We start from the raw sequence: 57,671 nt of genomic DNA, 5'->3' as shown, positions 1-57,671 counted from the left end.
ATTTTGCAAAATTGATGGAAGCTTATGGTCACGTAGGTATTCAAATCAATCATGCAGATGAATTGGAATCTAAACTGGCTGAAGCAATGGCAATTAATGATAAATGTGTATTCATTAATGTCATGGTTGATCGTACAGAACATGTTTATCCAATGTTGATTGCAGGTCAGTCGATGAAAGATATGTGGTTAGGTAAAGGGGAGCGCACGGCATGAGACACATTATCTCTGTACTTGTAGAAAATGAAGCAGGCGCGCTTTCTCGTTTGGTCGGTTTATTCTCTCAACGTGGTTACAACATTGAGACTTTAAACGTTGCGCCAACTGAAGATGAAACTTTATCTCGTTTGACGCTGACAACCTATGGCGATGATCACAAAATCGAGCAAATCACAAAACAACTGAATAAATTGGTTGAAGTGGTTAAGGTGGTTGATTTGTCAGAAGGTGCACATATTGAGCGCGAGCTTATGTTGATTAAAGTGAAAGCTTTAGGTGCCGCTCGTGCGGAAATTAAGCGTACAGCTGATATTTTCCGTGCTCAAATCGTTGATGTAACACCGACGACTTATACGATTCAGATCGCAGGTACGACCGATAAGATTGATGGTTTTATTGATGCACTTGCAGAGAATACCATCCTTGAGGTTGTGCGTTCAGGTGTATCGGGCATCGCACGTGGTGAAAAGGTTTTAACAGTTTAAATATAGTTCTCCCCCTGAGTGGTATTGCCACGTTAGAGGGGGTTATGTCGACCCCACCCTAACCCTCCCCTTGAAAATGGGAGGGAAGTTAAAGATTCTAATGGAGAAAACAGATGCAAATTTTTTACGATAAAGACTGTGACTTATCAATCATCCAAGGCAAAAAAGTTGCAATCATTGGTTATGGTTCACAAGGTCATGCTCATGCACTTAACTTGAAAGATTCTGGCGTTGACGTAACTGTTGGTTTACGTGCTGGTTCAGCATCTTGGAAAAAAGCTGAAAATTCAGGTCTTAAAGTATCTGAAGTTCCAGCAGCTGTTGCTCAAGCTGACTTAGTGATGATTTTGACTCCAGATGAGTTCCAATCTCAACTTTATCGTGATGTGATTGAGCCAAATATCAAAGAAGGCGCAACCTTAGCATTTGCTCATGGTTTTTCTATTCTTTATAACCAAGTTGTTCCACGTAAAGATTTAGACGTAATCATGGTTGCTCCAAAAGCACCAGGTCACACTGTACGTTCTGAATATCAACGTGGTTCAGGTGTTCCTGACTTAATCGCAATTCACCAAGATGCTTCTGGTAATGCACGTAATGTAGCGCTTTCTTACGCTTCAGGTGTAGGTGGTGGTCGTACAGGTATTATCGAAACTTCTTTCCGTGAAGAAACTGAAACTGATTTATTCGGTGAGCAAGCAGTTCTTTGTGGTGGTGCTGTTGAATTGGTTAAAATGGGCTTCGAAACTTTGGTTGAAGCGGGTTATGCACCAGAAATGGCTTACTTCGAATGCTTACATGAACTTAAGTTAATCGTTGACTTAATGTTCGAAGGCGGTATTGCTGACATGAACTACTCAGTTTCTAACAATGCTGAGTACGGTGAATATGTGACTGGTACTGAAGTAATCAACGAACAGTCTCGTGAAGCAATGCGTAACGCGTTGAAACGTATCCAGTCTGGTGAATATGCGAAAATGTTCATTCAGGAAGGTGCGTTGAACTACCCATCTATGACTGCTCGCCGTCGTCAAAATGCTGCACACGGTATCGAAGTAACAGGTAATAAACTTCGTGCAATGATGCCTTGGATTCAAGCAAACAAAATCGTTGATAAAGAGAAGAACTAAATTTTAGTTTAATCTTTAAAAGCCCTTGTTTGTACAGGGGCTTTTTTATTGGATCATCCTAATGTTGCGCATTGGTGAGGTATAGCTCCAATCTTACGTATTGGTCTTACGAAGTGATGCTTCACATGCTTTTCTATTTCGTTGCTCCTTGCGCAGGATACCCTAATAAGTGTTGAAGCAAACAAAATCGTAGAAAAAGAGAAAGCTCAGTTTTATCTCTGAGTTAAAAGAACCCTCTTGTTGGTAAACGAGGTTTTTAATGCTGCTGATAACAGAGTTATAATAGTATAAAAATTAAAAAAGTTTATATGTGTCTCTGATAAGCATTTTATATCGTGCTTAGTGCACGAGAAAAACAAAAAAACTGCAATCAGACTTAAGTTCATAGGGCAGTTTAAAACAAATAAGAAGTAGCTACTTAAATAAGAAAAACACTTAGCAAAAATAAATTGGTCTTTCGGTGAAAAGTGCAATAAAAAAAAGCAAGTCTTTTTATAGGTTTGGAGTAATTATATGTTTTTATTCTATTGATTTATAAAATGAAAAAGACTTGACCTTATGTTATATGATGTTATTGTTAAGGAAAGATTATGACTGCTATTCGTATCTTTTTTTGAGTGTGAAAGATCGTTCTGAGCCTAGGCAATTTGCTCGGCAAATAAAAAAGTCATGGATAATCATGGAATTCCTTTATGGTACACGTTGATTACGATAGTACATTGGTCATCGTTTCCATTCTGGTTGCGGTGGCAACATGCTATGCCGCATTTTCAATGGAAGAGCTGGTTTTCAAGACCGCTTATAAAAAGTTTGAAAAAAGCATTCTGGTTGCGAGTGGCTTAATCCTGGGGTTGGCGATATGGGCAATGCATTTTGTGGGAATGCTAGCGATTCATTTGCCAGAAAGCTATCATTTTGATCTGGGGTTAACGACGCTTTCCTATATGGGGGGTACAATTGCCTCTATTTTTGCGGTGTGGCTGACTTCACGTCCAACCTTGCCTTTGCCTCGCCTGATTCTTGGTGCTGTGTTTATGGGCTTGGGTATAGCGGGTATGCATTATACAGGCATGATGGCTCTGACAGTTGAACATTATCAGATGCATTATGATCCCTTATTGGTTATTTGCTCAGTTTTAATTGCAATCAGTGGGGCTGGTCTAAGTTTCTTCTTTATCTTTAAATATAAGTCAGCAGTCAGGTATCGGATTGGGCTAAAAGCCATTGTTGCGGTGTTAATGGCGCTGAGTATTGTCGGTATGCATTACACAGGTATGGCGGCAACCTATTTTGATGCAAGTATTATTAAGGCCTTGAATGCAGCACAGACAGAGCAAAGTGTATTGTTGTTCACAATCATCTTTATTACCAGTCTGGTGTTTGTCGCAGGTTTTGCTGTTGCGGTTTTAGAATCTAGACTGGAAGAGCGTAATCAACAACTCACTTTTATAAATAAAGAGCTTGAGATTCAGTCTCTGCATGATGCCCTAACCAAGCTGCCTAACCGTATGTATTTAACCGAGTATGCAGAGGTTGTGTTTAGCCATCATCGCTTGCATGAGCAAAAGGCTGCCTTTTTATATATTGACCTGGATGGTTTTAAGTCGGTGAATGATGCTTTTGGGCATCATATTGGGGATCAGTTGTTGGTCCAGATGGCCAATCGTCTACACAATAAGCTAAATCAAAGCCATAAGTTATTCCGTATAGGTGGCGATGAATTTGTCCTGATATCTGAAAATACCGATATCAACGAGGCAATACAGCTTGCCGAAGAAATTCTGCATTTTATTCAGGGAACTTATTTAATTGCCAGCAAAGACATAAACATATCCGCGAGCCTTGGGATTGCGATGTATCCTGAACATGGCACCAATATTCAGGATTTGTTGATTAATGCCGATGTTGCCATGCTGGTGTCAAAAGATCAGGGGCGTAATACCTATACCGTGTTCCAGTCCATGAGCGATCAGCAAGATGTACGCAGCCAGTCCAAACTGATCAATGATTTATATAAGGCCGTTGATGAGCAGCAGTTTGTCTTGTTTTACCAGCCAAAATTTACCGCGAACTATGAAGTCTGTGGTGTTGAGGCCCTGATTCGCTGGAAGCATCCAGCTTTGGGGCTGCTTACGCCACAAATGTTTATTGAAAGTGCTGAAAAAACGGGTTTAATTATTCCTATGGGATATTGGGCGCTGGAACAAGCCTGTCAACAAATTCAGAAATGGGAGCAGAGCAAGAACCCGTTTTATCCAATTGCAGTGAATCTGTCAGCATTACAGTTTGAAAATAAGAAATTATTCAGTGTCCTTGAACAACTATTGGAAAAATATCAAATCCAACCTCACAACCTGATCCTGGAGATTACTGAATCAACTGCAATGCATCACATTGATTCAAGTATTCGTACCCTGAAACGCCTGCGTAAGCTCGGTATTCGAATCGCAATAGATGACTTTGGAACGGGTTACTCAAGCTTCCTGTATTTAAAAGATTTACCTGTCGATGAACTCAAAATTGACCGTGGTTTCCTCATGGATTTACAACCCAATTCCAAAGAAGAGGCGATTTTAGAAAGTATTATTCATCTTGCTGCAAAATTAGGTTTGATTGTCACGGCTGAGGGAGTGGAAACACAGCAACAAGCGGATATTCTTAAAAATTTAGGCTGTAATCAATTACAGGGATACTTGCTTGGCAGGCCTGTTAAGATTGATAGTTTGGTATTGCAAGGGCAGCCACATTTTGCCTAATTTTAAATAATCTGGTTTTATAATAGATGAATTTAATTCAATTTTGTCTATATAAATATTGTCTGCTCAATTGTACTGAAACAAGCTAAGGCATGTTTTACTGGTTTATTAGTATGTTAGAACTTCGTCATTTAAAGACATTAACCGCCTTGCGCGAACACGGTTCATTGGTTGCAGCGGCAACTGACCTGTATTTAACACCCTCTGCGATTTCTCATCAATTAAAAGAGCTGGATCAATGGTTTGGCGTGGAGGTTGTGAATCGCCGTAGCCGACCTGTCTCATTTTCCCATGTTGGTTTGCGCCTGTTAAAGCTGGCGGATGATGTGTTACCGCAGATCCAGATTGCACATACCGATATTGCCCGTATTGTGCACGGGCAAACAGGCAGAATTATCTTCTCTTCGGAATGTCATAGTTGCTTTGACTGGCTGATGCCGTTGTTGAATCAATACCGCCAGCAATATCCAGATGTTGATCTGGATTTTGTCTCTGGTTTTGAGTCCAATCCACACGAGTTATTACAGAATGCGGAATTTGACTTGTTGATTACCGCGGACCCAATTGCTTTAAAAGGCATTGAGTATTTTCCAATTTTTGAATATGAATCCAGACTGGTTTTGTCCAACACTCATCCTTTGGTTCGGATGGAAAAGATTACGGTACAGGAGTTGGCGGAGCAAACCTTGGTGACTTATCCCGTGGATAAACACCGTTTGGACATTATGGCGAAACTATTTATTCCAGCCAATTTACACCCTAAAGAAATCCGCACAACGGAACTAACACAAATGTTGATCCAATTGGTTGCCAGCGGGCGGGGGATTTCGGCACTCCCTGACTGGGTGGTAAATGAATATGAGCAAAAAGGCTGGGTCACTTCGCGCCGTCTGGATTGTGTCTCACCCAAAGGTCTCCGACGCACACTCTATGCAGGCTATCGCACTGAAGATAAAGACAAGAGTTATTTTGAGGGCTTTTTAAATCAACTGGATAAGTTTTCTAAAAAGCGCAATCATTATTATGACTAGGCTTGAATGGGCTGGTTGTATGTCGATTGGAAACACGGACAAACATTATCAATTCAGGCAAATCCCTCTATAATGCGGCATATATTATCTTGGCTTATCATGAGTGCTCATTGATCGTGATGAGCCTCATTTATATTCTGTTTAAGTCCATTTCAGATCGTTATTCTATTCATATTTACACGCTTATGTGCCGATGCTGGTACATAAGAGGTATTAGGTACCAGCATGGAAATCAAGGTTAATTATCTCGACAATCTTCGTCAGGAAGCCAAGTTCGATGATTTTACAGTAATTGCAGATCAACCGATCCGCTATAAAGGCGATGGTTCAGCGCCAGGACCATTCGACTATTTTCTGGCTTCATCGGCGTTATGTGCTGCCTACTTTGTAAAAGTGTATTGTGCGGCGCGGGATATTTCAACCGACAATATCCGCCTGTCACAAAACAATATTGTTGACCCTGAAAACCGCTACAAACAGATTTTTAAGATTCAGGTCGAGTTGCCTGCTGACATTTCTGAAAAAGACCGTCAGGGGATTCTACGCTCGATTGACCGTTGTACCGTGAAGAAAGTGATCCAGACAGGCCCTGAATTTATTATTGAAGAAGTTGAAAGTATTGATGCTGATGCACAGGCATTGCTGATGCCAAGCCTGACTTCGGAAAGCAGTACTTATATTCAGGGCAAGGATTTACCTTTAGAACAGACCATTGCCAATATGTCTAGCATTTTGGCTGGCTTGGGCATGAAGATTGAAATTGCATCATGGCGTAATATTGTTCCGAATGTCTGGTCACTGCATATTCGTGATGCACAATCGCCGATGTGTTTTACCAATGGCAAGGGTTCAACCAAGGAAAGTGCCTTGGCATCGGCACTGGGCGAATTTATTGAGCGTTTAAACTGTAACTTCTTCTATAACGACCAGTTTTGGGGAGAGGAAATCGCCAATGCTGAGTTTGTGCATTATCCTGATGAAAAATGGTTCCAGCCAGGCCCGAATGGTGAATTGCCAGTAGAAATTCTGGATGAATACTGCCTTGAGATTTATAACCCCGACGATGAATTGCTGGGCACGCATTTATATGACACCAACTCAGGTAATACCGAGCGAGGCATCTGTTCATTGCCATTCGTACGGCAGTCGGATGGTGAAGTGGTGTATTTCCCGTCCAATCTGATTGAAAATCTCTATCTCAGTAACGGCATGAGTGCAGGCAACACTTTGGCTGAGGCACAGGTACAGTGTCTTTCTGAAATCTTTGAACGTGCAGTGAAACGTGAGATTCTGGAGGGCGAAATGACGCTACCAGATGTACCGCAACAGGTTCTGGAAAAATATCCAGCAATTCTGGCTGGCATCAAGGGGCTGGAGGAACAGGGCTTCCCTGTGCTGGTGAAAGATGCCTCGCTTGGTGGTCAGTTCCCTGTGATGTGTGTGACGCTGATGAATCCACGTACAGGCGGAGTCTTTGCTTCATTCGGTGCGCATCCAAGTTTTGAAATTGCGTTGGAACGTAGCCTGACTGAGTTGTTGCAGGGGCGCAGTTTTGAGGGTCTCAATGATTTACCACAGCCAACGTTCCAAAGTAATGCGGTGACTGAACCAAACAACTTTGTGGAACACTTTATTGATTCCAGCGGTTTGGTGTCATGGCGCTTTTTTAGCTCCAAAGCTGATTTCGATTTTGTCGAGTGGGACTTTACCCACCAGGGTCAAAACAGCAATGTGGAAGAAGCGGAAGAACTGTTTGCCATTCTTGAGCAGATGGGCAAAGAAGTCTACATGGCGGTGTATGAACATTTAGGTGCAACCGCCTGCCGTATCTTGGTGCCTGACTATTCCGAGATTTATCTGGTAGAAGACCTGATCTGGGACAACACCAACAAGGCACTGTTATTCCGTGAAGATATCTTAAACCTGCATCGTCTGGATAATGACAGCCTTGAGGCCTTGGTTGAGCGTCTGGAGGAATGTGAGCTGGATGACTACACCGAAATCGCCACCTTGATTGGTATCGAATTTGATGACAATACCGTGTGGGGGCAACTGACCATTCTTGAGTTAAAACTGTTGATTTATCTTGCTTTAGAGCAATTTGAAGAAGCAAAAGAATTGGTCGGGCAGTTCCTGCAATACAACACCAACACGGCTGAGCGAGGCTTATTCTATCAGTGCATGAATGTGGTGCTGGAGGTGATTCTGGATGATGAGCTGGAATTGGATGATTATCTAATTAACTTCCGCCGTATGTTTGGTGATGAACGAATGGACGCGGTACTTGGATCGGTAGATGGCAGTGTCCGTTTCTATGGTCTCACCCCAACCAGTATGAAACTGGAGGGGCTAGATCGACACTTACGCCTGATTGACAGTTATAAAAAGTTGCATGCCGCGCGTGCCAGGGCGGTTGCTGCCTAGTGAGCTAAAAGTTATGGGTGCAATCCTTGTATTTGTAGATTGCACCTTACGGTTTCAGGTTTAAAACGCTTCCTGATACGAAAAGGAATTTATCCATTGGAGCGTAAAACCTCGGGGTTTAGCCCGACGATATAAGCGACTGGCGTAAGCCATACGACATGAAATGTCGTTTTAAATACTTTTGCTATAATCACTATTAAGAAAAATACGGTTAAAATAATTGTATGAAGACACTCAAATTACGCATAAAAGACAAACATTGCAAGGTGCTAGACCAACTAGCGTTGGAGGTAAACTTTGTTTGGAATTATGTCAATGATTTGTGTTTCAAGCATCTACAACGCAAACAACAATTCTTTTCAGCATACGATATTGCTAAATACACAAAAGGCACATCGAAAGAATGCAATTTGCATAGTCAAACCATTCAAGCCATAACAGAAGAACTCATTACACGCAGAAAGCAATTCAAAAAAGCAAAACTGAAATGGCGAGTCAGCAATAAAAAATCAGCTAGGCGTTCATTGGGCTGGATACCATTCAAAAAAGTTGCAATCAAATATGCTAATGGCTATGTTCAATATGGCAAACATCAATTCAAACTATGGGATAGTTACGGACTATCAAAATACAACGTCAAAACAGGCTCATTTGTAGAAGATAGTCGTGGGCGTTGGTATGTCTGTTTAGTGGTTGATCATGCAAAACCAGTTAAATCGAAAGGTCAAACCTCAATTGGTATAGATTTGGGATTAAAAGACTTAGCTACTTGTTCAGATGGTATAAAGCTCAAAGCTCCTAAAATCTATCGCCAATATGAACAAAAACTTGGCATAGCTCAACGTGCAAGAAATAAGAAACGCGTCAAAGCGATTCACGCCAAGATTAAAAATATACGTCAAAACATGTTGCATCAATTCAGTCATAAACTGGTGAATGAACATGCAGCAATCTTCGTTGGCAATGTGAATGCCAAAGCACTCGCACAAACTAAATTAGCTAAATCAGTGCTAGATGCAAGTTGGACAACACTAAGAACCATGCTCAAGTATAAATGCGAGAACGCAGGGGTATGGTATGAAGAAGTCAATGAATCGTATACCACCCAAACTTGCTCGTGCTGTGGCTCACGCTCCAGTAGTCCGAAAGGTAGAGCAGGCTTAGGAATAAGAGAATGGCAGTGTATGGAGTGCGGTACGCTCCATGATCGGGATGTAAATTCCGCACTGAATATTCTTGCGCTCGGACATGAGCGTCTAGCAGTAGGAATCCCCGTCCTTTAGGTCGGGGAGGATGTCAACTATTTCATCAAACATCCCGTAAGATGGTTTGCCCTGTACGTGGATTGGTGAGCGTTACATTTTCCAAGGCATGGATTTGCCATAAATGATTCTGTCTTAACTGTGCTAACGTAATAAACTATTGAACATTAAGTATAAAACCACAGCGGTTGATCATTGATTGAGGATAAAGAATGAACTCATTGGAACAAAAGTTTCTAAATGACTTAGATGATAAGCTTTGGAAAGCCGCTGATAAATTACGTAGCAGCTTAGACGCTGCCAACTACAAGCATATTGTGCTTGGGCTGATTTTCCTAAAATATGTATCAGATGCTTTTGATGAACGTCAGTCTGAACTTAAAGATTTATTTGCTCAGGCGGATGATCACAACATCTATTACATGCCTCGTGATCAATACGACACAGAAGAGGAATATCAACAAGCAATCGCTGATGAATTAGAAATTATTGATTATTATCAAGAAAAAAATGTGTTTTGGGTGCCCAAAGCAGCACGTTGGGCAACATTACAAAATACAGCCGCTTTAGCCATTGGCTCGATTATTTGGCAAGATGTCAAACTGCGTTCTATCTCTTGGTTAGTTGATAATGCTTTTGATGAAATTGAGAAAGCCAATCCTAAATTAAAAGGTATTCTGAATCGTATAGGACAGTACCAGCTTGATAATGACAAACTGTTGGATTTGATCAATACTTTTTCGGACACGAGTTTTACCAAACCTGAATATAATGGCGAAAAACTGAGTCTGCACAGTAAAGACATTCTCGGGCATGTCTACGAATACTTTTTAGGGCAGTTTGCGTTAGCTGAAGGAAAACAAGGCGGACAATATTACACACCTAAAAGTATCGTGACCTTGATTGTAGAAATGCTGCAACCTTATAAAGGTCGAGTCTATGACCCTGCAATGGGTTCAGGCGGTTTCTTTGTTTCCAGTGAAAAGTTCATCGAACAACATGCACAGGAAAAGCACTACAAAGCATCTGAACAGAAAAAGCATATTTCGATTTACGGACAAGAAAGTAATCCAACCACATGGAAACTTGCTGCCATGAATATGGCAATTCGTGGCATTGATTTTAACTTTGGTAAAAAGAATGCCGATACATTTTTAGATGATCAGCATCCAGACTTGCGTGCTGATTTCGTCATGGCAAATCCACCGTTCAATATTAAGGATTGGTGGCATGCTTCACTGGAAAGTGATGTACGTTGGAAATATGGCACACCGCCACAGGGCAATGCCAACTTTGCCTGGATGCAGCACATGCTGCACCATCTATCACCAACGGGTAGTATGGCACTTTTGCTTGCCAATGGTTCGATGAGTTCCAATACCAATAATGAGGGTGAAATCCGTAAAAATCTGATTGAAGCCGATCTGGTGGAATGTATTGTCGCATTACCAGGGCAACTGTTTACCAATACGCAAATCCCTGCCTGTATTTGGTTTTTGACCAAGGACAAAAAGAATGGTTTGTCCCTGGATAAAAAGAAAGCCAATCGTGAAGGCAAGACTTTGTTTATTGATGCTCGCAACTTGGGCTATATGAAAGATCGTGTACTACGTGACTTTACCGATGCGGATATTGCTAAAATCACCAATGCTTTACATGCTTGGCAACAAGGTGAAAACTTTGAAGGCGAAGCGTATCAAGATGAAAAAGGCTTTTGTTTCTCGGCTGAGTTAAAAGATATTCAAAAGCATGACTATGTACTGACCCCAGGGCGTTATGTGGGTGCAGTCGAACAGGAAGATGATGGAGAACCTTTTGCCGAGAAGATGGCACGCTTAACAGGACAATTGAAACAGCAATTTGCTGAAAGTGCTGTACTGGAAAGTGAAATCAAAAAGAATTTAAAAGGTTTGGGTTATGAGTTTTGATCAACCGTTGCTGCTTGAGATTCAAAAAGGCGAAAGCAAAACGCTAGAGTTTAAACAGCAGTTACCGAAAGGACAGCAGATCGCCAAGACATTAATTGCCTTTGCTAATAGTAGTGGCGGTAAGTTGATTGTTGGAGTCACTGATGATCGGCAGTTGGTTGGGATTCAAGATGATATTTTCGAGTTGCAAGATAAAATCACCTCCATGATTTATGAGTTGTGTGCCCCACAACTTGCCGCACAAATTTATATTGAGAACATAGATGGTGTTGAGCTATTGGTTGTGGAAGTCGCACGAGGTAGTTTATTTCCGTATTACCTTAAACCAGTAGGACGTGAGCAAGGCACATATATCCGTCTAGGTGCAAGTAACCGTGTGGCATCGCCTGAGCATATTCAACAACTGGAATTGCAAAGGCTAAATATCAGTTTTGATGCCTTAGCCAATTATCAATACCCTTTGGAAAAGCTCAATTTAACGGTCTTGGAAGAAGCGTTCAAAGCTGCTGATAAAACACTGACTTTAGAAAAGATGTTGAATCTGAAACTGGTGATTGAAGAGCAAGGACAGCGTTATGCCAGTCATGGTTTATTGATCTTGCTCGGTCAATATGAGCATGTGATGACCCAATGCGCCCGATTTAAAGGCACAAATATGAGTGTGTTTTTAGACCGTAAAGAATACACAGGTGACTTGTTTTCTCAAATTGAACAAGCCGAAATTTTTATTAAAAATCATTTGTCTTTACGTGCTGAAATTCGTGGCTTAAAGCGTTATGACTATTTAGAAATTCCAGAAAATGCTATCCGTGAAGCCTTAGTCAATGCCTATGTACATCGGGATTACAGTAACTTTGGGCGTAATATCAAGGTCGCTGTGTATGATGACTTGGTCAATATCGTCTCCCCTGGTGGCTTGCCCAATGGTTTAACCGAAGCGGATTTGTTGCAGGGACGTTCGGAAATTCGGAATCGGGTTTTGGCTCGTGTGTTTCGAGAGCTAGGTTATATTGAGCATTGGGGCAGTGGTCTGCAACGGATCAAGCAGATGTGTGAAGCAGAGAATTTGCCAACACCTGAATTTTTAGAAACTAATGATTTTTTTGATGTGAAGCTATATCGTCCTGTGATTGAGTCTGAAAGTGGTGCAATCGGTGGTGCAATTGATGATTCAAGTGGTGTAATCGAAGACTTAGGTGGTGCAATCGAAGCAAGCCAACTCACCGAACGCCAACAGGAAATTTTAGTTTTAATTCGGGCTAATCCGAAAGTTTCTTATCGTTCTTTGGCAGAACAACTTGGTATTAACCAATCTGCCTTACAAAAGCATCTGAATCATTTAAAAGATGCAGGCTGTATTGAACGTGTAGGTGGAACTCGTGGCTATTGGGTGGTTAAGAAAGAATTTGGGGGTGAAGTGTGAGTGTAATTTTCCAAAAATTCATGTTGGAAGAAATTGGTCAAATAGTGACAGGTAAAACACCTTCTTCTAATGTTATGGGAGCATTTAGTACATCTGGAACTCCATTTGTAACACCTAAAGACATGGATGGTAGACGGTGGATAGAAACCACTGAGCGTTATTTATCTCAAGCAGGAATAAAAGCAGTGAAAAGCTATCTTGTTCCTAAAGATAGTGTAGCTGTTTCATGTATTGGTTCTGATATGGGGAAAGTTATACTTTTAAAAAATGATTCTGTAACTAATCAACAAATAAATACTATTATTGTTGATACTAGTAAAAATAATCCGCAATACATTTATTATGTCTTAAGTTTAAAACAGGAAGAATTGAAGAGTATCGCAGGTGGTTCTGCAACACCTATTTTAAATAAGGGTCATTTTAGTAAGATTGTAATTGAATTACCTAGTCAAGCTTATCAAGATAATATTGTTAAAGTATTAGATTCACTAGATTGTAAAATTGAACAAAATAACCAAATCAACCAAACTTTAGAATCCATCGCCCAAGCCATTTTTAAAAGTTGGTTTATCGACTTTGAACCTGTACGTGCCAAAATTGCAGCAAAACAAGAAGGGAGCGATCCTGAGCTTGCTGCGATGTGTGCGATTAGTGGTAAAAGTGAAGCTGAGCTTGATCAATTGACAAAGGAAGATTTTGCGGAATTACAAGCGACTGCTGCGCTATTTCCTGATGAGTTGGTCGAAAGTGAATTGGGGGAAGTGCCGAGGGGATGGGAATTACAGCAACTTAAAGATATTGCCAAATATAGCTCTAATAAGATTTTATTAAATGACCTAAATCTTGAAAATTATATCTCTACAGAAAATATGTTACCTGAAAAAAAGGGGATCGAAAAAGCAAGTTCATTACCAAAGGCAAATAGTGTTCCAGCGTTTAGGCAAGGGAATATTTTGGTTTCCAATATCCGACCTTATTTTAAGAAAATTTGGTTTTCTTTTTTCGATGGTGGGCATTCTAATGATGTATTGAACTTTGATGTCTTAGAAAAAGGTACGGAAGAATATTTATATAATTTAATTTACCAAGACAGTTTTTTTGACAGAATGATGGCTTCATCTAAAGGTTCAAAAATGCCTAGAGGTGATAAAAAAGCAATTATGGATTTTCAGATTGTTACCTCTTCAGTAGCTTTAAGGAAGCTATATTCAGAAAAAGTAAGGAAATTTTATTCAAAACAAAATAGTATAAAAATCGAAAATCAGATTTTGATAAATCTTAGAGATGCTTTATTACCAAAGTTGTTATCGGGTGAGTTGGATGTGTCAGGTTTGCAGGGTGAGGGGATAGATGGCTAAACCATTAAAGCAATGGAAATCTTATACCCAACAATTACAGCTTTTAGAAAGTCGGGGTATGATTGTCACAGATAATGCTAAGGCTTTAAATTATCTAGAGCGTGTGGGCTATTATCGTTTAAGTGGTTACTGGTATCCTTTTCGTCAGATAGATGTACAGGCATCTAAAGCACAAAATAAACCCATTCGAAAAAATGAATTTGTTCAACAAAGTAATTTTGAAAATATTGTCGATTTATATATTTTTGATAAAAAGTTGCGTCTTCTTGCTTTAGATGCTCTTGAACGTATTGAGCTGGCAGTTCGGGTAGATGTTGCTCATTTATTGGGGAAAAGAGATAGTAATGCTCATCAGATTGCGGACTGCTTACATGGTAATTTTACTAAAAAATTAATAAAGAACGGTAAAAATGCAGGTAAAACAGAACATGCAGTTTGGTTAGAAAAATATAATGCCCTACTTTACCAAGCACGCCGAGAACCTTTTATTGAACATCACAAAAAGCATTATGAGGGATGTGTTCCTGTATGGGTTGCAATCGAAATTTGGGATTTTGGTTTATTATCTCGTATGTATTCAGGGCTTAAATACCAAGATCAACAATGTATTGCTGAAAAGTATAATATAAAAAGCGGTGAAATATTTGCAAAATGGCTGAGAAGTCTAAACTTTGTACGTAATGTTGCAGCCCATCATAGTCGATTATGGAATATTAACATTTTAGAATTATCACCACAGGTTGATAATTGGCAACCTATGAATAATGCTCGCCCATTTTTTTATTTTTGCATTATTCAACATCTTTTAAAGAGGATTTGTCCAAACTCGACTTGGTCAGAACGTTTTAAGCAGTTATTGGCAGAGTTTCCACAGATAGGCAATGGTATGATTACTTTAGGAGACTTTGGGATAGCTCAAGAAGATTGGCAAGAATGGGAATTATGGCAGATTAGAAAATGAAAACCGATGCGTACATAAGCAGGGGCATCGGTCATATTGGTTAGAATAGTAATGTATAGTGCACAACTATGTCAAGTGGAACATCTTGTGGAACGGAATTTTTATGAACGAAACACAACTTGAAAACCTCTGCCTAGATTGGTTTGCTGAAAATGGTTGGGAAGTCGTTCATGGTGTCGATATTGCCCCTGACAGCAGTAACCCTTTACGCAAAGACTATAAACAAGTTCTGATTGAAGCAGACTTACAGACCGCTTTTGAACGCTTAAATCCACATTTGCCAGTGAGCTGTTTTGAGCAGGTTTTACAGAAACTGAGTAAACCTGAAAGTCTGGACTTAATCACCAATAATCGTGCTTTTCACCACATGTTACTGGAAGGTGTGCCCGTCAGTTATAAAAAAGAAGATGACTGGGTCAATGACCATGCATTTTTGGTCGATTTTAATCATATTTACCAAAATCGCTTTGTTGCCATTAATCAATTTACCATCCAAGGAACAAAGCAGCCAAGACGGCCTGACATTATCTGCTTTATCAATGGTATTCCGTTTGCGGTATTAGAGTTAAAAAGCCCCACCGATGAAAATGCAGATATTTGGGATGCGTTTAATCAACTACAAACCTACAAAGAAGAAATCCCCGATCTATTTGTTTTTAACGAAGCATTGGTAGTCAGTGATGGTGTAACAGCCCGTGTCGGTTCACTGACGGCGAATCAGGAACGCTTTTTGCCGTGGCGTACCATTAAAAATGAAGATGATAAACCACAGTTAGAATGGGAACTCGAAACGGTTATTCGAGGCTTTTTTGATCGTGGGTTATTCCTCGATTACATCCGTTTCTTTGTGCTATTTGAAACTGATGGTGGATCTCAACAAGCCGCAGGCGCTACCATTAAAAAAATTGCGGGTTATCACCAGTTCCATGCAGTGCGTGAAGCTGTTCAGTCGACTATTGCCGCATCGAATCCTACAGGGGATAAAAAAGCAGGGGTGGTTTGGCATACCCAAGGTTCAGGCAAAAGTATCTCGATGTGTTGCTATGCTGGGAAGCTGCTTCAACAACCTGCAATGCAGAATCCTACCTTATTGATTGTGACTGATCGTAATGACCTAGATGGACAACTCTTTGAAACCTTTAGTCAGGCACAGGAATTATTAAAACAAACGCCAGTACAAGCCAATAATCGTGATGAGCTAAGACAACTCCTTGCTGAACGTGAATCAGGCGGAATTATTTTTACCACGGTACAAAAGTTTGCTTTGCTTGATGGAGAAACTGAACATCCATTGCTGAATGGTCGGCACAATATTGTGGTGATGTCTGATGAAGCCCACCGTAGCCAATATGGACTCAAAGCCAAACTGTCTAATGATGGGACTTATAAATTTGGCTATGCCAAGCACATGCGTGATGCTTTAAAGAATGCAGCTTTTATTGGTTTTACGGGTACGCCAATTTCCAGTGAAGACAAAGACACCCGAGCTGTCTTTGGCGATTATGTTTCGATTTACGATATTCAAGATGCGGTCGAGGACGGTGCAACTGTACCAATCTATTATGAATCCCGCTTGGCAAAATTGGATATTAATAAGGCTGAAATTGAGGAACTCTCTGATCAAGTTGATGAGGTGGTGGAAGATGAAGAAGATGTCGGTAGTCGTGAGAAGACCAAGGGTGAATGGAGTCGCTTAGAAAAATTAGTGGGTGCGACCCCACGCCTGAAACAGATTGCTGCGGATTTGGTAACACATTTTGAAGCCCGTACTGAAGCCACAGCAGGCAAAGGCATGATTGTGACCATGAGTCGTGAAATCTGCGTGCATTTGTATAATGAAATTATTGCTCTGCGCCCAGATTGGCATGATGATGACCCGAAAAAAGGCAAAATCAAAATTGTGATGACAGGTTCAGCATCGGATAAACCGTTATTGCAACCCCATATCTATAATAAGCAAACTAAAAAACGCTTTGAGAAACGCTTTAAAGATGTGAATGACCCGTTACAGTTGGTGATTGTACGGGATATGTGGCTGACAGGTTTTGATGCACCGTGTACCCATACCATGTATATCGACAAACCAATGAAAGGTCATAACCTCATGCAGGCCATTGCACGAGTCAACCGTGTCTTTAAAGACAAGCAAGGTGGTTTGGTCGTTGACTATATTGGGATTGCCAATGAGTTAAAGCAGGCATTAAAAACCTATACCGATGCCAAAGGGAAAGGTGAGCCAACATTACGTGCTGAAGAAGCCTATGCCGTGCTTGCTGAGAAAATGGATGCCATTCGTGGGATGTTTGCCAAGACCAATGACCAAGCTGGGTTGGATTTAAGCAGTTATGAAACACAAGCACATCGACTAATTATCCCAGCAGCCAACTATGTGTTGAGTTTGAAAGATGGCAAAAAACGCTTTTTAGATTTAGTACTTACAATTAATAAAGCCTTTTCATTGTGCGGTACCTTGGATGAAACCAAGACATTACATAAGGAAATTGCATTTTATTCAGCCATTAAGGCCGTGATCAGTAAACATACTTCTGTGGATCGTAAATTATCGCAAGCTGAAAAGGATAGTACGCTTAAACAAATTTTGGATAATGCTGTCCTTGCTGATGGTGTAGCAGATGTATTTGCACTTTGTGGTTTAGATAAACCAAATATTGGTTTACTGTCAGATGAATTTTTAGAAGATGTTCGACAAATGCCATATCGTAACTTGGCAGTCGAATTATTAGAAAAATTATTGAATGATGGTATCAAGGCAAAAACGCGGAATAATCTCGTACAAGAAAAACGTTTTTCAGATCGTTTGCAGGAAACTCTAAGGAAATATAATAACCGTGCGATTGAAACCTCTCAAGTCATTGAAGAACTGATACAAATGGCGAAAGACTTTCAAGCTGAAATGGAACGTGAAGCGTCGCTAGGTTTGAACCCTGATGAAATCGCTTTCTATGATGCTTTAGCAAATAATGAAAGTGCGGTGCGTGAATTGGGTGATGATACGCTCAAGCAAATTGCCCGAGAGATTACCGAGAAGTTGCGCAAATCAACGACTGTGGATTGGCAAGTTCGAGATAGTGTACGTGCCCAGCTTAAAATCTTGGTACGACGTACTTTACAGCGTTGGAAGTATCCACCTGACAAAGCGGCAGAGGCTATTGAGTTAGTTATGAAGCAGGCTGAAATGTTATCGAATGCTTGGACAAGTTGATATAAGGTTAAGGAGTAGGTTGTTCTGCTCCTTATTAAGGGCTTGGATTGAAAAATAATTTTTGATGTCATTTTAGAATTCATCAGCAACCGATCAAGTCACCGTACATGATACCGATCAAGCTACCGTACAAGCTGGTGATCATGTTCAATGCTTTGTTTCAGTTATGGGGCAAGAAGAGTATAGTTTGATAGAAGTAATGTCTTTACTGGGCTTATCCCACTATCCAACAGGATTACCTTAATCCAGCTATAGAGGCAGGGTTGATTGAACGTACAATTTCAGACAAACCAAAAAGTCCAAAGCAAAGATATAGATTGAGTGTATAAAACTAGATGGCTCAAACCCATATGAGCGACTGGATGACCCACTATGCCTATATAACTCTAAATCTGCTACAATTACGCCAATTTTGAATTCCCACTTTTTCAGTTTTAGTACATATTTAGAAATGTGTACATAACTGTGTACATATTGTAGATTTTTCTCATGAGTTTTAAAGATGAACTAGCGGCACAGGTTGCCCAGCGACGCACCTTTGCGATTATTTCCCACCCCGATGCGGGTAAGACCACCATGACCGAGAAACTGCTGTTATGGGGTAAGGCCATTCAGGTTGCGGGAATGGTGAAAAGCCGTAAGTCTGACCGTTCCGCAACATCCGACTGGATGGAAATGGAAAAGGAACGTGGTATTTCGATTACCACCTCGGTGATGCAGTTTCCCTATAAAAAGCACACCATCAACCTGCTGGATACCCCAGGACACGAAGACTTCTCGGAAGATACCTACCGTACCTTAACTGCCGTGGATTCTGCCTTAATGGTGATTGATGGTGCAAAAGGCGTTGAGGAACGTACCATTAAACTGATGGAAGTGTGTCGCATGCGTGACACACCCATCATTTCATTCGTCAACAAAATGGACCGTGAAATCCGTGAGCCTTTAGAGCTGTTGGATGAAATTGAAAACGTTCTCAAAATCAAATGTGTGCCGATCACTTGGCCGCTTGGTACAGGTCGTGACTTCGCTGGGGTGTTTAACCTGATCGAAGAAAAGTTTTATGTGTATAAAGCAGGTTTTGGTTCAACCATTACTGATATTGAAGTGCGTGATGGTTATGACCATGCGGATATTCGTGAAAAAGTCGGCGAATTGGCCTGGGCCTCTTTTGAGGAGTCACTTGAGCTGGTACAGATGGCAAATGAACCATTAGATCGCGAGCTGTTTCTGCAAGGCAAGCAAACCCCTGTGCTGTTCGGTACGGCATTGGGTAACTTTGCGGTTGACCATGTGCTGGATGCCTTTATCAACTGGGCACCAGAACCTAAGGCGCATCCAACTCAGGAACGTACTGTCGATGCCAATGAAGAGGGTTTTACAGGCTTCGTGTTTAAAATTCAGGCCAACATGGACCCGAAACACCGTGACCGTATTGCCTTTATGCGTATTTGCTCAGGTAAATATGAAAAAGGCTTGAAAATGAATCATGTGCGTATCGGTAAAGACGTCCGTATCAGTGATGCCCTGACATTCCTGGCGGGTGAGCGTGAGCATTTGGAAGAAGCCTGGCCTGGGGACATTATTGGTCTACATAACCACGGCACCATCCAGATTGGCGATACCTTTACCAGTGGTGAAAACCTGCATTTTACGGGGATTCCACACTTCGCCCCTGAAATGTTCCGCCGTGTGCGTTTACGTGATCCGTTAAAGTCCAAGCAATTGCAGAAAGGCCTGAAAGAGCTGTCGGAAGAGGGCGCGACACAGGTGTTTATGCCACAAATCAACAATGACCTGATTGTGGGTGCGGTGGGTGTGTTACAGTTTGATGTGGTTGCGTATCGTCTAAAAGAAGAATATAAGGTGGACTGTATTTATGAGCCTGTAAATGTACATACCGTGCGATGGATTCATTGTGATGATGAAAAGATTCTGAATGAATTTAAGAAAAAAGCCCATGATCAACTCTCGGTTGATGGTGGTGGGCACCTTACTTATTTGGCGCCAAGCCGTGTCAACTTGCAGTTGATGCAGGAACGCTGGCCAGATATTCAGTTCCGTAACACACGGGAACACTAAAATATATAAAAACAGCTTCTAATTAGAGGCTGTTTTTAATTGCACGAACTAAAAATAAGGCATGATGAGATGAATACTTTAAAACCACTTTTTGCTGTTAGTTTAATGATTGGAATGATGGCTTTAACGGCATGTGATCATCCAAAGAAAAATGAAACTGATTCAGCACAGGCAACTGAACAGCATACTGCAGCAGGTGAGAAAGCTGAGGTTTTACCCTATCTCAATATGCAGGAGGCCAAGGCGGATTATGCCTTGCCATTTTGTGAAAAGAAAAACTGTATTGATGTCGACATTCAAACCATTAAAACTCAGGATCAATGGCTGAATACATGGATTGCAAAAAATCAGGCCAACGTAATCCAGCAACAGATTGAACAGAATAAAAACCTGACCTTGCAACAGGCCATCAACGCCTATGTGAAAAAGTCAGATGAATGGCAGGATAAATATTCAAAAAACAAGGCCTACGAGCTGCATTTGAATACTCGTATTGCATCACAGCGAAATCAGTATGTGTTGCTGCAAGTGGGGGTAAATGCCCAGCAAGAAGATATTGCGGTCAAGGACCGTTTCTATTTCTTTGTTGCAGACCGTAAACTACAAAAAAGCCTCAGCGTGTTGGATGTGATTCAGAAGAATCAGCAAAATGCACTGAATGACATTATTCAGGCACACTATCAACAATGGATTGATAAACAATCCCCAGAAGTCAAAAAACAGGTGCCGAAAAAGCTGTATTGGGGACAGGCTGACTGGTTCTTCGATGGTGAGGGCATTGGCGTGCATTACCGTGCCAATGAAATTAGTAAGGATGCACCACAACTGGATATTTATTTAAGCACCGAACAGAGTAAACAGATGCTACAGCCTGATATTTATCAACAAATGTTCTAATCTTTGTAACAAGCGTATAGGAATTGCATGTATCACTAGCGGTTTGCGGTGAAGTCCGCTAGCATTTAAAAATCTTGTGTAATCACAATGCTTGCAGGTTCTTCGATGAAAACATTTTATAAATCTAGCGTTCTGGCGTGTGCAATTCTACTTGCCGCATGCCAGCCAAAATCAGAACCTAAGCAGCCAGAGGACAAGCCACAAGAGCAGCCTGTTGTACAGACACAGACTGAGCCGACCTTGCGTGGTGAAACGGTCAAGGTGCAGGTAAGTTTGCCTGAGTGTAAGGGCAATACCTGTCCAGATTTTAGCGTTGAACGCTTGCAGAGTAACTTTCCGTTTATTGACCAGTTACTTGATCAGGAAATACTGAGTCAACTCGGCAAGATGCTTGAAATTGTCGATCAGGATACCGCCGCCTCTAGCGTACAGACCGCTGAGCAAAAGCAAAATCTGGACGCGCAGGCACAGTTGTATGCCAATTTATTTATCAAGATTGATGAAGAACTGAAAGCATTGAGCAGCAGTCATCAAATCAGTTTGATGATTAAACCAAAGATTTTACAGTCTAAGGGCACACTGGCAACGGTTGTGTTGAATAGCAGCAGTTATTTGGGTGGCGCACATGGTTCAACCTCGCAACGCTACTATAACTTTGACCTGACCAATCAAAAACAGGTGCAATTGAACGACCTGCTCTTGCCAAAACAAAAGGCAACGTTGGACAAGCTGGCACATGATGCATTCAAGGTCTGGATTGTAGACACCAAACTTGCCAATAACCCTGAAGAATATGAACAGGCCTGGCCGTTTAAGGTCACTGACAACTTCCTGTTGGGAGAGCAGGGCTTAATTCTGCAATATGCTGAATATGAAATTGGTCCTTATGTGGTCGGTCTGCCACGTCTGGTGATTCCATTTAACAAATTACAGGGTGTGTTAAAACCTGAATATTTGCCAAAGGTGGAAGCACCAGCAGCATCTACGCCTGTGGCAAATAAATCTCCTTAAATCCCTCTTTTATAAAGTGGGATTTTTAATAAAATGATGCAACTATTTGATACCCATACCCATTTTGATGTTGCCGATTTTGACCATGATCGGCAACATTTGGCTGTACAGGCGAAACAGGTTGGGGTAGAGGCTTTGGTTCTCATCGGTTTTATTGAATCCCGCTTTGATGAACTCATTCAGACCCACCAACAGTTACAAGACTGGGAAAATGTCCCGCAATCCTATCTCGCACCTGGTTTACATCCTTTTTATATTGAGCAACATCAACAGGCACATCTACAACGACTGGAGCAGGTGTTAAAGCAGCATGATTGTGTCGCCGTGGGCGAGATTGGGTTGGATACCTTTTTAAAGCAACATAAACGGCCAGACGCATTTGCCAAACAACAGCATTATTTTAATGCCCAACTTGAATTGGCAACGCATTATCAAAAACCTGTACTACTGCATATCCGTAAAGCACATGCGGAAACCCTTGCCATTTTAAAGGCGCAGAAATTCAAGCTTGGTGGTATTGCGCACGCCTTTAGTGGTGGTGTGGAGGAAGCTAAAGCCTTAGTCAAACTGGGTTTTAAAATCGGTGTGACGGGGCAAATCACCAATCCAAATGCCAAAAAGTTGCATCAGGTGGTACAGGCGATTGGCGCTGAACGTCTGGTGATTGAAACCGATTGCCCTGATATGACACCTTTATGTTGCCAGACCTCAACTGAGCACCGTACGAGAAATACGCCTGTGAATCTGCCTTATGTTTTAGATAGTTTGGCGCAAACCCTTGGGCAACCACAAGACCAGCTTGCCGAGCAATTATGGCAAAACTCATTGGCAGCCTTGCATTTACAATAATAACAATAATCCCATTAAAAATAAGATAACTAAAAGGGAACACATCATTTCTTAAACTGGCTTAGAGTGAAAAAGCACTTCATAACAAACAAATGAAATCGCCAAACTGGGAGGCTAAAGCCCTGTACTTTACAGGCCTTTAATCTTTCATGATTCAGTGAGCCTTGATGCGATTTAATCCAGATCACGATTCAGGTAAAATAACCATGATTTTTTGAAGTTAGATGAGCACATGACCGATCTCCAAAATGATGAATATGACCGCCGTTTTGCTGGCGTGGCCAAAATTTATGGAGAAAATGCATTTGCACACTACGAGCAAAGCCATGTCATGGTGATTGGTATTGGTGGTGTGGGAAGCTGGGCGGTTGAGGCACTGGCACGTACAGGCATTGGTGAGCTGACGCTGGTGGATATGGATGTGGTTGCCGCATCCAACATCAACCGTCAACTGCCTGCAATGAGCTCGACACTTGGACAGGAAAAAATTGAGGTGATGGCGGAACGTTGCCGTCAAATCAATCCACGAATGAAAGTCAATGTGATTGATGACTATCTCACACCTGAGAATGTCAAAGAGATTCTGGATCCTGTCCCAACCATCGTTTTAGACTGTATTGATGATGTCAAAGCTAAGTTGGCTTTGATGCTGTACTGCCGTTTTAACAAAATCCCGTTGATTGTGTCAGGCGGTGCAGGTGGAAAACTTGACCCGCTCAAGATTCGAGTGGCGGACTTATCCAAAACAGAACAGGACCCAATGCTTGCCAAACTACGCACACAACTACGTTCCAAAGGCATTTGTAAAAAGCCGAAAGACAAGTTTGGAATTACCTGCATTTACTCCATCGACAATCCATTTTCAAGCGCTGATGTTTGTGCAACTGCAGGTTTGCGCTGTGGTGGCTATGGATCGGCGGTGGTGGTGACTTCAAGCTTTGCAATGGTTGCGGTGGCTGAAGTCATGAAGAAGCTGGATAAAATCAGGGCTTAAACAGCCCAATAAATTAAGCCTGCGGATATTGTGGTGCCAGGCGGTAATAGCTGTAGGTGACATTGGGATCTTTGTACACGTCATAGCTGGTTTGTTTAAAATCAGAAACCCATTGCGAACCTGTAAAACCTGCAATATGTCCATAACGATGTTTTTTGGTGCGATGAATAATATAAATGTCACCTGGTTGTGGATTATTAAACTCAGGTGTGATTTTTTGATAACCAATCTGCTGCAAGGTACGGCCCCAGTCTGATGCGGCGACAGGATGCTGAACAATATTGGCGCCCGCAGATTGCAGGGCGATCCTAACGAATTTGGCGCACTGGGATGAGCTACGATAGGACGCACGCGTGGTTAACTTTTCAGAAAACTTGCTTACATCAATGGTTGGCGTTGATGGCAGCCTTGGCATCTCCCGATAAGGAATAATCAGTTGATGTGCTGGTGGATATATTATGCTGTGGTCAACTGAAGGTACATCATAAATCATTGTAAATCTCTACCGCATTTTCAAAACAACTGAACGTGTGCCAGAATCCGTACGCGGCACATAGTAAGCGATAAATTTTAAAAAAACTAAAATGTAATGTAATAATATAACAATTTGGGGTTTTTATAATAAATTATTTAAGAAAACTTTTTGAAGATTTTCTTAATTTTAAATAGCTTATATTTCCATCAATTTGAATCTTAATATTTGTAAAATGATATTTCTTGATGTGATTTGTGTCACATTTTTTGGAACATCAATCAAGATTGATGTTCTTTTATGTAGTCTTCAGTACGTTGCATGGCTGCCTGAATATTCTGAATGGCATTTTCAATATCGGTAATGGTTTTTGCATTGCCACCACTCAGTGCCTGACGCCATTTACGTGCGCCTGGCAAGTTCTGGAATAATCCCAGAATATGACGTGTGATAATTGAAAGTGGTGCGCCCTCAGCTACTCGCTGGTGAATATACGGCATCATCTGCTGCATAATATCAAAACGATTTGGGGCCTCAAGATTCCATAACTGGCCTATTTCAGCCAGTAAATAAGGATTGTGGTAGGCTTCACGGCCAATCATCACCCCATCGACATGCTGTAAATGTTGCTGCGTTTCTGTAAAGGTTTTGATGCCACCATTGATTTCAATGGTCAGGTGAGGACGTTCCTGCTTGAGACGATAGACATCTTCATAACGTAAGGGTGGTACTTCACGGTTCTCTTTTGGAGACAGGCCCTGCAAAATGGCAATCCGCGCATGCACGATAAAGTGAGTACAGCCCGTTGCCGCAACAGTGTCAACAAAATGCAGCATTTCTTCATAAGACTGCATGTCATCAATTCCGATCCTATGTTTCACGGTGACAGGAATCGACACTGCTTTTTGCATACTATGAATACATTCAGCCACCAAGTCTGGTTCAGCCATTAAACATGCACCAATCTTATTGTTCTGGACACGGTCACTTGGGCATCCGACATTCAGATTAACTTCGTTATAACCCCAGTCTTCAGCCATTTTGGTACAGGTAGCTAGCTCTTGTGGATTTGAGCCACCGAGCTGCAACACAATGGGATGCTCTTCCTTGTTGAAGTCCAAATGGCGGTTGGCGCCACCATAAATGATCGCACCTGTAGTGACCATCTCGGTATATAAAACGACATTTGGATTAAATAGGCGGGCAAAAAAACGGTAGTCTTTGGTTGTCCAATCCATCATCGGGGCTACGCTGATTCTCGGAGATTGAGTGTTTTCAATGTTTTTGTTAATAGTCATTAAAAATCATACCTTTAATCTATATTCTGCAACCTGCGAGAATTTGTTTGAACCTGTGTTTAGGTGGGTGAATCCGTTTGCATTTACACCAAATTTTACACCATAATAGAAAAAATAGCTTTTGGTGTAAATTATGGGGTCAATTACAGCAAGGAAAGGTGCAGATGGTAAAGTTAACTATCGTGCTGCGATTCGAATCACTCGAAAGGGCTTTCCTGCTTTTTCTGAAAGTAAAACATTTCACTCAAAGAAATTAGCTGAAAACTGGATTAAGAAACGAGAAGTCGAAATTCAAGAAAATCCTGATATTTTGCTTGGCAAAGAAAAGTTGATTGATCTGACCTTATCAGATGCCATAGATAAATATTTGGATGAAGTCGGGAGCGAGTACGGAAGGACGAAACGCTATTCTCTGCTCTTAATTAAGAAGCTACCAATTGCGCGCAATATTATCACAAAAATAAAATCAGTACATTTGGCCGAGCATGTGGCTTTAAGGAAGGGTGGAATTCCGTACCTCGATCTTGAACCTATTGCGACTAGTACACTGCAACATGAGCTTTTACATATCAGAGGTGTTCTTTCTCATGCTGCTGTTATGTGGGAAATGGGTATTGATTTAAATAGCTTTGATAAGGCTACTGCTCAGTTAAGAAAAACACGTCAAATATCCTCCAGTCAAAAAAGAGACCGACTGCCTTCGAGAGATGAATTGATTGCATTGACGAAGTATTTTGCAGAACGATGGAAGCTAAATCGTTATGGCTCTAAATACCCAATGCATTTGATTATGTGGTTTGCAATTTTCTCATGCAGACGTGAAGCTGAATTAACACGATTGTATCTTCGAGATTATGACCCACATCATTCAACGTGGAAAGTGCATGATTTAAAGAATCCTAATGGTTCTAAAGGTAATCATAAGTCATTTGATGTACTTGATCCTTGTAAGGAGCTGATCAAAAGACTGAAATATTCAGAAGTTCGAGAACGGATGCTAAAGCTTGGACATAATGAAAATTTGTTATTGCCTTTGAATCCCAAAAGTTTGGGTAAAGAGTTTAGAGAAGCTTGTAAAATTTTGGGGATTAAAGATTTACGATTTCATGACTTGAGACATGAAGGCTGTACTCGATTAGCTGAACAGAGTTTTACTATTCCTGAAATTCAGAAAGTAAGTTTGCACGATTCTTGGGGGAGTTTACAGCGTTATGTATCAGTGAAAGCGAGAAGAAATATATTACAGTTGGAGGAGGTGCTACGCCTCATCGATGAAACGTAGCAAAATCTTTGGATGCCTCTGAATATTGCTTATCCAAGACAGCAGCAAGATCCTTAATGTGTACCAAAAATGGAGCACGTTTACTTTTATCTATTTTGAATACTGAGAAAGGGAATTGTTGATTATTCGCTTTTCTCAGTGCTTCGGCTTTGCTGAGGTGGGGGTAATAGTCAGAAACTACTGTCATTAGTTCAACGGTCATAGAACGATACTTTATAAAAAGTAGTTCGGTAGTATTAATTTGAAAGCAATTCATGAAGTGGTATTCCATACATAAAACTTTTTTAATTTGAATGGGTCACCTTTGAAGTAAGGCTGACCATCCCTATGTCTTAATCTTATTTTTTTGATGTAGGTCTTTATGTAATACTAATAATTAGAAATAATATTTTACTAGAGTTGTGGTATAACATATTGAAAACTATTATTTAGATTCATAAATGAAAAATTGCATACTTCTTGATTTTGAGCAATTGCAGGATGAAATTCTGAATTGCTTTTTGGATCATGCTGGACGTTTTTTAAGAGAACATAAAATAATAAGCGATCCTGACCCAAAGACTGAGTTTGAAGCGTCAGAACGCGAATTTTTGGTTGAACTGATGGTAGAGCATAGCCAAAAGCAGTTCTTTGGTGAAACGTATTCGGTACAGGACTTGCTGAATTTGCTTGGTCAAATTAATACGGTAATAGAGGGGATTCGTGATTATAGACAGCAGCAGATTAATGAGAAATATTCTGAAATATTAAATAAATATATTGAGTTGGTTGTTGATGAAGGCGGTAGAGTCTACACCTGTAACCCGAGTTTGAAGCGTAGAATCAATGGAATTTTGAATATAAGAAAACGATATGCGCCGCTGTTGCATAAAAAGCTTGAAATATTTTATTCAGAATTAACTGGTTATGCTCAAAAAAATGGCAGATTTAAAAATGTTTCGCAGGCAGTACAACTGATTTTACCCACGCTGCAAATCAAGTTTAGAGAGTTTGATTTGCAATGGGTTCAAAGCAGATTAGAGACAAATAAACAGAAAATTTTAGATTTAACAGAAGCCAGAAAAAATAACGAAAATAAAGACACCTGTGAAGATGATGATTTTGGTGTGTCATTTAAAATTCAGGATAGAACCTATCTAAACCAGATCAGGGAATTACAGAATGAAAATAAAAAATGGGAACAGTTTCTACAGCATCCAGAGCGGTATTTTCCACAGCAAAAGCAACTCCCATTTAATACAGCATATTGCGATGAAGTGCTGGTCAATCACTTAAGGCGTCGTCCTGATTTATTGAAAGAGATTATCCAAGTTCAATTATGAATATCATTAAGCTGATGAGGGGGCTCGTTCTTAGGCAGCAAGTGGATGAGGTGTACTATTGCTGCTTGCTCCTAGAAAAGAGTAACTGTTAGCTCAGGTTTGAGCTGGTACAACTTCATCGTCATTTTGTACGGTATTGCCATATTGATGATGCTGATCAAACCCTAAAGCATAATTGGTATTTGGTTGATTTTTGATTGTTAAAAATTGCTTTTGTTTTGCGCATTCATTTCTCAATTGAGCTTCAATTTCGCTAAGTGCTTCGGGTGCAAGAGTTTGGTTAATGCTTTGTTGATCTGCTTCGTTAATCTCGCCTAAAAAAGCTTTAATTTTCTCTAATTCAATGGTTTGATTTGTAGCCAATTGAATTAGGTATTCCTCAAATTCTTTTGCAGATTTGCTCATGTTTACGTGGATGATATTTTTTTGGTGCACGAGTTCTTTTTCGAGTTCTGTAATTTTTTCATCCTTTAATTTCAATTCTTGCTTTAAATTAGAATCATGATTTGAATTCTGTTCTTTTTTGAGTCTTGATATTATTTTATCTTTTTCACTTAATTTAAAATTATGTGCATCAATTAAAAATTCTAAGCAGTTATCTAGACTTTTAAACTTACAATTTTTTTTAATTTTCTCAAGTTGTTTTAATATATTTTCGTCCATTGTGATTTGTTTGGTGATACGGTTGGCTTTCTTTTTCTCAGAGTGGTATTTAAATAAAAGGAATTTCTTTTTTAAAATTGAAAAATGTTCATCATTAGTTTCAATAATAAAATTTGTTGTCTCACATATGAGAGGGTTTGTAAATATTTCGTTTATGTGGGATGGCCTAGCCAGATTTTCTAGAGAATCTGATATTAAATTCTCATTTGATCTAGGTTGGGGGTGATTTGTAGATGTGTAAACAATCTTTTGGCCAGGTTTATCAAGCCTAGTTAATAGACTTTCCTTCATGTAGCTCTCTTGATCCAAGAAATTTTTTTTTAAGTCCGTATCAGTCGATAACCATTTATCTAAGGTTAAATGTGGTCGTACCATTTTAAAATTCATAAATATTTAATTAACATTTATATATCAGTAATTAAATATTAAGTAAATATTAATTATATAGTAACTGTTAAAAAATTAAATTTTAATTATCATTTCGTGCCTATCAGTATTACTGTAAAATACTTATACACAAATAAGAACTTGATGAGTGGGATTTTTTAGCATGAGTATCCACGATTCTGAACAGCGCTTTTTGGCGCTATTTATGGCTTTCTATCAAAGGGTGGAGGGGCAAATTTCAGCCTATGCTTTTTGGGCATTAATCACGTTTATCAGAAATTTTGGAGTCGGAAGTACATCATTGCCACTCGGTGAATTATCAAAAGTGATCGGCATACAGGTTAAAAAATTACGGGGTGTATTGAATGAGTTGGAACAACAGGGAATATTAAAAATAGATTTTCCTGAAACTGGAAAAAGGTCTAGAGTTCGTCATTTACAACTTAATCTTACTTATATAAGGCTTGATTCAGCCACGTCTATTGAATGGTTAGAAAATAGTAATAAGCGTATGGTTAGGCAGATCCCTTTATTAAAATTAATTCAGACTTTATTTATAAAGAGTGATGGCATAAGTATTAGCAATTCACCTAAAAAAATAGAGATCGACTGCTATCTTGATTATCGAAGTTATCTTGTTTTATTACGGTTGCTTTACGGTGCAGACTCGTTTGGGATTGTTATAGGGTGTGGAATTGGTGAAATTGAGCGAGCCACGGGTTTAAACAAGCAATCTATTTATCGTGCTATACAGCAGCTTAAAAAAAACGGATTTATCCGCTGCCAAGCGGATGGCGCAATTCGAAATAGTTTTATTCAAACAGAGTCTCCAATATACGCTTTAACCCTTTCGCATAGGTTTTGGGGGGATGCTGCGATCTTCGGCAAATTTTATATTTTGAAGTACCCCCAGCCGCATGTTTTTGAAGTTCAGAAAGTGGCCTCTATTTTTACCATGCTGAATCCAAAGAGCGACTTGTTGTCAAACACTAAAAGTGAAGATTCAGATGCTGGCTCGAAGGTGTTGAATTGCAAAAACTATTATCTGTTACATGATCCTTTGTGCTGGATGAAACCGTTTATTCTTCGGTCTCGTGATGCTGTAGGTTATGCAAATTATGTTGTGTTACAACAGCAGGAAATAATGAAGTTATATGATCATTATGTCGAGCTAAAGCGGTTACATCCAGAGAACCCATTATCAGCGACGTTTTATTTAAAGCCGCATGAATATATTTTGAAGGATGAGGCGGTTTTGGGTCATTTAGCATCTATCCAGCATACTAAACTCAGCGGGATGAACAACCGCTTAGGTCTTTTTCAAAGCTTGCTTGAACAGTGGTGCTGCCAGATATACAGTCAGAATAAATCGCTTTTTAAAATGCTGAAAGAAGCTAACCCAGTAGTAATCGATGATGAAAGCTTTGAGCGTTTAGGGTGCACAGACTTTCTCTATCCGTATTCATTGCAAGCGACTCAAATCAAAACAATCAAAGAGGATATGACGCTAAAAAATGAGTCTGATAAAATTGAATCAATGATCACCTTCAAGTTAAATGCTGAGCAGTCCAGAATTCATCAGTTTTTAATGGCCCTTATGGATCTAATTGCATATAACCAAATTTATTTTTTTCAGCAATGTATGCGGAAACATTCTGATATTGACCAAAAACTCAGTGCAACTAAAAGTAGTTTGGAAAGGGTGTTGGTAAATGCAACTGAAATAGTGACGCCTTTTAGGATTTTACCTCGGTCATTTATACAGAATACATACAGCTGTTGCTTTGTCCCTGATCAGCATGCGGAAACTAACAGGTATTTCTTAAGTGAATTGGCGTTTCAAGAACCCTTTCAGGATGGAACTCGCTTTGATTTTCCTACACAGCAAATAACAGAAACTTCACCAACACTGGCAGAACTTAAAGATTACGGACTGCTGCATCATCACTGTTTGTCATTATTCGAATAGTTTTTTGCGCTAAGTTTTTTTTGAAAAACCATTTTTCTGACTTAACTATCGTAACGCTAAAATATATAAAAAGCCGAGCTTAGCCGAAGGTCTAGAAATCCTACTGATCGGCTGGGCTATGGTTATTGCTTTTACGCTAAGACGGTTTTATCTATTATTAATATATAGATTAATACTAATAATAGATTAATGACTGTAGCGTATAGAACTATAAATACTCGATATATCAATACAATCACTATTACTCATACCTATAAGAACAGTTTGATATGTCATACAAGCTGAATAGATATCCCAATGTGGACGATGCTATTGAGTATAGCCATGCAGGATGAGAGCACTATTCGATATATGCGAATAGTGGATGACTTGTTCTTACTCTAGATAAAAACACTATTTAAAAAAATAAGTCGATTGCTTAACTATGACGTTAATCATAGTTAAGGAAGTTCAACGTGTTGCAATCCGATTTAGATCATCAGGCAGGGGTGATGTATGCCATTCATACCTTTGTGGATGTATGTCTTAATTTTGATATGCCGAATGAAGCGTTCATTTTCAATCTCGAACGCTTATGGTGTGCATTTGAAGCGTTTAAACAAGAAGGGCTTGAGTATGCAGCATCGATTCGGGCATTTATTGCAGTCACTGAATACGTCAATAGCCAACGTGGCATGCTTAGCTTTGCTGAATATCTGACAGGGCTTTCAATAGGGGAAATTAAGGCATTAAGACGGATATTACATGCGCATCGAGGGCTGATACGTGATGAGATCAAAAGCTTTGCGAGGCGGAAAGAATTGAATCGAGTGGCATTACTTGAGGAGTTCGAAGGTGCAATTAAGGGGTATTATTCGGTTCTAGTGATCAGAGTGGATTTGAGCTATAGCAAGGACAGCATGAGTGAAATTACTGTAAATGACTTCTATCAGCATATCGGAAAACTACGTGATTTGATCACTGATAAGAATGGATATTTTGATGCACTTTTGACCTATGCGATCGCACTGGAGCAGGGTATAACCAAAGGCTTTCATGCTCATTTAACATTGGTGATTAATAGATCGAAGCATAAGAGTGATTATAAAATTGCTGAGGGAGTGATCGATAAGTGGAAGGAAATCACATTCGATAAGGGTTTTGGGCGGAACATCAACACGACAGCGAATAAAGAGAACTACGAGAAGCAAGGTCGTTTAGGTATTGGAGATATTCGTCGAACGACACCCGAACAAGGCAACAATGCTTTGGGTGCAGTTGCTTATCTCAGTGACCCTGATAAATACGAGCAGTCGTTATTGGTTAAACCACGAGGGCGTAAAACGTTTTATAAGGGGGATTATCAGCATCATGGTCGCCCAATACCTGATACAGAAGAAAATAGAAGAATCAAAGAATGGGATGCGCAGACCGCTTTAGCAAAGCTGGAAGAGGAGATTTGGTTTAAAAAATTATGAACATGCCAGTTCTATGAAATCAATTGATTCATAGGACAATACATGAGCCATTCAGAGTTAGAGTTTGTTACAGCACCCCGATTAGAACAAGACGTTTTAGAGCATTACCAAACGATTCGCTTTGCTCCAATTCCAGAAGGTACTGATTACGATGCTCATCAAAAAAATATAGATCAGGAGTTCAAGCGGAAACTGTCTGGTTATTTTTCAGCATGGCGCAGGATGATGGCTGTTGGCATTCATGAGCATTTGTCTTTTTCCTTTTGGGCAGACAAGTTCTTTCAGGCTTACTGCAGTGTATTACAGGAAGAGCAGATTCGGTTCTTTGAGGTCACGGCGCAAAGAAGCGCTGGTTTTTATATCGATAAGATCGTAAAGCGGCTGAGAGTGCTGTTTGAAAGCACCAGCTTAACTGAAGAAATGCATAAGCTGAATGAGTGCTACGAAAAGCGGACTGAAAAGTTGAGAGAATCCTACCGTAATACAAGCCAGATCTATCCTGATGCAGCGGATTTAAAACTGGAACTAAGTCTAAATGACGGTGGAAATGAAATTATCGATTTGCGACAGTTAGAGCGATTTTTATCAAATTTCCAAAAAAGTCTAGCAGCTGAGTATTGGTATAGAACACAAGCCATTTACCGCTTTTATCAAATTGTACGGGATGATGTTCAGCAGCGGTATGTGATCCACTTTTATCTGAGCTTTAACCGATCACTCTATGCTGATCCATTATTTTATTGCAGTGTCATAGAGCGTTGCTGGGCCCAGGTCACGAATTATATGGGTACCTGCAGTTGCCTTAGTCTGACAGATCAAAATAGTGTGGTTGATGCTGAACAGATGTTTCGGATTGATCGAATTATTCAAGAAGACGTCCAATGTCCGCTGAGTGCATTAAATAGCATGCCTGAAAATCAAACAGGAAGGCATGGACTTGCGAATAGAATCTGCATCTACCCCAAAGGTTTTAAATGGTTTGATGGAGCACCTGTACGACGCTGAAAATTTATATCAGAGTCCTCCACTTGCTTGATGCTCTACATTGCCCAGATTATCCTTCTCATCAATTCTGTTTGCAAACGTCGAGCACCCAGATTTTAGCCGAGCGCATTTCCAATATTAAGGCCTCTAGCTCAGCATTGATTTTAGTATTTGGAGATTTTAATGGGCGTTTACTCTGACTACTTAATCCATCAATACCTTGCTCAGAATATCGTTTCCACCACTTGCGTAATGTTGGTCTAGAAATGCCACATCTCCGACAGACTAGGCCAGCATCATTGGTCTCTTCAAATAATTTAACCCATACGAGTCTTTGTTGAATTTCTCTGTTCATAGACACCAATTATATTGAAATGATGTCTATGAATCACACATTTAATGACTAGATTTCATTGGAGATTTTGGATGAGTTCAATTGCCACCACCTCTAAGATAAGTAAGCTTACTTTGTACTAGCTCAAACTAGGTACAGCTTAAATCCTTTTAGTACAGTTCCAGAAAATAACTAAATAAAGCTTCATTTCCCATAAGCTATCCATTGATAAAGAGATAGCTTGTAAATTTGAGATATATTTTCATATAGGATTTACTTCCTAGAAGCTATTCAGTATTCTTTTCACGTTTCATTTTGATCTGACTTGCTATGTTGGCTAATAAGTTTTTTAAGCTTATTCTCGTATCAGTCCTGTTTTTGTTTGCTATAACAACGACGGGGATTTATACGTGGGCGCCTGTAATAGCAAAAAATCTAGATCATCATCATGAACTGAGTATTTCTGTAGAAACAGAAGATTCTAGCCAATGGTCATTAGTTCATCATGATGAAGTTCTGAATACAGCAGATCAAGATAAAAAAAATCATAACTGGACAAGTTATGATGAACCCGCATTTCATCATTCAGTAAAACCAATTCAAGCTGATGATCATTTCTCAATTGATCCAGTCTTTTTCCTTAGTTTTGCTTTACCTTTAATCCTCTTATTTTTAGGTTTATTTGAACGCCCAATTCGTTCTTTTAAGCTTAGGAAAAGGATTCCCTTTCTTTGTAATACCTACGCATTTACCAAAACTCTCATTGTTCTAAGGAATTGATTTAACTATACAAAAATATTTTTCATTTTTTGTATAGGTATAGTCATGTCTAAAAAAAGTCAGGTAATTTTCGCCTGTGGCTTAGTCATCATTGCTCCTCAGTTATTAGCAGGAACAAATTATGCACAGTTACAGCAGCAAGCTATTGCAAATGATTCAGTTCTAAAAAGTTTGCAGCAATCTCAGCAAGCTTATGATGTAAATCAAAAATATGCTGGTCGGATGAACAATCCAACTTTCAATGTCGAATTGGATAATTTGGGTAATTCTAAGCTGAAAGATTTGGATGGCCCAACTGCATTCATGGGTTTGTCCCAAGAAATTCCGTTGAATAATAAACTCGCTTTGCGTAAGCAATTGGCAGGTTTGCAAGGAAATAATAACCAATTTGAGATTACTCAACGACAAGCAGAGTTAAAAGCTGATTTTCGAATCTGTATGTCTAATTGGTATGCAGCTGCTCAGCGAGCAGAAATTTATGCTGCAGAGAGCAAGCTGAGTGCAAGACAAGCAACAGTTTTAAATGAAAAGCTAAAGTATGGACGTGTGATTCCATCTGATGTTCAGCTTAATTCAGCTTTATCTGCTGAGTCCAAGTTACGTTATCAAAATGAGCTGAAAAAGGTTCAGTTTCAGAAAAATCTCTGTTCAAAATTTGCTTTTGATTTGCCAGCCAATGCTATAGATGTTCCTTTAACGATTAACTTCACTGACAAGGTTAGCTTATCTGAAAAGCAGGCTTTACTAAAAAAGCAGCAGGCAAAAACTCAATTTGAATTAGCAAGAAAAGAAGCGGTTCCTGATATCACGCTTGGCGTTGGTGTACGTAATTATCAAGAAACAGATGACAAAGTTTTTTTGGTTTCCACTTCTATTCCGCTTTCGATATTCAATCGCAACAGTGGAAATATTGCACTCGCTCAAGCACAGCAAACCAATGCTGAAACTCGTTCAGAATTAATCAATCGAAATTCAAAGATTGAATTGGATAACAAATCTATTGAGGTATCCAGTTTGATTGATGCAATCAAGCAATATGACCAATCTGTTTTACCTGCAACAAAAGAAAGTTTACGCATTGCAGAAATGGGTTATCAGGCAGGAAAAATTTCATTATTGGAATTTAATAGCATTAAACAAGTTTGGTTAGACAAACATCTCGCTCGATTTGATCTGTGGTTGGCTTTGCAAAATCAGATTGCAGAAGTTGAACGAAATTATGTAACGAATTTAGATCAAGAATAAGGGCAGAGAATATGAATAAACCAAAGAATACAGTAATTGCTACAGGCGTTATAGCTTTACTTGTCATGTTGTGTGCTCTGGCTTGGTATAAAACAGGAAACAAATCACAGACGTCTTCAGCACATGGTGAAGCTATCGAAGAAAAAGCTGCTGTCGCAGGTGATGAAAAAGGTCCACATGGTGGTCGCTTATATCGTGATGGAGACTTTTCGGCAGAGGTAAAAATTTTTGAAGAAGGTGTAGAGCCGCATTTACGTGTCTATGGCTACTACAAAGATCAGCCTTTAAAGCCGAGTGAGATTAACGCGAATATTTTTATTAAGCGTTTAGATGCTGAGCAAACCATTCGCTTCAAACCTGAAAGTGATTACTTGATTGGCGATGAAATTGTTTATGAACCGCATTCGTTCTTGATGGTGATAAATGTTGATTATCAAGGCAAGAAACACAGCTGGAAATGGGATACCAAAGAAGGCCGTGTAACGATGCTGGATAGCAGTATCAAAAGCAGCGGTTTAGAACTTCTTAAAGTTGAACCTATGACTTTTGAGAATGCGCTTGAGCTCAAAGGCGAGCTTAAATTTCCCGATAATTTTGAAAGTTTTATTACACCTAAAGCAAGCGGAACACTAATCAAAACTTATCGAACGATTGGTGATAAAGTCAGCCAAGGTGATCTGTTAGCGACTGTTCAAAGCCAAGATCTGATCCGTTTAAATGCTGAGCGATCTATTGCTTTGGATAATTTGCAGTTTTCTCGCAAAAAAATGGAACAGGAACGCGCATTATTTCAAAAACGTGTATCGCCTGAAATTGACTATATCAATGCAAAACGTGAATACGATGATGCACAGACTCGTGCTAATGAGCTGAATAGCTTAATCAGCTCTTACGGTGGTTCAGGTAATGGAACGATTGAGGTAAGAGCAGCAATGTCGGGCACAGTTTTACAAGTGCTTGCTGCGGTTGGTTCAAATGTAACACCAGCTTCACCACTCTTTAAAATTGCCAATACCTCACAGTTGCTTGCAGTGGTCAATGTGCCGGCTGATAAGCTGAATGCAATTAATCCAAATGCAAAAGTAACCGTTAAACCTCAAGTACAGGAAAGTACGGAGGAAGCACTGGGTAAGATTAAATACATTAGTGATGTGATTGATCCGAAAACACGTACTGCTCAAGTCTTTATTGAAATTGCGAACCAGTTTAAATGGCGTTCTGGTCAGCTTGTTACCGCACAAATATTTGAAAATCAAAGCACGAAAGCCATGGTTGTGCGTGAAGATGCATTACAAAACTTCCGTGATTGGGATGTGGTATTTATCCGTGTAGGAAATGACTTTGAAGCACGTCCTTTAGAACTAGGCGATAAATATAACGGTTTTGTTGAGGTGAAATCTGGTCTTAAAGCAGGTCAGGTGTATGCAGCAGGCAATTCCTATTTATTAAAAGCAGAGCTGGGTAAATCTGGCGCTACTCATGATCACTAAGGGGTAGCGACTATGTTTGATCAAATTGTTAAGCTCTCGATCAAGAATCGATGGCTTGTACTGATTGTCTTTCTGTTTATCGGTGCATTTGGCGTTTATAACTATTTTAAACTGCCGATTGATGCTGTACCTGACATTACCAATGTACAAGTCCAAATCAATAGTGAAGCGCAAGGCTTATCTCCAATGGAGATGGAGTCACAAGTGACCTATCCAATTGAAACGGCTTTGGCTGGTATTCCTAATCTGGAATACACACGTTCTGTATCGAGATATGGTTTATCTCAGGTTACGGCGATTTTCAAGGAAGGCACGGATATCTATTTTGCTCGACAACTTGTGAATGAAAAGTTGCAAGGAGTCACATCAACACTTCCGGGTGGCATATCGACTTCAATGGGACCTGTTTCAACAGGGCTTGGCGAAATCTTTATGTACACCGTTGAGAACGCAAAAGATAATCCAAACCCATTATCACCGACTGAATTAAGAACCTTGCAAGATTGGGTGATTAAACCACAGCTTCGAAATGTTGAAGGTGTGAATGAAATCAATACCATTGGCGGTTATTTAAAACAATTCGTGGTACAGCCGGATTATGCATATTTACGCAGCATTGGCTTAGATCAGCAGGATATCTTGGATGCTATTTCTAAAAATAGCATGAACAAAGGGTCTGGTTATATTGAGAAGAATGGTGAGCAGTATTTGATTCGCTCGGATTCTCAAATTAACTCAATTGAGCAAATTCAAAATATCCCGATTACGGCAAGTAGCGGTTACATTCTTCGATTGAAGGATGTGGCAAAAATATCAATTGGTCACGAGCTACGTACAGGTGCAGCAACTAAAGATGGGCAAGAAATTGTCCTAGGTACTGCATTTATGCTGATTGCTGAAAACTCGCGAAATGTTGCTCACGCAGTAGATCAAAAGTTACAAAAAGTCCAAGAGTCATTGCCAGACGGTGTTGAGGCGAAAGCCGTTTATAACCGTACAACTTTGGTTGATGCAACGATAGACACAGTAAAGAAAAACCTTCTTGAAGGTGCAATCCTCGTTATTGTTGTTCTCTTCTTATTCCTTGGACATTTCCGTGCAGCGCTCATCACTGCGATGGTGATTCCTTTATCTATGCTCATGACCATTACTGGCATGGTGAATCAACGAATAAGTGCAAACTTAATGAGTTTAGGGGCGCTAGATTTCGGGATCATTGTCGATGGTGCTGTCGTTATTGTTGAAGCTTCACTTGCAAAATTAGCGATGAAGCAAAAAGAGTTGGGTCGGATTCTGACGCGTAAAGAACGTTTTATTACCGTATTTGAAGCAACTAGAGAATCTCGAAAAGCGATTCTTTATGGTCAATTGATCATTATCTTAGTGTATCTGCCTGTCATGACGCTTACTGGTGTTGAAGGCAAGATGTTTACACCGATGGCAGCTACAGTTGTTATGGCTCTCGTGGCTGCAATGGTTCTTTCGATTACTTTTGTTCCTGCAATGGTGGCTTTGGTCACGACAGGCGAAATTAAGGAAGAGGAATCGAAGATTGTTCATTTCATTAAGAAAGTTTATAGCCCAATTTTAGATTGGTCTTTGAGTCATCGTTATAAGCTGATCGCGTTCGTAGCAATTTTCTTTGTATTCAGTGCGAGTCTTTCAACTCGTTTAGGTTCCGAATTTATTCCCTCATTAGATGAAGGTGATGTGGCATTACATGCACTTCGAATTCCTGGAACTTCTTTAACTCAAGCTGTTGAAATGCAGTATGCGCTTGAAAAAGAAATCGTCAAAATTCCTGAAGTGAAAACCATGTTTGCCAAAGTGGGGACAGCTGAAATTGCGACTGACCCAGTTCCACCAAACGTCGCTGATAATTTTGTGATATTGAAACCACGTAGCGAATGGCCGAATCCTGACAAGGAAAAATCAGCTATCGTTGCCGATATTGAACGTGTGGCAAAAGGCGTTTATGGCAACAACTATGAGTTCACTCAGCCGATTCAAATGCGTTTTAACGAACTGATTTCAGGTGTCCGTACAGATGTTGCAGTGAAGATTTATGGTGATGATTTAGATCAGTTGCTTGAATCTGCAAATGCTGCAGCGAAAATTTTAGAAGGTGTGAATGGAACAGCCGACTTAAAAGTTGAACAGATGAGTGGGCTTCCAATGGTCTCTGTTGAACTTAAAAAAGACATGATCGCCAACTACGGTCTTGATGCTGAAGATGTACAAAAGCAAGTATCCAGTCTGATTACGGGGCAAACAGCAGGTAAGGTTTTTGAGGGAGATCGTAAGTTCGATATTGTGGTTCGAATGGACCAAAACTCTGTTACGGATTTAGAAAAGCTTTATCAAGTTCCAGTGAATTTGCCTGATGGTTCAAGCGTACTTTTATCTGAACTGATCGAATTGAAAAATGTTCAGGGTCCAAACCAAATTTCACGTGAAAACGGTAAACGCCGAATTGTGATTACAGCGAACGTCCGTGGTACAGATATTGGTAGCTATATCGAAGAAGCACAGACTAAGTTGAATGCTGACTTTAAATTACCTGAAGGCTATTGGCTGACATGGGGCGGTACATTTGAACAAATGGAATCAGCTTCAAATCGTCTAATGATTGTTGTACCTCTCGCTTTGATCTTAATTTTTGCCATGATCTATATGGCATTAGGAAATGTCAGAAATAGCGTGCTGGTCTTTACGGGTGTGCCATTTGCCTTAACGGGCGGTGTGATTGCCTTAGCCTTACGTGATATCCCATTCTCTATCTCTGCAGCCGTTGGTTTTATTGCACTGTCGGGTGTAGCTGTACTGAATGGCTTAGTTCTAGTGTCTGCAATCCAGAGATTTAGAGATCAAGGTGAAGGACTACTCGAAGCTGTTAGACACGGTGCATTGGAACGACTTCGCCCAGTATTAATTACGGCTTTAGTGGCATCTTTAGGTTTCATCCCTATGGCATTGAATGTTGGGATTGGCTCTGAAGTGCAACGACCAATTGCGACTGTTGTGATTGGCGGAATCTTATCTTCGACCTTATTGACGTTGATTATTTTGCCTACGCTATACGTTTGGTTTAACCAAGGACGTAAAAAGCAATCAGATGATTTTTCTGAGCAGCAAGAAGCCTAGGTGAAACAATGATAGGCATAGTGAGAGATAGAAAGTTTAGAAATTTGATGATGTGGTTCGTCTGCATCATCAGTCTTGCACTATGCCTGCATTTTAATACGCACAATGCAGAGACTGCATACCAAGAACATGCGGTTTATGAGTTTGAAAGTGTACATTTTCATGATGTGCATCAAAAGCAAAACCATATTCATCATGATAATTTTCATGAGCATTTTGGTGAATATCAGTCTGGTCAATCGATGACTTTGTTATTTACTTTAGCCTTTATTTTGATCCTGGATAGAGTGAAAAATTATCTCTATCTCATGATCAGTCGTATTTTCAAACCTCCCAAAACATCGCTAGAAACTTTTCTTTTTAGTTAACTTTGGAGTTTGATTTACATGCAATTTATTTTTCCACAATGGGTGAGACTCAAGGCATTTTTAAAGTTATTGATTACTTTAAGTGCTGTTTTGATGAGTCCTGCACTTTTTGCCCATGGCGTGGCAGAAGGTGACAAAGGCTATATTCAAGAAATTTATGGGGTACACATCATTCCCTTTATTTACCTTGGTGCAAAGCACATGGTTACAGGTTATGACCATTTGCTGTTCCTCGTCGGGATTATCTTTTTCTTATATCGCATGAAAGATATTGGCTTATATGTCAGCCTTTTTGCGATTGGTCACTCTGTGACAATGCTGATTGGGGTGTATTACAACATTTCCATGAATGCATACATTATTGATGCAATTATTGGTTTTTCTATTGTTTATAAAGCTTTGGATAATTTAGGTGCATATCAGCGTTGGTTTGGTTTCCAGCCCAACACTAAAGCAGCGACGTTAATTTTTGGTCTGATTCATGGCTTCGGTTTAGCGGTAAAAATTCAAGAGTATGAAGTTTCGGCAGATGGTCTATTGGCAAACCTCATTGCATTTAATGTCGGGGTAGAGCTTGGTCAATTTATGGCTTTAGCGATGATTTTGCTGTTGATGACAATGTGGCGAAAAACGCCGTATTTCTTCAAAACAGCTTATCAAAGCAACGTTTTTTTAATGTTCCTTGGCTTTTTACTTGTGGGCTTTCAGCTTACTGGCTTCGTTACTCAATAAGGATTTTCAAATATGTACAACGCTCAAATTCCACAAGATGTTGAATTACCTTCTGCAAAGAAACTTGTTAAATCAACCATTATCGCTGCAGTGAGTGCTGCAGTTGTCTTAGTTACAGTTGTTATGCCAGCTGAATACAATATTGATCCTACTGGGGTTGGTAAAGTTCTAGGCTTAACAACGATGGGTGAAATTAAGCAATCTTTGGCTCAAGAGTCTGAAAATGGTATGGGAGAGGCAGTTTCAAACACGATATCGAGTGAAGCTGCAAGTGACCCTAATATTCAATCATCTATGCCAATTGGTGAAGCAGAAAAAATGCTAATGCCTGCAATTCAAAAGCAACAGATGACAGTTGAGTTGAAGCCCGGACAAGCCACTGAAATTAAGTTGGCGATGCCGGAAAGTGCTAGCGTGAATTTTAAATGGACAACATCAGGCGGTGGTCTAAATTATGACACGCATGGTGATCCAGTGAGCGCTCCTAAGGGCTTTTACCATGGTTATGGCAAAGGACGTAATGAAACTCAGCAAACAGGTACATTAACAGCAGCTTTTGATGGTAAACACGGCTGGTTCTGGCGTAATAGAACTGAAAGTCCTGTTTCAGTGACATTGGAAGTTGAAGGCCAATTCAGTGATATGAAGAAAGTCTTTTAAGCTTTAAAAAAATCTCCTTGGAATAAAATCCAAGGAGATTTTAATTGGCATTGATTTTTGAAATAAAAAATAGGTTCTAAAAGGGGGCCCAAAAATGCTAGAAGTTTTAAAAAATACAACGTATAGGCATTTGTTCTTAGCTCAAGTCATTGCGCTTATTGGAACTGGGCTGATTACGATTGCTTTGGCTTTACAGGCGTATGATATTGCTAAAGGGGAGGCTGCTCAGGTCTTAGGCATAGCATTGGCGATAAAGATGATTGCTTATATTGGGGTAGCACCTATTGCTTCAGCCTTTGCAGAAAGGCTGCCACGTAAAAAAGTTTTAGTGGGGTTGGATATCATCCGTGCTTTAACTGCTTTATGCCTGCCTTTTGTGACCCAAATTTGGCAAATCTATATTCTAATTTTTATTCTGCAATCTGCATCAGCTGCATTCACACCTACTTTTCAGGCCATGATTCCTGATGTATTGCCTGAAGAAAAAGATTATACCAATGCCTTGTCTCTTTCTCGTTTGGCTTATGATTTAGAGAATATTATTAGCCCAATGTTGGCAGGATTTTTACTTGGATTTATAAGCTATCACAATCTATTTTTAGGCACAGTCATTGGCTTTATTGGTTCAGCACTTTTTGTTGTCAGTGCAAAATTGCCTGCTGCTAAAGTACCTGTATTTAAAGGGGTGTATTACAGAATAAAGCAGGGGACAAAAATTTATTTTAATACTCCGCGTTTAAAGGCACTCCTAGCGTTAAACCTTGCGATTGCGTCAGCCAGTGCTGTAGTGATTGTAAATACGGTTGTACTCGTTCAATCAACCTTTAAGCTAAATGAACATGCCTCCACTTGGGCCTTTGGCTTGTTTGGCTTAGGGTCTATGCTCTCGGCATTTATATTGCCTAATGTTCTGGATAAATTTAACGATCGAGCTGTGATGCTGAGCGGCACAGCTGTATTAGTCGTTGGCTTATTCTGTGGGTTTTTTATTAACTCATACAACGGACTATTAGTTTTATGGTTTGTCTTGGGAATAGGTTACTCAGTATCTCAAACACCTACAGGTCGGTTAATTCGTAAATCTGCATCTAGTGAAAATAGAACTTCATTATTTGCCGCGCAGTTCGCTTTTTCACACGCATGCTGGTTGATAGCTTACCCTTTAGTGGGTTGGCTGAGTACCAATTTTGGAACACTCTTTACATTTGTGCCTATGGCGGTCATTGCTCTAGTAGCAATGAGTATTGCCTTTATGATTTGGCCAAAACAAGATGAATCCGTAATCGTACATTCACATGATGATTTACCTGTGGATCATGAACATCTACTCAGTCACAACCATGATGGAAAGCATTCACATGACTATGTGATAGATGAAAACCATCAAAGATGGCCGAAATAAATGATGGCCTATGTTTTATTATTTTTAAGTGCCTTTGGTGCAGCAACACTATTGCCCCTGCAATCTGAGACAGTGTTAGCAGGCTTTTTTCTGTTAGGTCGGCATTCTGAGCTGTTGCTCATACTTGTAGCAACAGTTGGGAATGTACTTGGTTCTTGTGTGAACTGGTGGTTGGGTATCAAGCTAGAAGTCTATAAAGACAAGCGTTGGTTTCCAGTATCAGAGAAGCATTTATTAAAGGCTCAAATCTTATATGCAAAGTATGGTTCACCCATGTTATTACTCAGTTGGGTGCCTGTGATTGGTGATCCAATTACGTTAGTCAGTGGAGTTTTAAAGGAAAAATTTACTACATTTATAATTTTGGTTTTCACGGCTAAATTTTTAAGATATATCGTTGTTTACATGATCTATTTAGAGGTTGCTTGAAATATATTCTAATAAAAAAAAGGAACTTGGTTATTCTATAATCTAAAAGTTTTATTCAACTCGGGGAAGATACAAAAATGAAAAAAATAGTTTTAGTTTGTGTGCTGGGAATGTTTGTAACTTATACAAATGCGCATTCGGGTGGTACAAATAAACAAGGTTGCCATACTAACAGCAAAACAGGTGATTACCACTGTCATTAAAGTCTACAAGAGGTCAAAAGACCTCTTTTTTATGAGTTGAAATAAAATAGTAATGTAATCATTAATGCAAAAGCCCCATACAAAGTATGAGGCTAACTTTAAAAATTAGTTTGTTAATACGGAGATTTCGGCAGTTGTATAGCCTCGCTCATAAAGGATACTGTGAATCGCATTTTTTATGCTTTGGCAGTTGGTTTTTTTAAACCTTTTAAAAAGTTCAAAGTCACAGTGATGACTTAAATTGAACTTTATTTCGAGCGCTTTTGAATCTGGAGTTGAATAAAGAGAAGTTAAAAACTTACGTATTCGGGGTCGCATATAAACTATTAAGCAATAAAGATGTACTCATCATATCAAGTCTATAAAAATTGAAAAGAGATTTTTTATCATGTCATTTTATTGATAGCGGCTGAGTAATGCTAAAAACTCTTTTAACTCTTCTTTATTAATCGCATCTTTATCTTTGATTACATGCTCTTTTAGATGTGCTTCAATCAATTGATTCATTAATCCATTCACAGCACCACGGACTGCAGCGACCTGTTGCAGTACTTCTATGCATGATTTGTTAGGGTCGGCCAAACTCTGCTCAACGGCGTTGATTTGTCCTTGAATACGCTTAACCCGATTTAAAATTTTTTTGTCTTGATGCAAATGAGACATAGCATTTCTGTCCAAACTAAATATACTGTAGGGGAGTATTATTGATGGCATAAAAAAATGCAATATCTAAGTAATGTTAAAAGCAACCATACGCATCAATTCGATGAAGGAAATCCGCTAGCGCAGAAGAAAATTTTAATTGCGACAATCCTGACGGGCGTCATGATGGTCTTTGAAATTTTTGGAGGTTGGTTCTTTAATTCGATGGCTTTACTTGCAGATGGCTGGCACATGAGTTCACATATGCTGGCATTGGGCTTAGCATATTTTGCATACCGAATGGCACGTAAATATTCACAAGATCAGCGATTCTGTTTTGGTACATGGAAGATAGAAATTTTAGCTGGATACTCTAGTGCGATCTTACTCATGGTTGTGGCATTGTTTATGGGAATACAATCGGTGGAGCGCCTATTTAATCCCGTCAATATTCACTATAACGAAGCAATATCAATTGCAGTGATTGGTCTTGCTGTGAACTTTATTTGTGCTTGGTTACTACACGATAGTGGGCATCATCACCACGAACATGATCACCATCATGATCATGGACACCATCACCATGATGAAGATGGGCATCATGAACATGATTTAAACCAGAAAGCGGCTTTCTTACATGTCGTTGCAGATGCTGTGACTTCTGTATTAGCGATCATTGCATTATTTGCAGGTAAATTTTTTGGCTGGGATTTCTTAGATGCAGTTTTGGGTATTGTAGGTGCATTTCTAGTCGCACATTGGTCTTGGGGGCTTATTCGCGAGACAGGCAAAACTTTACTGGATGCTGAAATGGAACATCCAGTTGTTCAAGAAATTCAGGAAGTCATTGATGACTTAGATAGCCGAATCGTAATTACTGATATTCATGTATGGAAGGTAGGTAAAGGTAAGTTTTCTTGTATCTTGTCACTAGATGTAAGCAGTTTAAATATCACGGCAGATGAAGTCAGAAAAGCCTTATCTATTCATGAGGAAATTGTGCACGTTTCAGTAGAAATTAATACAAGTTCTAGACTCCAAGCTGCAGTATAAAAATAGATAAAAAGGAGCAGCTCATTTGAGCTGCTCTTTTTTTATATGCTTAGTTTAATGATAAGCCCTAAAATTGCAGCAGCACCGATGACTCTTAATACACTTTGATTGAATTTAAAGAGAGCAATACAAGCGAGTATGGTTATTACTGCAGCTATGTAGTCAAATTGCCCCTCAAACCCTTTTGGCCATAGTACATGGTAAGCAAAGAAGAGGGCCAAATTAAGAATTACGCCGACAACGGCTGCGGTAATTGCTGTCAGTGGTGCAGTAAATTTGATTTGATTGTGAGTGGATTCGATTACGGGTGCTCCACCGAGAATAAACACAAACGAAAATAGGAAGGTGAACCAAGTAACAATTGTTGCTCCAAAAGCACCAGCTAAAAACTTATGTTCAGGCCCTAATAGGTCAAGGTTGTACCCGCCCATAAACCCAACGAAAGCAACGACCATAATGAGTGGGCCGGGTGTGCTTTCACCCAACGCTAAACCATCGATCATTTGGGTTGGTTTAAGCCACTCATAGAAGTTAACAGCACCTTGATATACATAAGGTAAAACCGCATAAGCTCCACCAAATGTCATTAAGGCTGCTTTAGTGAAAAACCAAGCCATTTGTGTATAAGCGTGAGACCAGCCATAAGCTACTGTCAGTAATGCTATAGGGAGACACCACAAAATAATTGCAACAACCAGCAATTTAATCAAGCGAGACCATTTGAAAATGGCATGTTCAGGTGTGGGCGTATCATCATCAATAATTGCTTTCCCGTAGTCTTTGAGACTTGATGCGTGAACATTGCTAGTGAATAATTTTGGGTCAAATTTACTTAAGAGATAACCACTTAAAGCAGCCAGCAGCACAATAAGGGGGAACGGAACATTAAAGGCAAAAATGAGAATAAATGCGGCACATGCAATAGCATACATATATTTATTCTTCAGTGACTTACTGCCAATACGATAGGTTGCATGAAAGACGATAGCGGTGACAGCAGGTTTAATGCCATAAAAAAGCCCTGCAATGACAGGTACATTTCCAAATTTTGCATAGACCCATGAAAGACCGATGAGAATAAAAAGGGAAGGTAAAATGAAAAATAGTCCGGCTATGATACCGCCTTTTGTTTTGTGCATTAGCCAGCCAATATAGGTTGCTAATTGTTGTGCTTCAGGCCCCGGAAGCAACATGCAGTAATTGAGCGCATGCATAAATCGCTTTTCAGAGATCCATTTTTTTTGTTCTACCAATTCTTGGTGCATGACAGAGATTTGGCCTGCAGGCCCGCCAAAGCTGATAAATCCGAGTTTTAACCAAAACAGTATGGCCTCTTTAAAGCTAACCTCTGGATTGGGCTCGAAATCGTTTTCTTGCAATTGATTCATGAATTCTCGCCTTTAAAATTGGTATATAGACCATCAAAAATGTGATTGGATAATTCCACCAACTGTTGATCAGCATGAATACTGCTTCTTAGTCCTTGTAATATTTTTTCTAGCCCAAGTGCTTCTGGTGGCTCATTTCCGCCAATATCTAGGTAATGGACAATTTCAGCGATTTTCAGAAGTGATTTATCGGCTAAATTAAAGCTGTGTAAAAGTACTTCGAATGACACAAGCTCACCAACATGGGTAAACGTTGCACCGTCAAAATCAAAACCATAAGCATCTGCTGGACAATCTTTAATATCTTGTAGCCAAATAAAAGTAGGGTCTTTATCAATAAATTTTTGAATGAGCCACGTACAAGCTAAACGATCCACCCAAGGTCGTTTTCGCGTAGCCCAAGTTTTAGATTGGAAGTCATGAAGATTAAGAGAAGGTAGATCACTATTTATAGAAGAGGGCTCATTTGATTCCCCTAGGTGATGAATTTTAAGTTCGAGTTTTGATATCGCGTTTAAGGCTGTGTTTTGTAATTCATTAGGAAAGAAATCAATATCGATGAGAGATGAAAGTTGCTTTCTTAATTTTCTAATGCTTTTTAAATGTTCATTTTTTTGCTCAACATTCAGTGAACTCTCTATTTCATTCAGTTGTAGCAAAAATTCAGAGTATTCACTTTTTCTATTAAATAGTTGAATTAAGTCTAAATTATTGTTGCTAACGGAATCGAATAGATAGGCAATGCCATCGGCACTTTGATGCTCGTCAATAATGGGGTCAAAGCGCTGCTTTTGTTCATTAGGTAGCACATAGACACCATCACGCAGAGTTTCTGCGCCACAGCTTTTGATGGAACGCCAAATTCTCATTCGAGCAGAAGAGTTTTGTGTGGAAAGGCTAGAAATGAGGATGCTTATATTCATGTTATAAACTCTACAAATTTTGTATATTTTATAACAAATAAATTTGACGTGATAATTTTTATACTTAATTAGTTATTCAGGGAATCTGATATATTGTTTGCTGATATACGTAAGGATCATCCCTTTCAATCACTGAATCTAAGAAATTTTCGGGTATTGTACAGATCTATTTTGCGGTAGTTTTTACGGTAAATGTAGAACAAGAATTGATGAAATTTATTGAAAACAGTGTCTTGGATTGTGTCTGTTGTGCGCGCTGAGCGCTACGAGAAGCGGACTGAAAAGTTGAGAGAATCCTACCGTAATACAAACCAGATCTATCCTGATGCAGCGGATTTAAAACTGGAACTAAGTCTAAATGACGGTGGAAATGAAATTATCGATTTGCGACAGTTAGAGCGATTTTTATCAAATTTCCAAAATAGTTTACCCACAGTATTTTGGTATCGAACGCAGGTGGTCTATCGTTTTTATCGGATTGTGCGTGATGATGTTCAGCAGCGCTATGTGATTCACTTTTATCTGAGCTTTAACCGATCACTCTATTCTGACCCTTTGGGATATTGCAATGAGATCAGAGAGCACTGGATGAGAGCGACTGGATATTTGGGCACATGCGTTTATCCAGAAATGCATCATCAGCTTTCCGATGCTGATGCACAAAACGCGCTGCGGATTGACCGGATCATGCAAGAAGAAGCGGGCTGTCCTTTGGGTGCATTAAATAGCATGCCGGAGAATCAAACGGGTCAGTTTGGGCTTCCGAGTAGAATCTGCATCTACCCGAAAGGATTTAAATGGTTTGATGGAGCCCCAGTACGGCGCTGAAAATTCATATTGCATTCCAGCACTTGCTTGACGCTCTACACCGTGCAGATTATCCTTAGCCTGCTGACCTACATCGTCAGCGGGTTTTAGCAGACCCATTAACAAAGACAATATGCGAAATCTGATTTTGCATGTTGTGGACCCGTTCGTCCCCCTTTCTTTGCGGTAGGGCGGAGGGGGGACGCGCTTGCGCGTGCTGGTTTCTTTGTTACCAGTCTGCTAACCCTTCTTCGTTCTGCCACCATCATATTAGCAGTGAATTGGCAGAATTCTTTTAAAACAAAGGAGTACGCCATGCGCTTACATCAATATCATCCCTTATTTTTCTCTTTTTCAGTATTTGTGCCGATGGGTCATTAGGCCCGCGTGCTGTGCATAGCTGTGTTTATAGCTTTTTAAGAATAAAACTTTTTCAAATACATATTACCGATATGAAGATGAATCTCTAATGCTGTTTTGAGCTAAGTAGATCTGTACGCTTTATCGTCTATAAAAAATTCAAAAACTTAGATATTCATTCCAACAAAGATTGCATGGGGGACACCGGATCTGCTGAAGACCGGTGATGCCTGTAAAAAGAGAAAATGACTATGTTAAAAACTTTCCTAAAAACTGCCCTGATTTCATCACTTCTTGCAGGCGCGTCATGGGCGCAGGCAGGCTGGTTTGCGCAAGCCAGTGAATCCTATTTTGTGCAGGCTCGAAATTTAGGTGGAGGCGTGTATCAGTGCATGTATAAAACCAATCCGGGCAACCGCGGCTGGCGTAATTTCACGGTGAACTTTCAGGGCGGCTGTCCGCGCGTTGTCCACTATAACGCCAATAATGGCCAAGTCTCTGTACCGAACTAAAGTACAGGAGATTTGAGATGAACCAAAAAACCATTTTGGGTTTGGCAGCTATTCTGGCTTTGACGCTTATTATCGTATCCGGATTCTATTTTTTCAGTGCCAATTCCAGCGTTCAGAAACCTGTGCAAACAGCTGCAGCTGGCACGAGTGATATTCCAGCGTCAGAAGCTGCTGCTTCGGAAGGCATTCCTGCTGCGGAAGTTGATGGCATTGATGTAGAGGAATTGACTGCTGGCAGCAAGGGCTCAAGTTCGGCGCAGCATGAACCTGAATTGCTGAGCTTTGAGTTTGATCAAAATTTGAAAGCTGCAGATACCTTGCTGTCCATGCTTCCTTATGCAGACCTGCCTGAATTTGAGCAAAAAAATATAGACAAGTATCAGCAGCTGGTTTTTGCCAAAGCTGCGAAAGATACGGGTAAACCCGTGAGCGGCTTTAGCTTGCAGGAACACGGCGCATTAGAGTCAGAGCAGGCGGGCAACCGTTACTACGTTTATAAATTTGATAATGGTACAGATTGTGAAATTCATCTGATCAGTATTGATTTAGAGACCGGTGATTACGGCGTCAGCTACAACTACTGCTGAGGATGATTGCTATGAATAAATATTTTAAATCGATCCTGCTGGCAGTAACGGCTGCTGCAGGCATGATGCTGTACGGGTGCGACTCCAGCCTTGATCCCAATACTTTTAGTGTTGAAATGAATGTAGAAGATACCAGCAACTGGTATGCACAAAACCAAGTGGCGCATGTCATCACCATTCGTTCCAACAGCCCAGATCCCATCGATGTCACCAACGTTTTAATCAACAATGGTGAATGCAGTTATGAAGGCTACCGCAGATCACTGGAATACCCGCAGCATTTTAAAATGGGCTTGCGTTTAAGGCTGAAATTAACCGGCTGCGGTTACGATAATGTTGTGCGTGTTGATGTTGAAACACAGCAGGGAACAGCGAGCTACAGCTTTAACTAAGCGTATTTAATCTAAACATTAATCTAGAACTGACTAAACCGTGTCCTAAAGGGATGCGGTTTTTTTATGCCTTCACTTTAGCTTTTGTCAGGGTACATCTGACAAGGAATATACCGTGTCCATCATTCAATGTCCCTACTGCAAGTCGGGCAATGTCAGACAAACCGCATCTGGCAAATCAAACGCAAATTACTTTGAACAGCTTCAGCGCAATATCTCACCTGCACAAATGGCTGTGCTGGGAGCAAGACTTGCTAAGAAGGTCGGCTTTTCACCTGCGGCAGGTGCTGCTGTAGGTGTAGTGATTGGCGGTGTGCTGGTGGTTGTCAGCCAATTCTGCTACGAAAAATATTATCGCAATGAAGATCAATATATTTGTCAGGACTGTCAGCAGCATTTTGTTTGGGTCAAAAAATCATAAAGCTCAAGCCACAAACCTTAAACACATTTAATCAACAACATGAATTTCAACATACATTTATAGGAAATATAAACATGGCGCATCAAATTGAACAAATGGCTTATGTCGGTGACACCCCTTGGCATGGCCTCGGCAACCAGCTTACGCATAATCAGCCGATTGAAGTATGGGCACAGCAGGCCGGCATGGACTGGCGCATTGAATCTTCTGATGTCAGCTATATGGCGCAAAATGAACGCGGGCAAAACATCATCATGCCTTATGAAGAACAGCGCGTACTTTATCGCTCGGATACCCATGCACCTCTATCGGTGGTCAGTCAGCGTTATCAGGAAGTGCAGCCTGCAGAGGTGTTGGAGTTCTACCGAGATTTAACAGAGCAATCAGGCTTTGAACTGGAAACCGCAGGCGTATTGAAAGGCGGAAAGAAATTCTGGGCTTTAGCCAGAACAGGACAAAGCGCGGCACTCAAAGGTAAAGATGTTAGTAATGGCTATATATTGTTGGCAACGGGCTGTGACGGAACGCTGGCGACCACAGCGCAATTTACTTCAATCCGCGTAGTGTGCAACAACACTTTAGCCATTGCCCTAAAAGGACAGAACAGCAGTGCAGGCGTGGTCAAAGTCCCACACAGTACCCGTTTTGATGCAGATAAGATCAAACAGCAGTTGGGAATCTCAGTACGGCAATGGGATGAACACATGTATGAAATGAAGCAACTCAGTCAACGTAAAGTCACTCAACAAGAAGCGGCTGCTTATTTTGACGCGGTATTTAACAATACCAGCCTCAGTCCAATGCAGCAGGATGAAGGCATTATCCAGTTCTACCGCAATGTAGCCAGTAAATCACAAAGCAAAGACAAGGTTGAACCGAATGGCCGAGCCATGTCGAAAGTCATGACTATGTTTAACGGGCATGGCCGAGGGGCAGAACTCAGCTCAGCCAAAGATACGGCTTATGGGTTGCTGTGCAGTATCACGGAATTTGCAGATCATGAACGTCGAGCCATGAGTCAGGATCACCGGCTGGATTCAGCATGGTTTGGAGCAGGGGCAGGCTTAAAACAACGTGGACTGGAACAGGCGCTACTGATGTTGTCCTAATCTGTGTATTTACAATTATTTGAACACTTCTTATTGAAATTCTGATTTCTAAGCTCCACTAACTATTTGCAAGATAAATAGTAAAACGGAGAGTACAGTGAGTATCATTTCAATTAAGAAATTAGGGGATGAAAGTTTTTTATTAAAAATGAAAGATAAGAAATCTTTCGATGTTTTAGTAGAAACGATAAAAGGTAATTTTGGCTATTCCTTTAATCAAGGTCTTCAATTAAATGCAGACATTTTAGAAATTGTAATAGCTGGCGTTTCTGAAGAAAACCTAAAGCGCCATTTAGCAGTCGTCTCATTTTAAAATAGATTCATTTAGAAATATCAGACCATATCTTCGGATGTGGTTTTTTTATGCCAAAAATTTAAAATTGAGGAATTCACAATGAATAATTTATCAAATCCATCTGCAGCATCTAAACAACCTATAGGATTCAGGTCACCTAAACTTATTACCGCCAAACGCTTTGTAGAAACCAAAAATATGAGCCAAGCCGAATGGCTGGAAGTACGCAGGCAAGGTATCGGCAGCAGTGACTGTGCTGCAGCTTGCGGACTCAATCCTTATATGTCGATGCTGGAACTGTGGATGATCAAAACAGGTAGGATCAAGCAATCCATCGAAGATGAAAGCGAAGGCCATGCGCCTTTATATTGGGGCAAGCGACTTGAACCGCTTGTTGCTGAATACTACAGCATGCATACCAACTATAAAGTCCGCCGCGTGAATGCTGTGCTGCAGCATCCTGACCCAGACAAGCATTTCATGTTAGCTAACTTAGATTATTCCGTAGTGGGTGATGCAGATGTGCAGATTCTGGAATGCAAAACTGCTGGTGAACATGGCGCCAAGCTGTGGTGGGATGGTGTGCCGTTATATGTGCTGTGTCAGGTACAGCATCAATTGGCCGTAACGGGAAAGAAAGCAGCGCATATCTGTGTACTGCTCTGCGGACATGAAACGCAGATTTTTAAAGTGACCCGCAGTGAATCGGTCATTCAGCATATTGTGAATGCAGAACGTTACTTCTGGGAATGTGTCGAGAAGGATACACCGCCTGATGCAGATGCCAGCGCATCGGCAGCCAAGGCTTTACAGCAGCTGTATCCCGAACATGTGCCATTGAGCACTGCAGACTTATCTGGGGATGAGCAGGCCAACCAGCAGTTTGAACAGCTGATTCAGGCACGTAATCAAATCGACAAGCATCAGGAGCAGTTTGATCTGCTGAAGCACCAGCTGCAAGCCAAGATGCAGCAGGCGGAGCGTGCCACTTTTAAAGCAGGCTCAGTGACGTGGAAAAAGGCTAAGGATTCAATCAGCTTAGATGCCAAGGCTTTGCTGAAATCACACCCTGAATACCTCAGCCAATTCCCGCAAAGTAAAACAGGTTCACGGCGTTTTAACATCTATACCAATGATGGTTGAAAGTAATTTAGCCTAAGCAAAATATCCAACCAGCCTAGAAATCCCATGCCTCAGCACATGGGATTTTTTATGCCCATTTCATTTTTAATCAATACAGCAATTTATTTAAAGATAAGAGGAAAGGACCATGATTAAAGGTCTAGCAATCACACCGCCAATACTTGGCAGAATCAGTATCGGCAAAGTTGTGGAAAAGAACGGCAAACGTCTGCCTGAAAAGGATGATCAATTTACCATTACCAGCCAAATCCAAAATAAGGACAGTGGTTGGGTGAAGCACCCACTGGATGAACAGCTGCGGGCCAAAGCACCCAATCAAAAACTGCGAAGCATACCCGTCCGGATGATCTTCAATGATCCTGAACTGAATCTAAGGGCAGAGTACAGTCTATTTGATCGACAAACAGGGCGCCCCGTGTGTATAGGCAATGGTGAAACTTGTCAGCGCTTAACCAATCAAGGGGTTGAACATCACCCCTGTCCTTCACCTGATCTATGTCCATTGGCACAAGGTAGATTGTGTAAGCCCTATGGTCGTCTGTATGTGAATCTTGATGAATCGGATGAGTTTGGGACTTTCGTTTTTAGAACAACAGGCTTTAACAGCATTCGAACCTTGGCAGCGAGACTGAGTTATTACCATGCAGCATCGAATGGTTTATTGTCATGTCTGCCTTTACAGTTAACACTTCGAGGAAAGTCCACCACACAAAGCTATCGAACCCCAGTCTATTACGTGGATTTGACGTTACGTGAGGGTGTTCATTTACAAGAGGCGATTCAAACGGCGAAAGAGATTGATCAGAAAAGTAAGCTGTGTGGATTTAATCAGGCAGCTTTAGATCAGATGGCACGGCAAGGCTATGGCAATACACGGTTTGAAGTAGATGTAGAGGAGGGATTGGATAAAATTGAAGAGTTTTACCCAGAAGAAAATAAATCACAGCAACAAGTTCCAGACTTTCTTCAGATGCAAGATATTCAGAAAGGCCTACAGCAATCGGTACAAGCTTTGAACTAAAGTAGGAGGCATCTGTTGATGCCTTGTATTTTAAATTTTCTTAATCTATAAATGTAAGATTAAGCTTATGTACGTTAAAAGATATTCTAAAAAAGATTTAACATTTTGAATATTATAATTTATTTAGATGGGGGTTTTATGGTTCGGGTGGAATATTTAAATTTTTTACAGACTTTGAATAATACTGACTCTGTAGAGATACGTAAGATAGCAAACCTTGTTTTAGAAAATTTGGATGAGTTAATTCCATTAAAGACTGCTCAGGGGCAACGGATAAAAAAAATAGTATCGTTTGCTCAGTTAAAATGGGAACGTGTTGGTTCAGAAATCAGTCCTTTACCTGCGACATTGGGAGAGCCGAAAGCGAAAATTGCAAAAATTAAAAGTATGACTGTAGGCCCATTTCGAGGATTTTCTAAACCAGAGCATTTTGATTTAGATAGTAACTTAGTATTGATATATGGTCCTAATGGAACAGGAAAATCAAGTTTTTGTGAGGCTTTAGAATACTGCTTATTAGGTAATGTCGAAGATGCTGAAAATAAACGTTTCCGTAACCAAGTTGAGTATCTAAAGAATGCTCATGTTAATCGATTCTTAGCACCTATTCTTCAGGCTGAAGATAGCCAAAATAACATCTTAAGTGTTCAGCCTGATGAGCAAATATATAGATTCTGTTTTGTTGAAAAGAATCGTATAGATAATTTTTCACGTATTGCAGCCCAAGTTCCATCTAAACAAACAGAACTAATTTCTACGTTATTTGGATTAGAGTCTTTCACGGAGTTTGTCAAAAATTTTACTCCTGATATGGATGGTAGATATATTGATATTATTGGAGAAAAGTCTAAAGAGCTTGGTGAAAAGCGTTCACAATTATTAGGTAGTGAACAACAGATTAAAATACACACGCAACTGCTAAGCGACATTCAATCAGAGGAGATAAATTTAGCTACTCGATATAAAGAGAATATAAGTTTTGATCAAATGGTAATTGAGCTAAATGGTAATGAAGCTGTCTCAGGGCGTGTACAAATACTTGAAACATATCTTCAGTCGCCTTTAGGTACTAAAAGTAACCTTTCTCAAAGTGTATTAAATGCATTAAAGCAGAAAATAACTGAGTTGCATTCAGCTTTAATAATTGAAGAGGGGAAACTAGCACAAGCAAGTTATCAGGTCTCATTTAAACAACTTTATAATGCAATTATTGAATTACAGGATGGTAATCCAAATCAGTGTCCAGCTTGTCAAACACCCCTAGGTCAGACTACTGTTAATCCTTATATTTATGCTAGAGATGAGTTGTTGAAGTTGCAAGAGTTGGCAGGTATACAGAATAAAATTCAATTTTTACAAAAGCAAATCCAAGATTCCTTAACAGCTCTTTCTCAGATTATCCAAACTTGTTTATCTTTTTATCAAAAAGAAAATTGCTTGGAGGCATATAGATCATTTACAAGCGAAAAAACATCTTCTGAGTGGTGGGGGTACTTAACAGAAATGCTACCTGATGGTACAACCATTTGGATGAATATTGAGGTGCAAGTTCAAGCTCTTGAGGCATGTGATCTAAAAATAAAACAAGAAGAAGAGGTGAGAGTAATTAAGGCTAAAGAGCTTTTGATGTGTCGTGATTTTGTAAAAGAAATAACAGAGATGGATCCGTAAATTTGAACAACTCCTATAAGTGATATTCTGCTCCTCAAATGATGTTATAAACATCAATATATGGAGTATTTTATGGCACGTAGACCAAGAAGAAATCATTCAAATGATTTTAAAGCTAAGGTAGCACTTGCTGCGATTAAAGCAGAAAAAACACTTGCTGAATTGAGTGCTGAATTTGATGTTCATCAAAACCAAATTATTGACTGGAAAAATCAATTGATCTCAGCTTCCTCGCAAGCTTTCGATCAATCAAAAGCTCCATCAGAACCCCCCATTGATCTTAAAAAGTTACATGCAAAAATCGGTGAGCAGGCATTAGAAATTGATTTTTTAGAAGGTGTGTTGAAGAAACTGGGCCGCTTCAACCACAAAAGTTAATCGACGACTCACTTCAGATTTCAGTATCTAAACAAGCTAAGCTGCTGAAAGTCTCCCGTGGTTGTTATTATTATCGCCCAAAACCTGTTAGCTCATCAGATCTGAAGCTGATGCGATGTATTGATGAATTACATATGCAATATCCTTTTGCAGGCAGTCGTATGATGCGTGATTTGTTGAATCGTCAAGGGCATCATATAGGACGACGTCATACACGTACTTTAATGAAGAAAATGGGTATTCAGGCGTTATATTGCAAACCAAATTTAAGCCAGGCTAATCAAGCTCACCGTAAATATCCATATCTGCTCAAAGG

The 57,671-nt window shown here is 40.0% G+C and carries 49 protein-coding genes and 5 pseudogenes (1 of these 54 running past the window's edge); 45 read left to right on the top strand and 9 right to left on the bottom strand.

Annotated elements, in window-relative coordinates:
- From F972_RS04830 to F972_RS04800, 7 genes are all read left to right on the top strand, one after another.
- A protein-coding gene (locus tag F972_RS04830; protein WP_004764151.1) for an acetolactate synthase 3 large subunit crosses the window boundary here: on the top strand, nt 1–215 show its 3' portion. 1,513 nt of this gene lie to the left of the window's left edge; the window shows 215 of its 1,728 coding nt (coding positions 1,514–1,728); the start codon falls outside the window, past its left edge; it ends in the stop codon at nt 213–215.
- Nucleotides 212–703: an acetolactate synthase small subunit gene (gene ilvN, locus F972_RS04825; protein WP_004678407.1), complete on the top strand. Its 492-nt coding sequence runs from the start codon at nt 212–214 to the stop codon at nt 701–703. Before F972_RS04830 ends, ilvN begins: the two co-directional genes overlap by 4 nt.
- A 113-nt stretch (nt 704–816) precedes the next feature.
- Nucleotides 817–1,833 (top strand): ketol-acid reductoisomerase, encoded by a 1,017-nt coding sequence (gene ilvC, locus F972_RS04820; RefSeq protein ID WP_004659026.1) that lies wholly within the window; start codon nt 817–819, stop codon nt 1,831–1,833.
- Between the two features lie 692 nt (nt 1,834–2,525).
- Nucleotides 2,526–4,589, top strand: coding sequence for a putative bifunctional diguanylate cyclase/phosphodiesterase (locus F972_RS04815; protein ID WP_004756110.1), 2,064 nt, complete (start codon nt 2,526–2,528; stop codon nt 4,587–4,589).
- A 113-nt stretch (nt 4,590–4,702) separates the two neighbouring features.
- Entirely contained in the window at nt 4,703–5,620 is a 918-nt protein-coding gene (locus F972_RS04810) for a LysR family transcriptional regulator (protein WP_010589466.1), read from the top strand.
- 225 nt (nt 5,621–5,845) lie between these two features.
- Nucleotides 5,846–8,044, top strand: a complete 2,199-nt coding sequence (locus tag F972_RS04805; RefSeq protein ID WP_004756108.1) for an OsmC domain/YcaO domain-containing protein — start codon at nt 5,846–5,848, stop codon at nt 8,042–8,044.
- Nucleotides 8,045–8,268: 224 nt separating this feature from the next.
- A complete protein-coding gene (locus tag F972_RS04800; protein ID WP_004764149.1) occupies nt 8,269–9,327 on the top strand; it encodes an RNA-guided endonuclease InsQ/TnpB family protein in 1,059 nt (352 codons plus the stop codon).
- Nucleotides 9,328–9,352: 25 nt separating this feature from the next.
- Here the strand turns inward: F972_RS04800 and F972_RS15095 are convergent.
- A pseudogene (locus F972_RS15095) lies at nt 9,353–9,442 on the bottom strand (DUF4440 domain-containing protein); the annotation flags it as partial.
- A gap of 76 nt (nt 9,443–9,518) precedes the next feature.
- On the opposite strand from F972_RS15095, the gene F972_RS04795 reads away from it, so the two are divergent.
- The 11 genes and pseudogenes from F972_RS04795 to F972_RS04750 all read left to right on the top strand — a co-directional run bounded on the left by F972_RS04795 (nt 9,519) and on the right by F972_RS04750 (nt 24,032).
- Nucleotides 9,519–11,234: a class I SAM-dependent DNA methyltransferase gene (locus F972_RS04795; RefSeq protein WP_004756106.1), complete on the top strand. Its 1,716-nt coding sequence runs from the start codon at nt 9,519–9,521 to the stop codon at nt 11,232–11,234.
- A complete protein-coding gene (locus tag F972_RS04790; protein ID WP_004764146.1) occupies nt 11,224–12,657 on the top strand; it encodes an AlbA family DNA-binding domain-containing protein in 1,434 nt (477 codons plus the stop codon). The genes F972_RS04795 and F972_RS04790 overlap by 11 nt, the downstream gene beginning before the upstream one ends.
- 20 nt (nt 12,658–12,677) lie before the next feature.
- Nucleotides 12,678–14,015: a restriction endonuclease subunit S gene (locus tag F972_RS04785; RefSeq protein WP_004764144.1), complete on the top strand. Its 1,338-nt coding sequence runs from the start codon at nt 12,678–12,680 to the stop codon at nt 14,013–14,015.
- Nucleotides 14,008–14,976 (top strand): Abi family protein, encoded by a 969-nt coding sequence (locus tag F972_RS04780; protein ID WP_004681762.1) that lies wholly within the window; start codon nt 14,008–14,010, stop codon nt 14,974–14,976. Before F972_RS04785 ends, F972_RS04780 begins: the two co-directional genes overlap by 8 nt.
- A 103-nt stretch (nt 14,977–15,079) precedes the next feature.
- Nucleotides 15,080–18,199: a type I restriction endonuclease subunit R gene (locus F972_RS04775; protein WP_004764142.1), complete on the top strand. Its 3,120-nt coding sequence runs from the start codon at nt 15,080–15,082 to the stop codon at nt 18,197–18,199.
- Nucleotides 18,200–18,275: 76 nt separating this feature from the next.
- Nucleotides 18,276–18,528 (top strand): annotated as a pseudogene (locus F972_RS16215) (Fic family protein); the annotation flags it as partial.
- A 160-nt stretch (nt 18,529–18,688) separates the two neighbouring features.
- On the top strand, nt 18,689–20,281 hold the full coding sequence (locus F972_RS04770; RefSeq protein ID WP_004681760.1) for a peptide chain release factor 3: 1,593 nt from the start codon (nt 18,689–18,691) through the stop codon (nt 20,279–20,281).
- Nucleotides 20,282–20,350: 69 nt separating this feature from the next.
- Nucleotides 20,351–21,178 carry a hypothetical protein gene (locus tag F972_RS04765; RefSeq protein ID WP_010589194.1) on the top strand — a complete coding sequence of 276 codons (828 nt, stop codon included), beginning with the start codon at nt 20,351–20,353 and terminating at the stop codon, nt 21,176–21,178.
- 105 nt (nt 21,179–21,283) lie between these two features.
- On the top strand, nt 21,284–22,189 hold the full coding sequence (locus F972_RS04760) for an RsiV family protein (RefSeq protein WP_004764140.1): 906 nt from the start codon (nt 21,284–21,286) through the stop codon (nt 22,187–22,189).
- Between the two features lie 36 nt (nt 22,190–22,225).
- On the top strand, nt 22,226–23,038 hold the full coding sequence (locus F972_RS04755) for a TatD family hydrolase (RefSeq protein ID WP_034422374.1): 813 nt from the start codon (nt 22,226–22,228) through the stop codon (nt 23,036–23,038).
- A 232-nt stretch (nt 23,039–23,270) separates the two neighbouring features.
- On the top strand, nt 23,271–24,032 hold the full coding sequence (locus F972_RS04750; protein WP_004756093.1) for a tRNA threonylcarbamoyladenosine dehydratase: 762 nt from the start codon (nt 23,271–23,273) through the stop codon (nt 24,030–24,032).
- A 13-nt stretch (nt 24,033–24,045) separates the two neighbouring features.
- Here F972_RS04750 and F972_RS04745 read toward each other — a convergent pair whose 3' ends face one another.
- Both F972_RS04745 and dusA read right to left on the bottom strand, forming a co-directional pair.
- The gene (locus tag F972_RS04745; protein ID WP_004756092.1) at nt 24,046–24,525 is read right to left on the bottom strand and encodes a CHAP domain-containing protein; all 480 of its coding nucleotides are present in this window, start codon (nt 24,523–24,525) and stop codon (nt 24,046–24,048) included.
- 260 nt (nt 24,526–24,785) lie between these two features.
- The gene (gene dusA, locus F972_RS04740; RefSeq protein WP_004756091.1) at nt 24,786–25,802 is read right to left on the bottom strand and encodes a tRNA dihydrouridine(20/20a) synthase DusA; all 1,017 of its coding nucleotides are present in this window, start codon (nt 25,800–25,802) and stop codon (nt 24,786–24,788) included.
- Nucleotides 25,803–25,935: 133 nt separating this feature from the next.
- Between dusA and F972_RS04735 the strand changes: the two genes are divergently transcribed.
- Nucleotides 25,936–27,084, top strand: coding sequence for a site-specific integrase (locus tag F972_RS04735; protein ID WP_004644615.1), 1,149 nt, complete (start codon nt 25,936–25,938; stop codon nt 27,082–27,084).
- Here F972_RS04735 and F972_RS04730 read toward each other — a convergent pair.
- The gene (locus tag F972_RS04730) at nt 27,068–27,340 is read right to left on the bottom strand and encodes a pyocin activator PrtN family protein (RefSeq protein ID WP_004644614.1); all 273 of its coding nucleotides are present in this window, start codon (nt 27,338–27,340) and stop codon (nt 27,068–27,070) included. The genes F972_RS04735 and F972_RS04730 overlap by 17 nt on opposite strands.
- Before the next feature lie 184 nt (nt 27,341–27,524).
- Here F972_RS04730 and F972_RS04725 point away from each other — a divergent pair, with 184 nt between their 5' ends.
- Nucleotides 27,525–28,406, top strand: coding sequence for a hypothetical protein (locus tag F972_RS04725; RefSeq protein WP_004644613.1), 882 nt, complete (start codon nt 27,525–27,527; stop codon nt 28,404–28,406).
- A gap of 93 nt (nt 28,407–28,499) precedes the next feature.
- On the opposite strand, the gene F972_RS04720 is transcribed toward F972_RS04725, so the two are convergent.
- Nucleotides 28,500–29,444, bottom strand: coding sequence for a hypothetical protein (locus F972_RS04720; RefSeq protein WP_025469167.1), 945 nt, complete (start codon nt 29,442–29,444; stop codon nt 28,500–28,502).
- A gap of 175 nt (nt 29,445–29,619) precedes the next feature.
- Here F972_RS04720 and F972_RS04715 point away from each other — a divergent pair, with 175 nt between their 5' ends.
- From F972_RS04715 to F972_RS04705, 3 genes are all read left to right on the top strand, one after another.
- Nucleotides 29,620–31,425: a helix-turn-helix domain-containing protein gene (locus F972_RS04715; protein ID WP_004644611.1), complete on the top strand. Its 1,806-nt coding sequence runs from the start codon at nt 29,620–29,622 to the stop codon at nt 31,423–31,425.
- A gap of 455 nt (nt 31,426–31,880) precedes the next feature.
- Nucleotides 31,881–32,882 carry a YagK/YfjJ domain-containing protein gene (locus F972_RS04710; protein ID WP_004644609.1) on the top strand — a complete coding sequence of 334 codons (1,002 nt, stop codon included), beginning with the start codon at nt 31,881–31,883 and terminating at the stop codon, nt 32,880–32,882.
- Between the two features lie 42 nt (nt 32,883–32,924).
- Nucleotides 32,925–33,887 (top strand): hypothetical protein, encoded by a 963-nt coding sequence (locus F972_RS04705; RefSeq protein WP_004644607.1) that lies wholly within the window; start codon nt 32,925–32,927, stop codon nt 33,885–33,887.
- A 56-nt stretch (nt 33,888–33,943) separates the two neighbouring features.
- Here the strand turns inward: F972_RS04705 and F972_RS04700 are convergent.
- Nucleotides 33,944–34,221 (bottom strand): annotated as a pseudogene (locus F972_RS04700) (helix-turn-helix domain-containing protein); the annotation flags it as partial.
- A 309-nt stretch (nt 34,222–34,530) separates the two neighbouring features.
- Between F972_RS04700 and F972_RS04695 the strand changes: the two are divergent.
- From F972_RS04695 to F972_RS15765, 10 genes are all read left to right on the top strand, one after another.
- Nucleotides 34,531–34,980, top strand: coding sequence for a hypothetical protein (locus F972_RS04695; RefSeq protein ID WP_002116830.1), 450 nt, complete (start codon nt 34,531–34,533; stop codon nt 34,978–34,980).
- Between the two features lie 45 nt (nt 34,981–35,025).
- Entirely contained in the window at nt 35,026–36,225 is a 1,200-nt protein-coding gene (locus F972_RS04690) for a TolC family protein (RefSeq protein WP_004644605.1), read from the top strand.
- A gap of 11 nt (nt 36,226–36,236) precedes the next feature.
- Complete coding sequence (locus F972_RS04685; protein ID WP_002124879.1) at nt 36,237–37,715, top strand: efflux RND transporter periplasmic adaptor subunit; 1,479 nt, start codon at nt 36,237–36,239, stop codon at nt 37,713–37,715.
- Between the two features lie 12 nt (nt 37,716–37,727).
- Complete coding sequence (locus tag F972_RS04680) at nt 37,728–40,859, top strand: efflux RND transporter permease subunit (RefSeq protein ID WP_004644604.1); 3,132 nt, start codon at nt 37,728–37,730, stop codon at nt 40,857–40,859.
- 8 nt (nt 40,860–40,867) lie between these two features.
- Entirely contained in the window at nt 40,868–41,227 is a 360-nt protein-coding gene (locus F972_RS04675) for a hypothetical protein (protein ID WP_004644602.1), read from the top strand.
- Between the two features lie 18 nt (nt 41,228–41,245).
- Complete coding sequence (locus F972_RS04670; RefSeq protein WP_004644601.1) at nt 41,246–41,959, top strand: HupE/UreJ family protein; 714 nt, start codon at nt 41,246–41,248, stop codon at nt 41,957–41,959.
- A gap of 12 nt (nt 41,960–41,971) precedes the next feature.
- Nucleotides 41,972–42,619 (top strand): hypothetical protein, encoded by a 648-nt coding sequence (locus F972_RS04665; protein WP_002123386.1) that lies wholly within the window; start codon nt 41,972–41,974, stop codon nt 42,617–42,619.
- Nucleotides 42,620–42,713: 94 nt separating this feature from the next.
- Nucleotides 42,714–44,021 (top strand): MFS transporter, encoded by a 1,308-nt coding sequence (locus F972_RS04660; protein ID WP_004644600.1) that lies wholly within the window; start codon nt 42,714–42,716, stop codon nt 44,019–44,021.
- Nucleotides 44,022–44,450, top strand: a complete 429-nt coding sequence (locus F972_RS04655; RefSeq protein ID WP_004681744.1) for a YqaA family protein — start codon at nt 44,022–44,024, stop codon at nt 44,448–44,450.
- Nucleotides 44,451–44,527: 77 nt separating this feature from the next.
- A complete protein-coding gene (locus F972_RS15765; RefSeq protein WP_004644597.1) occupies nt 44,528–44,653 on the top strand; it encodes a YHYH domain-containing protein in 126 nt (41 codons plus the stop codon).
- 396 nt (nt 44,654–45,049) lie between these two features.
- Here F972_RS15765 and F972_RS04650 read toward each other — a convergent pair whose 3' ends face one another.
- The gene (locus F972_RS04650) at nt 45,050–45,316 is read right to left on the bottom strand and encodes a metal/formaldehyde-sensitive transcriptional repressor (protein WP_004644596.1); all 267 of its coding nucleotides are present in this window, start codon (nt 45,314–45,316) and stop codon (nt 45,050–45,052) included.
- A 57-nt stretch (nt 45,317–45,373) separates the two neighbouring features.
- On the opposite strand from F972_RS04650, the gene dmeF reads away from it, so the two are divergent.
- Entirely contained in the window at nt 45,374–46,348 is a 975-nt protein-coding gene (dmeF, locus tag F972_RS04645) for a CDF family Co(II)/Ni(II) efflux transporter DmeF (protein WP_004644595.1), read from the top strand.
- Between the two features lie 41 nt (nt 46,349–46,389).
- On the opposite strand, the gene chrA is transcribed toward dmeF, so the two are convergent.
- Nucleotides 46,390–47,736 carry a chromate efflux transporter gene (chrA, locus tag F972_RS04640; protein WP_002123392.1) on the bottom strand — a complete coding sequence of 449 codons (1,347 nt, stop codon included), beginning with the start codon at nt 47,734–47,736 and terminating at the stop codon, nt 46,390–46,392.
- Complete coding sequence (locus F972_RS04635; protein WP_004644594.1) at nt 47,733–48,659, bottom strand: chromate resistance protein ChrB domain-containing protein; 927 nt, start codon at nt 48,657–48,659, stop codon at nt 47,733–47,735. Before F972_RS04635 ends, chrA begins: the two co-directional genes overlap by 4 nt.
- A gap of 258 nt (nt 48,660–48,917) precedes the next feature.
- Between F972_RS04635 and F972_RS04630 the strand changes: the two are divergent.
- The 11 genes and pseudogenes from F972_RS04630 to F972_RS15085 form a co-directional block, all read left to right on the top strand.
- Nucleotides 48,918–49,487, top strand: a pseudogene (locus F972_RS04630) (hypothetical protein); the annotation flags it as partial.
- A gap of 590 nt (nt 49,488–50,077) precedes the next feature.
- Nucleotides 50,078–50,338, top strand: coding sequence for a hypothetical protein (locus tag F972_RS04625; RefSeq protein ID WP_004644591.1), 261 nt, complete (start codon nt 50,078–50,080; stop codon nt 50,336–50,338).
- 17 nt (nt 50,339–50,355) lie between these two features.
- Nucleotides 50,356–50,925, top strand: coding sequence for a hypothetical protein (locus F972_RS04620; RefSeq protein WP_004644590.1), 570 nt, complete (start codon nt 50,356–50,358; stop codon nt 50,923–50,925).
- Between the two features lie 11 nt (nt 50,926–50,936).
- Nucleotides 50,937–51,317 carry a hypothetical protein gene (locus F972_RS04615; protein WP_004644589.1) on the top strand — a complete coding sequence of 127 codons (381 nt, stop codon included), beginning with the start codon at nt 50,937–50,939 and terminating at the stop codon, nt 51,315–51,317.
- A gap of 115 nt (nt 51,318–51,432) precedes the next feature.
- Nucleotides 51,433–51,738 (top strand): hypothetical protein, encoded by a 306-nt coding sequence (locus tag F972_RS04610; RefSeq protein ID WP_004644588.1) that lies wholly within the window; start codon nt 51,433–51,435, stop codon nt 51,736–51,738.
- Between the two features lie 74 nt (nt 51,739–51,812).
- Nucleotides 51,813–52,847, top strand: a complete 1,035-nt coding sequence (locus F972_RS04605; protein WP_004644587.1) for a DUF932 domain-containing protein — start codon at nt 51,813–51,815, stop codon at nt 52,845–52,847.
- A gap of 97 nt (nt 52,848–52,944) precedes the next feature.
- Complete coding sequence (locus F972_RS04600) at nt 52,945–53,160, top strand: hypothetical protein (RefSeq protein ID WP_004644586.1); 216 nt, start codon at nt 52,945–52,947, stop codon at nt 53,158–53,160.
- Nucleotides 53,161–53,241: 81 nt separating this feature from the next.
- On the top strand, nt 53,242–54,285 hold the full coding sequence (locus F972_RS04595; RefSeq protein WP_004644585.1) for a YqaJ viral recombinase family nuclease: 1,044 nt from the start codon (nt 53,242–53,244) through the stop codon (nt 54,283–54,285).
- Between the two features lie 127 nt (nt 54,286–54,412).
- Nucleotides 54,413–55,306, top strand: coding sequence for a recombination directionality factor (locus F972_RS04590; protein ID WP_004644584.1), 894 nt, complete (start codon nt 54,413–54,415; stop codon nt 55,304–55,306).
- A 105-nt stretch (nt 55,307–55,411) separates the two neighbouring features.
- Nucleotides 55,412–56,977: an AAA family ATPase gene (locus tag F972_RS04585; protein WP_228127549.1), complete on the top strand. Its 1,566-nt coding sequence runs from the start codon at nt 55,412–55,414 to the stop codon at nt 56,975–56,977.
- Nucleotides 56,978–57,037: 60 nt separating this feature from the next.
- Nucleotides 57,038–57,671 (top strand): annotated as a pseudogene (locus tag F972_RS15085) (IS3-like element ISAba14 family transposase); the annotation flags it as partial.

The sequence above is a fragment of the Acinetobacter sp. CIP 102529 genome, from assembly GCF_000368325.1.
GTDB lineage: Bacteria > Pseudomonadota > Gammaproteobacteria > Pseudomonadales > Moraxellaceae > Acinetobacter > Acinetobacter parvus.
Note: the sequence above shows the minus strand (reverse complement) of the source record. Positions and strands in the feature narration are given on the sequence as shown.

Excerpts from the sequence above, each read along its gene's own strand:
- ilvN (WP_004678407.1), top strand. The coding sequence starts at position 212 with ATGAGACACATTATCTCTGTACTTGTAGAAAATGAAGCAGGCGCGCTT.
- ilvC (WP_004659026.1), top strand. The coding sequence starts at position 817 with ATGCAAATTTTTTACGATAAAGACTGTGACTTATCAATCATCCAAGGC.
- F972_RS04815 (WP_004756110.1), top strand. The coding sequence starts at position 2,526 with ATGGTACACGTTGATTACGATAGTACATTGGTCATCGTTTCCATTCTG.
- F972_RS04810 (WP_010589466.1), top strand. The coding sequence starts at position 4,703 with ATGTTAGAACTTCGTCATTTAAAGACATTAACCGCCTTGCGCGAACAC.
- F972_RS04805 (WP_004756108.1), top strand. The coding sequence starts at position 5,846 with ATGGAAATCAAGGTTAATTATCTCGACAATCTTCGTCAGGAAGCCAAG.
- F972_RS04800 (WP_004764149.1), top strand. The coding sequence starts at position 8,269 with ATGAAGACACTCAAATTACGCATAAAAGACAAACATTGCAAGGTGCTA.
- F972_RS04795 (WP_004756106.1), top strand. The coding sequence starts at position 9,519 with ATGAACTCATTGGAACAAAAGTTTCTAAATGACTTAGATGATAAGCTT.
- F972_RS04790 (WP_004764146.1), top strand. The coding sequence starts at position 11,224 with ATGAGTTTTGATCAACCGTTGCTGCTTGAGATTCAAAAAGGCGAAAGC.
- F972_RS04785 (WP_004764144.1), top strand. The coding sequence starts at position 12,678 with ATGTTGGAAGAAATTGGTCAAATAGTGACAGGTAAAACACCTTCTTCT.
- F972_RS04780 (WP_004681762.1), top strand. The coding sequence starts at position 14,008 with ATGGCTAAACCATTAAAGCAATGGAAATCTTATACCCAACAATTACAG.
- F972_RS04775 (WP_004764142.1), top strand. The coding sequence starts at position 15,080 with ATGAACGAAACACAACTTGAAAACCTCTGCCTAGATTGGTTTGCTGAA.
- F972_RS04770 (WP_004681760.1), top strand. The coding sequence starts at position 18,689 with ATGAGTTTTAAAGATGAACTAGCGGCACAGGTTGCCCAGCGACGCACC.
- F972_RS04765 (WP_010589194.1), top strand. The coding sequence starts at position 20,351 with ATGAATACTTTAAAACCACTTTTTGCTGTTAGTTTAATGATTGGAATG.
- F972_RS04760 (WP_004764140.1), top strand. The coding sequence starts at position 21,284 with ATGAAAACATTTTATAAATCTAGCGTTCTGGCGTGTGCAATTCTACTT.
- F972_RS04755 (WP_034422374.1), top strand. The coding sequence starts at position 22,226 with ATGCAACTATTTGATACCCATACCCATTTTGATGTTGCCGATTTTGAC.
- F972_RS04750 (WP_004756093.1), top strand. The coding sequence starts at position 23,271 with ATGACCGATCTCCAAAATGATGAATATGACCGCCGTTTTGCTGGCGTG.
- F972_RS04745 (WP_004756092.1), bottom strand. The coding sequence starts at position 24,525 with ATGATTTATGATGTACCTTCAGTTGACCACAGCATAATATATCCACCA.
- dusA (WP_004756091.1), bottom strand. The coding sequence starts at position 25,802 with ATGACTATTAACAAAAACATTGAAAACACTCAATCTCCGAGAATCAGC.
- F972_RS04735 (WP_004644615.1), top strand. The coding sequence starts at position 25,936 with ATGGGGTCAATTACAGCAAGGAAAGGTGCAGATGGTAAAGTTAACTAT.
- F972_RS04730 (WP_004644614.1), bottom strand. The coding sequence starts at position 27,340 with ATGAATTGCTTTCAAATTAATACTACCGAACTACTTTTTATAAAGTAT.
- F972_RS04725 (WP_004644613.1), top strand. The coding sequence starts at position 27,525 with ATGAAAAATTGCATACTTCTTGATTTTGAGCAATTGCAGGATGAAATT.
- F972_RS04720 (WP_025469167.1), bottom strand. The coding sequence starts at position 29,444 with ATGGTACGACCACATTTAACCTTAGATAAATGGTTATCGACTGATACG.
- F972_RS04715 (WP_004644611.1), top strand. The coding sequence starts at position 29,620 with ATGAGTATCCACGATTCTGAACAGCGCTTTTTGGCGCTATTTATGGCT.
- F972_RS04705 (WP_004644607.1), top strand. The coding sequence starts at position 32,925 with ATGAGCCATTCAGAGTTAGAGTTTGTTACAGCACCCCGATTAGAACAA.
- F972_RS04695 (WP_002116830.1), top strand. The coding sequence starts at position 34,531 with ATGTTGGCTAATAAGTTTTTTAAGCTTATTCTCGTATCAGTCCTGTTT.
- F972_RS04690 (WP_004644605.1), top strand. The coding sequence starts at position 35,026 with ATGTCTAAAAAAAGTCAGGTAATTTTCGCCTGTGGCTTAGTCATCATT.
- F972_RS04685 (WP_002124879.1), top strand. The coding sequence starts at position 36,237 with ATGAATAAACCAAAGAATACAGTAATTGCTACAGGCGTTATAGCTTTA.
- F972_RS04680 (WP_004644604.1), top strand. The coding sequence starts at position 37,728 with ATGTTTGATCAAATTGTTAAGCTCTCGATCAAGAATCGATGGCTTGTA.
- F972_RS04675 (WP_004644602.1), top strand. The coding sequence starts at position 40,868 with ATGATAGGCATAGTGAGAGATAGAAAGTTTAGAAATTTGATGATGTGG.
- F972_RS04670 (WP_004644601.1), top strand. The coding sequence starts at position 41,246 with ATGCAATTTATTTTTCCACAATGGGTGAGACTCAAGGCATTTTTAAAG.
- F972_RS04665 (WP_002123386.1), top strand. The coding sequence starts at position 41,972 with ATGTACAACGCTCAAATTCCACAAGATGTTGAATTACCTTCTGCAAAG.
- F972_RS04660 (WP_004644600.1), top strand. The coding sequence starts at position 42,714 with ATGCTAGAAGTTTTAAAAAATACAACGTATAGGCATTTGTTCTTAGCT.
- F972_RS04655 (WP_004681744.1), top strand. The coding sequence starts at position 44,022 with ATGATGGCCTATGTTTTATTATTTTTAAGTGCCTTTGGTGCAGCAACA.
- F972_RS15765 (WP_004644597.1), top strand. The coding sequence starts at position 44,528 with ATGAAAAAAATAGTTTTAGTTTGTGTGCTGGGAATGTTTGTAACTTAT.
- F972_RS04650 (WP_004644596.1), bottom strand. The coding sequence starts at position 45,316 with ATGTCTCATTTGCATCAAGACAAAAAAATTTTAAATCGGGTTAAGCGT.
- dmeF (WP_004644595.1), top strand. The coding sequence starts at position 45,374 with ATGCAATATCTAAGTAATGTTAAAAGCAACCATACGCATCAATTCGAT.
- chrA (WP_002123392.1), bottom strand. The coding sequence starts at position 47,736 with ATGAATCAATTGCAAGAAAACGATTTCGAGCCCAATCCAGAGGTTAGC.
- F972_RS04635 (WP_004644594.1), bottom strand. The coding sequence starts at position 48,659 with ATGAATATAAGCATCCTCATTTCTAGCCTTTCCACACAAAACTCTTCT.
- F972_RS04625 (WP_004644591.1), top strand. The coding sequence starts at position 50,078 with ATGTTAAAAACTTTCCTAAAAACTGCCCTGATTTCATCACTTCTTGCA.
- F972_RS04620 (WP_004644590.1), top strand. The coding sequence starts at position 50,356 with ATGAACCAAAAAACCATTTTGGGTTTGGCAGCTATTCTGGCTTTGACG.
- F972_RS04615 (WP_004644589.1), top strand. The coding sequence starts at position 50,937 with ATGAATAAATATTTTAAATCGATCCTGCTGGCAGTAACGGCTGCTGCA.
- F972_RS04605 (WP_004644587.1), top strand. The coding sequence starts at position 51,813 with ATGGCGCATCAAATTGAACAAATGGCTTATGTCGGTGACACCCCTTGG.
- F972_RS04595 (WP_004644585.1), top strand. The coding sequence starts at position 53,242 with ATGAATAATTTATCAAATCCATCTGCAGCATCTAAACAACCTATAGGA.
- F972_RS04590 (WP_004644584.1), top strand. The coding sequence starts at position 54,413 with ATGATTAAAGGTCTAGCAATCACACCGCCAATACTTGGCAGAATCAGT.